Here is a 56,919-nt window from a genome sequence, read left to right as displayed (position 1 = left end):
AAGGTCCGGGTGGAAACGCCAGAAGAAATAATTATCAAGAAGCTATTTTATCGCGCCGAAACCCTCAGGGCCAGGGATGTGTTGGATACGGCGGCAGTGTTTGCCGTCAGGAAGAAATATTTACTGGCGTCAGCCATGGTTCTGGCACCCAGGTTGGTTGCTATCCGGCGGCGATGGGAAAGGCTGCAGCCGGCGTTTTTCCAGGAAGCACGACTGTTACGGGTAAAAGAGGAGCTGTTGGATAACACCCCGGCTCTTTTTACGGCGTTTTTAGATGAACTTCGCGGCCAGGTAGGTCTTTAATTACCCCCCAAGCCCGGGTAACTGTTGTTGATTCACACAAGACAACCGGACATATCTGTAAATTGCTTCCATGTTACGGGTGGGTAGTTCACATCGTGATGAGCAGGGGTCGCAGAACCGGTCGTATTTGCGAACTACTTGTATGAGCTATGAGAATATGAGAAAGTCTAATCGGACGTTATGGTAGTTTAATCGTCGCGGATTGGGCAGGAACCCCGATAAAATCCAATTAGATCACGTTATTTAGCGTGTCAAGGGGTATTTTTTAGCGGGATTCCCCTGCCGGTTCCATGCGGGTCGGGACAGTAACATTGACCCGGACTACCAGGGCTGCCAGTAGAATTAATAGGAAAAGGCACAAGGCATAAAGGGCAAAGAAACGGTTGAAATTAAAAGCATGGATCAGGCGGCCGCCGATGGCCGTACCGACACCGCCGCCGCCCATAAAGGCGAAGGCGACCAGGGACATGGCCGTACCCCGGGCCTGGGCGGCAAATTCCGTAGCAATGGTCAGCAGGGTGGAGTGGGCCAGCATAAAGCCCAGCCCCAGCAGGGCCACACCCAGGATTAACAGCAGAAGTTGGGCGCCATAGCCCCAGAAGAGGATGTCGGCTACAGCGGCAGCCAACAGGCCTGCCAGCAGGATCGGGCGCCGGCCCCACCGGGCCGCCAGCGGGCCACTGGCCCGTCCGGCCAGGACGGCGGCAATACCAAAGGCCGTCATGATTAGGCCGATGACAAAGTTATTATAGTGGTAGGTCTGGGCAATATATGCTCCCAGGTAAGAGAAAGAACCGATGATTAGGATGCCTTCTAAAAGTACCACGAGATAGGTTGGCGCGCTGATGGCGTTGCTTAAAAGGCAAAGGTAGGGGTTGAAAAACTGGCTTTTAGGGTTGCGGACCGAGGGTATCTGGCGGCCGGCGATGTAAAGCAACAGGGTGGATACCAGGGCCAGCAGAGAGTAGACGGCAAAAACTCCCCGCCAGCTCAGGAAATAGGCAATGGTTCCGCCGATGGCCATGCTCAGACCCTGGCCCAGAAAGGAAATGCCCATGAAAGTACCGATGGCGGATTGTCGCTCCTGGAGGGGGACCACGTCGCCGATAAGGGCCAGAGAGATGGGCATCACTGAGGCGGCAAAGACACCGGTCAGGGCGCGATAGAAGGCTAGATCGGTCAGGCTGAAACCCAGGGCGCTTAGGGCCGTTCCAATCGTAAAGAACGCCATCGCCAGGTTAACCACCTGGCGCTTACCGTAACGGTCGGCCAAGGGACCAAAGATGAGCTGGAACAGGCCAAAGGGAATCATGTAGGCGGTAATCAACAGGCCGGCCCGGATCGGCTCAATATTTAAAGAGCGGGCAATAGCCGGCAAGATGGGTGAGACCACCCAGTTGTCGGCCATGACGGTAAAACCGGCCAGGCCGAGGATGAGGATCAGGATGTTGCGCTTCATTATGATGTTCCTCCTGAAGTACAATATAGGAATAAACGCATATATAACATAGCAATCTAAGAGTAATTTGTCAAGGATAAGTTCGCTTAAAATTAATGGGAGCGAAGAAAATAAACTGTGGGGTCTGAAAGGAAAGCGATCAAAAAGCGGATGGAAAAAAGTAAGCTTGTAGAACCTAAATTACCATTGACATTATTATCAAACCCTAGTATTATATAATAAATGGCTTATATATGGGGGTGCAATGGTGACCATAAAAGAGTGGGAAAAGGTCTTTAAAGCCTTGGGCCAGCACCTGCGGTTACGGATTATTGCCTTGCTGGCCGAACAGGAATTGTGTGTCTGCGAGCTGGAAGAAATCTTGGGTATCACCCAGCCGGCTATCTCCCAGCACTTGCGGGTCCTGAAGGAAGCCGATCTGGTCGGGGAGGAAAAGGTAAGCCAGTGGGTCTTTTACCATCTGAATAAAGAAAAGTTAGCCACTGTTTTACAAGGATGGCTGGCCTACCTGGACGTACCCCTGGCGACGAAAAAGGAGTTTGCCGCCGATTATGATAAACTCCAGCAGCTCCTGGAAAACCCGAAGGTCGCCTGCCGGCCGCCCCAGAAGAGGGGTGGAAGAGATGGCGCCTGCTAAAGAAAGGGAGCCGGCCGGTAGTCCCACATATGGTAGTTAACTCTGGTTACGGTTTACCAGTAACGGTACCATAAGTGATGCCGGACTTATATGTCCATTGCCACCGGCACCGGCGTAAGAGAAGGAAAAGGCAGAAAACCAGGAGTTTCGATCCAGCAATTAACGATAACCGGTGCTCGTGGATCGTAAATGAAGAACTGGAACTCCGCGTATAGGGGAGGACTGAAATTATGACACAAGTAAAAAAATATCAACCCGTGGCCAGATTATCCCTGCTCGACCGCTTTCTCACTGTGTGGATCTTCCTGGCTATGGCCTTCGGCGTAGCCATGGGTTATGTGGTGCCCGGGGTGGCGGAGGCCTTGAATAAAATGTCGGTAGGAACAACTTCCATCCCCATCGCCATTGGCCTCATCGTCATGATGTACCCGCCCCTGGCCAAAGTGAAATACGAAGAACTGGGCAAAGTGTTTCGCAATGGTAAAGTCATGGCCCTGTCCCTGGTGCAAAACTGGATCATCGGACCCATCCTGATGTTTGTCCTGGCCATCATCTTTTTACACAATTACCCCGAATACATGGCCGGCCTCATTTTAATCGGCCTGGCGCGCTGCATTGCTATGGTCATTGTCTGGAACAGCCTGGCCCGGGGTGACAGCGAGTATGCCGCTGCCCTGGTAGCCCTGAACTCTATTTTCCAGGTCATCTTCTATTCGGTCTATGCCTATATTTTCATCACCCTGCTGCCGGGATGGCTGGGCTTTCAAGGGCTGAGAGTTCACGTTTCCATCGGCGAGGTAGCCACCAGTGTAGCTATCTATCTGGGCATCCCCTTCCTGGCCGGGGTTATCACCCGTTTTACCCTCATGCCGGCCAGGGGCAAAGAATGGTACGAGAAAACCTTTGTCCCGAAGATCAGCCCCCTGGCGTTAATCGCTCTCTTGTTTACCATTGTGGTCATGTTCTCCCTGAAGGGCCAGTATATCGTCTCCCTACCTATGGATGTAGTCAGGATTGCTGTGCCCTTAATTTGCTACTTTGTGATTATGTTTCTCTTCTCGTTTTTCCTCAGCATGCGCCTGGGGGTCAACTACGAGCAAACAACCACCCTCTCTTTTACGGCTGCCAGCAATAACTTTGAGCTGGCCATCGCCGTAGCCGTAGCCGTCTTCGGCATCAATTCCGGCCAGGCCTTCGCCGCGGTTATCGGCCCCCTGATTGAGGTACCGGTGATGATTGGCCTGGTCAATGTGGCCCTGGGCTTCCAGCGGCGTTATTACGGGGCGGTACCGGGCAGGAAATAAGCAGGGAAAAAGGGAAATTAACGGAGAAAGGGAGGCGGCAAGCGTTTGCCTTCCTTTTTGTATTACCTGGTGAGGGACCTGGAAAGTAAATTTTGCTTGTTGGTCCCTCCTGGAAATGTTAAAATAGTAGCAGACGTTAATATAGGTTGTGTAGGCAATCCGGCCATCATAAGAATTAGCTATTATAAAGCCGATTTTCTATCAAGGTTAAGGTTCTGGGCTTCTGGTATGGAATGGGGGAGGCAGAATCGATGGTTGGAAGATACTTGGCCCCAAAATGGGTAAGAGAATTATTTCGGAGCGCCCCCTGGTGGCTACTCGGTATCTTTTTAACAGGACATCTGCCAGTGTTTCTCTGGTGGATATTGACGGGAAACGCTCAAGCTATAAAACCGATTTTGTTTGTAACTTCGCCTATTAGTATCGTGCTGGTATTTATTGTGTGGGGCTTTACCCTATTGACTTTACCTTTCGTAACGATGTATGACACTCTCCCAACAAAGAGTGAAATGTGGGCTTGGGCGGCTTTGGGCTCTTTTATTTTAGGAGTGGGCATTTACCTGGGTTTTTTGCTTTTCAGATTTGACATTCTTCTTGCGGCCAGAGTAGGGACAGTAGTTTTACTTGTAAGCCTGGTCGCGGCGCGTTTTATTCAAGAATGGATTGCTCGTAGTTGTATTCTGCAGGAGAAATAACGGCTGCAAATCAGTTAACTCCTGGTAAGGAAAATGCTGTACCGCTGGGCGGTGCAACGCACCGCACCGGCCATCCTGGCGGAGTATTAAAAATGCTGCTTGATCAGAAACAGATTATCAGCGCTATTCAGTGCCATGTCCAAAACCAGCCGCGGGTGGCTGTTGTCTACCTAATGGGTTCTTATGCTGCAGGCACGGCCACCCCTTTAAGCGATGTAGATGTAGGTATTGGTGTTTACCCTTCCCTGTATGCAGATGCCCACGCAGCCCTGGACCTGGTCGCAGAGCTGGAGTACCATCTGGGAGAGGCGCTTTTTCCTGCCTATACCCCTGACCCCTGGACGGAATGGCTATTTAACCCGGTAGAGGTGGTAGTGCTCAATGCGCCCCACACCATCTCTTCCCTCCCCTGGATGCTGGCCGCTGCCCTGCCGGTTCATACCCCGGATGCTAATTTTAAAGCTGAATTGGAAAAGCTGGCCTTCCGGCAAGGCCGACCCACGCCGGAAGAGGCCAGCATTGCCGCCTGGCGTTTAAAAGCGCGATGGATTATTCGTGCCGCCCGGGGCCAGGTTTTTGCCCCTTATGAAGGGCTTTTACGTACCTGCCTGAATCTGGCCCACCGGGCGGTAGTCAGGCTAGAGCTACCCGTACCGGAGGAACGACGGCAGCTGCCCCGGGTGCTGGCTAACGCCGGCATCATTACCCGGCGGGTGACTTCTTTTATCGAGGAAGCCATACATTACCTGAGTAATAACCGGATAGAATTCGGGACGTGGAGATATTTGGGTCGCCAACTCTACTTGCTGGCTGACTATGCCCTACAGGTGGAGGACGCCCTGGAACAGACCGTGAGGCTATAGATGGCAAACAAGGGGACGATTCTCTTGTCTGTGCCACAAACGGGAGAACCGTCCCCTGTTTGCCTGCTATTTCACTACGGGCAGCCTGGCGTCCTGGCAGATTACGTCTACGAGAGCGGGTTCCGGTAGGTCCAGGGCCTGACGTAGAGTCGCTTCCAGCAAGGCAGGGTCTTCAACCCAGAAGCCCCGAGCACTGCAGGCGAGCATAAGCCGCGCGAGAGACCTTTGGCTCCTAGCCGGCGGCAAAGGTAGAGTGGCTGTGTGGCGGGAGCACCGGATCATCGTCAGGACATAGCTATACCATTTCTGGTAGGTTATCTAACCCCGGCCATTAAGGTAAGGCTGGGGTTTTTCATTACCTCTGGGTAGAAAATTCTAAAATAGGGAGAACGGATGTACCCGACAGTATTTGGCGGGATGACGGAGTAAGGTTTATTTATGAAGAATGGATATCCGGGACAGAGGTTGCAACCTAGAGAATTGAGCATTGGCACATATGCTGCCGGCAAGAAAACTACCGATAAAGGCAGGATATACCAGATGAGTATAGAATAATGTTAATTAGAACCAATAAAGGCATATATCGAAACGAAGGGCCAAGACTATTTTTGATTTAATATTATTTAACATAATGGAAATCCTGTACCCACGTTTAGACAAGATATCTTTTTCTGGTAACGGGGTTATGGTTTGCATACCCCTTCGGCAGGATTTAGAACGTAAGCTGACTCTAGGTAAGTTTTAATTTGCATCACCCGTTAATCTTAGCGGGACTTAAGGGTTAACTCTGATAGAATTAAATGCTTCGTGATATTTTCATAAAGATGAGCTTATACTTTAGAAGGCTTAAAAAAGAAGAGCATTGGCCCTAAAAAGGATGAGGTGAGAGATCTTGTACCCAGCAACAATGCATCCGGTAAGGTACAGTCGGAATTTGAGAGGGAGGTCATGCGCCGGCTGGTGAATTGTGGTTACCGGGTGCAGGCCCAATGGCCGGTTGGCTATTACCGTATTGATCTGGTGGTTAAAGGGAAGGGGCGCAGGCTGGCCATTGAGTGTGATGGCGACCGTTATCATCCCCTGGAGAAATTAGAAGAAGACATGGCCCGCCAGGCAATCCTGGAACGGCTCGGGTGGCGATTTGTACGTATTCGAGGTAGTCATTTTTTTCGAGACCCCGATGGGGCTATGCAAGTGGTATCAGTGAAGTATCTAGTGATGAGCTGGTTGAATGGGTATCTGGTACAACATCCAGGCTCTGGTTCAGTTTGGCACGATGGGCCAAGGAGGAAGGCTTCTTTGAAGGATGGGAACGCCGGTTATTATATAACATTGGTCGCTACGTAGATAAAGGCTGGACTGTTTCGGTCAAACAAGCTAACCAGGCAAAACGTTTATATAGCGAGGCCATCTCAAGGGGCTTTCGGGAACAGGCCTTAGTATAATAAGTACTACCGATTATGTGGTGGAAAGCGAGAGAAGTGATGTGATTCCTAAGGGGCAGTGGAGATAGCAGCGGGTAGTTCTGGTACCGGGAAGCTCGTACGGCTCATCTTAAGAGCCGGGTCTGACCTATGTACGTTACAACCAGGTGACTCCCAATCCCATGGACCAGGTAGATGAAGCCGCCAGCCTGGTCCGGGAACAGGGAGCCCAGGCCGTCATAGCCATTGGCGGGGGCAGCCCCATTGATGCGACCAAGAGTGTGGCTGTTTTGCTGGGCCTACCCGGATAAAACAGCCCGTAATCTCTTCCTGCTAGAGTTTACGCCCACAAAGGCTGCTCCTATTATCGCCATCAATCTCACCCATGGTACAGGTACGGAAGCTAACCGCTTTGCCGTGGTCAGTATTCCCGAAAGGGAATACAAGCCGGCCATAGCCTTTGACTGCATTTACCCCTTGTATTCCATAGATGATCCGGCCCTGACGGTTAAACTCCCGGCCAACCAGACCCGTTATGTCACCATTGACGCCGTCAACCATGTGGTGGAAGCCGCCACCAGCAAAGTGGCTAGCCCTTACTGTGTTCTCCTAGCCCGGGAGACCGTAAGATTGACGGCCCGCTACCTACCCCAGGTTATGGCCCATCCGGAAGATCTGACGGCTCGCTATTACCTGCTCTATGCCTCACTAATTGCCGGCATCGCCTTTGACAATGGCATGCTGCACTTCACCCATGCCCTGGAGCATCCCTTGAGCGCTGTCAAGCCGGACCTGGCCCACGGGCTGGGGCTGGCTGTCCTGCTCCCGGCCGTGATCAAGCAGATCTATCCGGCTGTGCCGGAAGTGCTGGCCTCTATCCTGGCGCCAGTAATACTGGACTTATAGGGCATTCCCGGTGAAAGGGAAAAAGCAGCCCAAGAGGTGGAGGAATGGCTGGCCACCCTGGGTATAACAGCAAAATTGCGGGATCTGAGATTCCAGGAAGGGGACGTAGGGAAGCTAACCGAACTGGCCTTTAATACCCCGAGCCTGGATCTACTTTTGAGCCTGGCCCTGGTGCCAGGCGACAGGCAGGCGGTGGGGACCATTTACCGCCACTCGTTTTAAGGCTTGCTTGTTTTCAGCCGCACCCGACCAGCATAATATCAGGGAAACAAGCAAGTCAGGGTTAGCAACGGTTAAGGGGATCAACCGGACCAACGATTATGCCTTTAAACGCATCCTGGGTTCTGAGGAAGACAAGGAAGCTCTGCTGGGTTTTCTCAACGCGGTGCTCAACCCCCCGTCCGGCCGGGAGTTCACTTACGTCGAACTGCTGGACCGGGAGCTGGACCCCGCCAGTTTGCTCGACCGCGGCGCCCGTATGGAAAATCCGGCCATCCGCAAGGCCCTGACTTTAAGCGCAACGAGCAGGAGCGCTGGCTGTACGAATTACGGGAGAAGGCCCTGCGCGATGAAATCTCTATGATGGAGGGGGCCAGGGCGGAAGGTAAGGCGGAAATGGCCCAGGAAGCCATCTGCCAGTATTTAGAAGCCCGGTTTGGGAAGGCTTCCCGGGATTTGCAGAAAAAAGTTACTCAATACAACAACCTGGAGGTACTAACTAAAATCATGAATAAGATCTACACTGCCAGTTCGCTGGAAGACGCCTGGGCCATCATTGAGGCATAGCTATACCAGATGCAGCGCGTTACGAGGCCCTGGGCGGCGCGATTAACTACCGGGCCCGTGTGGATAAAATCCTGGTGGAGAATGACCGGGCGGTGGGGAACCACAACGCTATACAGGTAACTGGCGTGGCCTCCAGGCCTGGTCGGCACCGGGTCTGGGGGGATGCTCAAAGGGGTCAGCCGTACCCTGCCCGGCTTGGCGAATTTCCATATGGTCGGCCAGTGGGCCGAGGGCATGATCGGCGTCTCGACGGCGGCGGTATCAGGGCGCAACTTGATTAAATCCCTTTGTCGCCGGGAACGCCGGTCTTTTACGACCCGGACTGCAGAAGAGAGCAGAAAAATGGTTGAATGTTAACCGCCAAAAAATTATCGAAGGGGTTGATAGATAATGCAAAGGGCTTGAGAGGGTAGATTGCTAAAAGAGATTGATGTTTTCCCAACATCGGCTTGATATCCTTGTTTTATACTAAATTTAGGAGGGCCTAAAGCTGATCAGTGCAGGTCCCAGATCAGGACATAAAAATCTAAATGGAAATTAATACAAAAGTCATGGGGAAAGGTACAATCTTTTGTTCCCATGGCTTTTTTATTATTTTGCTTAAGAACATATGTACCCGACAGTATTTGACGGGTGGACGGGTTAAGATTGATTTGTAAAGGACCTACTACAAGGCCATATACTGCAAGCAAGAAAATTGGTGATAACGGCAGGATATACCAAAAAATTGTAGAATGGTTTTATTGTTAATCGACATAAATAAAGGCATCTTCGGCGGGAAAAGATGGACCATGTTGCACCTGGCGTCACCAGCAGCGTACAATTCGCCCGGGGGGAAGGCAGCATGGCGGCAATTGCAATTAAGGAGGAGATTAGCGCCAGGATCGCCCAGGTCCGCAGTCTTTATTATCAGCTGATTCTGCTGGTGGCCCCATCAGGATCGGGAAAAACGCGTATCCTGCAGGAGCTGGCCAGGCAGCAGGGTTACCATTACATAAACGTCAACCTGGAACTCAGCCGCCGCCTCCTTGACCTGAGCCGGAGACAGCGCGCCCTGCATACACCCAGGTTGCTGGTCGCAATTATACAGGATCTAGGGGCCAGGGTTTACTTGCTGGATAACCTGGAGATCCTGTTTGACCCGGCCCTGCAGCAGGACCCCCTGCGTTTATTGCAGGGCCTGGCCCGCGACCGCACCATTGTGGCGGCCTGGAACGGTTTTCTGGAAAAAGGGCACCTGATCTACGCCGAACCGGGCCACCCGGAGTACCGCCGCTACCCGGTTGACGACCTAACCATTGTCACCACCGGGAACCAGATCGGGCCGGAGCCAGGGATATAGCCGGAGGAAAAGCAACATAAGGCGCTATCAGCACTAGCGTATCCAGGTGGCCATCGGCCGGCGCCTGACAAAGGAGAAATGACGTGATGTGCTATGGTGATTTGATCCAGTTCGATCCCATTGAAACCGTGGTCCAGCTGCGGGATGCCGATAAAATGACGGCCGCCAGGCAGCTGGTGGCTACCTACGTTGTCTCGGAGGATATGGCCGAGAGACTGACCGGCGTAGTTTTTCCGAACCTGCAGTTCGACCGGCCGGCCGATAACAAAGGCATCCTGGTGGTAGGCAATTACGGTACCGGTAAATCCCACCTCATGGCCGTCATCTCCACAGGCGGCAATCATCAGCAGCCGCGGCAACGTCCGCGACCTGGTTAATGCGGTGGCCGCGGCCTGCCTGGCGACTAACTTCCAGAATCAAGCCCCCAATTATCCGGTATTTTCCATCCTCATCACCAGCGCCAATCGTCCCCAGGCAGCCCAGGACGCCCTGCGCTGGATAGCCGGGAGCAACAGGACCAAACAGGGAACCGCCGTGCTGGACGCCCTGGGGCTCCTCGACGGCGAGCGGCTGGACCCCTCCCGTTCGCCTTACGCCCTTCATATCCTGGAGTTGCTACGCCAGAAGGGGCCGGGGCAGGTGGTAAACCGGTCGGAGATTGTCCAGCCGGTGATGGACGTGGAGTATATGGCCCCGGAAACCTTTCGCCTGGAACCTGAATGGGTGGTGGTCCTCCTGGCAGCCCTGGTTTACTCGGGGGACCTCATCTTATCCATTACCGGGCAGGAGTTTGACGCCACCGCCTTACCCGCCCTGGCGGCGACGCCGGTGGCCGTGTTAAGTTCCTTCAAACATATCAAGCTGCCCCGGGAATGGAACGTACCAGGGATCAAAGCCCTTTTTGAGTTGCTGGGCCTGGCACCGGGGCTGGCGGTAGAGGTCACCCAGGGGAAGGAGGGGCCGGTGCAGCAGCTGCAGCAGGCCATCCGGGAGACAGTGGAGCAACTGGTAATGGCCCGGTAGCACCTGGGGGCCAATGAAGACCGGCGTAAAGCCGCCCTGGCCGGCGACGGCCGCCTGGAGAAGCTGCAGCAGCTGGCTACCATTGACCTGATGCCGGCCGGCCAGCTAACCGCATTCCAGAACCGCCTGGGATCCCTCCGGACCTGTTTTGCCCTGACCGCCGGGGACCTGGAGACAGGGCCCGTTTGCCCCCACTGCGGCTTTAAACCCGCCAGCGAACGCGGCGAAGGGCCGGCCGGGGCTACCCTTGACGCCCTGGATCAGGAACTGGACCAACTCCTGGATACCTGGACGCGAACCCTCATCACCAACCTGGAAGACCCGACCATCCGGGAAAACCTGGCCTTGCTCCAGCCCGGGGCGCGGCAGCGCATCGAAGCTTTTCTCCAGGCGCGGGCCCTACCGGAACACCTGGACCGGGGGTTCATCCAGGCCGTACGGGAGGTCCTTTCCGGCCTGACTAAAGTGCTCATCAAAAGTGAGGACCTGCGTGCCGCCCTGCTGGCAGGCGGCTCCCCGGCCACCATTCCCGAACTGCGCCAGCGCTTTGAAAACTACCTGGCTGGGCTCACGGTCGGCAAAGACCCGGCCAGGGTGCGGGTTATTCTGGAATAAGAGATAGAGGGATGCAAGGAATGGCAGAGACAGAATTATTTACAGGGCAGCCCGGCGGGGCTGAAGAGCAGCCGGTAGAGTGTTTAGGTTTTACTTTCGCTAATGAAGAAGCCAGGCGGGCCTATTTTACCGACAAGTTGTGCCAGGGTCTGGAGGAACTACAGGCCAAACTAGGCGGGGTGCCCTTCACCTCCGTGGAAGACGCCGTGGCCCGCCTGCGGTCGGTGGAAAGGTGGCCTGTGGGCGATGAGGCGCAGCTTTGGGAACTGGCCCAGCGTATGCGCCGGGGGGATGCGGGCAAGGATCTGCTGCAGCGCTGGCAGGATGAGGTCGGCTTCCCCCACGGGGAGATCGAGGACATCCTGCGTCTCTCCGACCCGCCCTACTACACTGCCTGCCCCAACCCCTTCCTGGATGATTTCATCAAGCTCTACGGCAAGCATTACGACCCGGCTGTGCCTTATAACAAGGAGCCCTTCGCGGCGGATGTGAGCGAGGGGAAGAATGACCCCATCTACAACGCCCATTCCTACCACACCAAAGTGCCCCATAAAGCCATCATGCGCTACATCCTGCACTATACGGAACCCGGGGACCTGGTCTTTGACGGCTTTGCCGGCACCGGCATGACCGGCGTGGCCGCCCAGCTCTGCGGCGACCGCCAGGCAGTGGAAGCCCTGGGTTACCGGGTGCAGGACGACGGCATTATCCTCAAACCCGAGGAAGAAAACGGCCGGACGGTCTGGCGGCCCTTCTCCCGGCTGGGGGCGCGGCGGGCCATCCTGAACGACCTCTCCCCGGCCGCCACCTTTATCGCCTATAACTATAACACGCCGGTGGACGTGGCCGAATTTGAAGGCGAGGCCCGGCGCATCCTGCAGGAAGTGGAAGACGAGTGCGGCTGGATGTACCTTACCCTGCACAACCCTGCTGGCGATCGGGTGGCCAGGGCCCTCGAACTTCTTTCCTCTATGCCCCCGGCCGGGTGGGCGAAAACGCCCGGCCTGTCCTGGGGTCGTATCAATTACACCGTCTGGTCCGACGTTTTCGTCTGCCCGGAATGCAGCGGCGAGGTGATCTTCTGGGACGCCGCCGTGGATAAAGAGGCGGGCCGGGTGCGCGACACCTTCCCCTGCCCCCATTGCAACGCCCGCCTCACCAAGCGCGCCATGGAGCGGGCCTGGGTGACGCGGTTTGATAAAGCCATCAACCAGGCCGTCCGCCAGGCCAAACAGGTGCCGGTGCTCATTAATTATACCTATGGCCGGAAGCGCTTTGAGAAAAGGCCCGACGCCTTCGACCTGGCCCTCATTGAGAAGATTGAGGAGAGCGACATTCCCTACTGGTTCCCTACTGACCGGATGCCGGAGGGTGAAGAATCGCGCCGTAATGATGACATAGGCATAACTCACGTGCACCATTTTTATACGAAGCGGAATTTGTGGGTTTTATCTTGCATCTTCACCTGTGGAGGCTACCTGACTACCACAGCACAGTTAACTTTTTATTTCGTGTTAACCGGGATTTCGCAAATTAGTAGCAGGCAGTCAAGTTTTCGTTATGATTCCCGAAATCCTGATAACACAGCTGGAGGTATACTAAAGGGTACTTTATACGTTCCATCACTCCCTAGAGAGGGGTCTGTCTTCGAGAACGCGAAACGGCGTCTAAGGGCCATAATATCTATGCTGCATATACATAAGCAACTTCAACCCAAAAGGAGCTCGCTGGTCGAGAGCTTATCTGCTTCTCATACCTCGTTAAAAAGGGCTTGTGTGACTGATTATATCTTTGTTGATCCGCCCTTTGGCGGCAACCTAATGTATTCTGAACTCAACTTTCTCTGGGAGGCCTGGCTTAGGGTCTTCACCAACAATAGACTGGAGGCCGTAGAAAATAAGGTCCAGGGTAAGGGGCTGGCCGAGTACCGGGACTTGATGACCAGCTGTTTTCGGGGATACTACCGGATGCTTAAGCCCGGTAGGTGGATGACGGTGGTCTTCCACAACTCCAAAAACAGCGTCTGGAACGCCATCCAGGAAGCCCTCCAGGACGCCGGCTTTGTGGTCGCTGACGTGCGTACCCTGGATAAGAAACAGGGGACTTTCAAACAGGTTACTAGCGGAGGCGCCGTCAAGCAGGACCTGGTTATCTCCGCCTATAAACCCAACGGCGGCCTGGAGGAGCGCTTCAAGCTGGAAGCAGGAACTGAGGAAGGGGTATGGGACTTTGTCCGCACCCACCTGCGCCAATTGCCCGTTTTTACCGCCCAAAGCGACCAGGCCCAGGTCATCGTCGAGCGCACTAATTACCTGCTTTACGACCGCATGGTGGCCTTCCACGTGCGGCGCAACGTCATGGTTCCCCAATCGGCGGCGGAATTCTACGCCGGGCTGACGCAGCGCTTTCCCGAGCGCGACGGCATGTATTTCCTGTCCGATCAGGTGGTGGAATATGACCGGAAACGCATGACCGTGCGGGAAGTCCTCCAGCTCCAGTTCTTCGTCACCGACGAGGCCTCAGCAATCCAATGGCTAAAAGCGGCGCTTCTAAAGAAACCCCAAACTTACCAGGAGCTTTTCCCTCTATTCATTAAAGAAATCTCCGGCTGGCAGAAGCACGAGAAGCCCCTGGAATTAATGGAGCTTCTGGAGCAAAACTTTTTACGTTACGACGGTAAGGGCCCCATCCCGGCCCCCATCGTGGCCTGGTTGAAGTGCTCGGAGAAATACCGGCCCCTTCTCCAGGAACTGGAGGCCCGGCAGGAGAACGTCACCCTCAGGGGCTTGGAGACTACTGACCAGCAACTCCTGAATGTCGCTAAAGACCGCTGGTATATCCCCGACCCCAACCGCGCCGCCGACCTGGAAAAGCTGCGCGAGCGCGCCCTGCTGAAGGAATTTGACGACTACCGCCAGTCCACCCAGCGCCGGCTCAAGGTCTTCCGCCTGGAAGCCATCCGCGCCGGCTTCAAAAAAGCCTGGCAGGAACGCGACTACCGGACCATCATCACCGTCGCCCGCAAAATCCCGGAAAACGTCCTCCAGGAGGACTCCAAACTGCTGATGTGGTACGACCAGGCGGTAACAAGGAATGAAAAATAGATACCGATATTGTGTTATTTATACTTTTAATTACTAGTAGAGTAAGAAGGGAGATTGATTAAAAATGGCGGACTATGTATATACTGTTGTACCATCTAGGATTTCCGAGTTGCTAAGTAAGATTCGTGAAACAGGGATACCGACCAAGAAAGTTACTAAAGAATGGCTTGATGCATTAGGATTTAAATCCAAGAATGATTATACGCTATTGCGTGTACTTAAGTTTATTCAGTTTGTTGATACCTCAAGTTTTCCATCCGATTTGTGGAAAGATTATCGTGGAGCAAACTATAAGAGTGTATTAGCTAAAGGCATTAGAAATGGCTATGCTGACTTATTTGCTACATACCCTGATGCTCATATAAGAGGCAATAAAGATCTTGAGGATTTTTTTGCAACAAAATCTTCGCTTGGTAAGAGTACTATAAGTAGGGCAATAACGACGTTCAAAGCCTTATGTGCACTGGCAGATTTCAGTGCTGTAAATATAGTAGAGGATATTAATAATAATGTAATCGAACCTCTTGTGCAGAGTCCCGCAACAACATATAAGCCTGATACAAATAATAAATCAGGCATCACTATAAATATTAATATCCAATTATCTCTACCAGAGACAAAGGATGCAGATGTTTATGACTTACTTTTTTTATCCCTTAAGAAGCATCTTTTAAATGGAGGGCATATTTGTGACTGATTTGTTGCAAGTCATTGTGAATCAGGCAATATACTTCGAGAGAGAAGCCCATGCAATATTGTCTCGAGATGAAACATCCAAATCAAGAATCATTTCTCTTGATGATACCCGGAGGCACCTCGAAAGCCTTTCACTTGAACAAGACATTCTCATTAAACAGGCCTTGCTATGCGTAGAGAAGGGTGTCTATCGTGCAGCCCATGTGATGGCGTGGGTTGCATTTGTAGACTTCTTGGAAAAAATGTTGCTATCTATTGGGTTAAAAAGGATAAAAGAAGTAAAGCCGGGATGGTCAAAGTTTAAGAGTTACCAGGAACTTTGTGAAAGTGTACCAGAGTATCAGCTGATTGAGGTTGTCAACGAACTTGGTCTAATATCGAAAACGGAGATGAAAACTATTCATGGACTTCTATCAAAACGAAATGAATGTGCACATCCGAGCTCCTATCATCCTGACTTAAACGAAAGTATTGGTTACATATCAGAATTATTAAATCGGATTAAGGCCCTTAAGGAAAGGGAAGTGAACAGCACACGATTTTAGTCTACTCTTTATGGAAGGAATGTAGTGTATACTTTGGGATCAGCGGTAAGTATGTGGGTATGGTCAATAGAATATCATCAAATATGCCGGATCGTTAACTTCCAGGTGCTGTGGGGTGAGACTTATTATCGCATCTGGCTGCCATCCCGGGATGCGGTTGTCCGGGTCAGGGCTGAGCAACTGAAACCCCTGGACTCGCCCGGGGCCATGTTCGGGCCGCACCATGTGACCTATATCGCCGCTGCGGCCAGGTTGACCGACGCCATGGCCCGCAACCTTCTCCTAGCCCCCGTGGCCGCAGATATCATTCCCCTGCCGCACCAAATCCAGGCCCTGGCGCGGGCGGTGGCCGGCGACCGGGTACGGTATCTCCTGGCCGACGAGGTGGGGCTGGGCAAGACCATCGAGGCCGGGCTCATTATGCGGGAATTAAAGCTCCGGGGCCTGGTGTGGCGCACTCTGGTCATCGTGGACGGGGCCCACCGCCTGGCGCAACTGGAACGGGAGCAGCAGGAGTGGTCCGGCCGGATGGAACAGCAGGCCCTGTTCCTGCCGGAGATGGTTCCCCTGTTATTACTTCGAGTCGAGGAGGCAGGTGCGGGGTAGATGGCAAGCTGGCGGGACCAGATTTTGCAGGAATTCACCTCCCGGGCCGACCGCCTTACCCTGGTGGCGGATCCCGACGGCCTTCTGGTGGAGGAAGAAATACTTGCCGCCCTCAGGGAGCGGGGCTTTGATTTGCTTACCCTGGAGGATAATGTTGCTTTCCGCCTGGCCTATGAATCCCATTATCGTTCCCGGTGGGACAGGGGGGAGGCTGTGGATACGGTGGTAGCCCTGCAGGTACTTAACCTGGACCCCTGCACCCTGCCTTACGACCTCTGGCAAAACAGCCGCAAATTATCCTTCACCCTGGGTGATCTCTTTCCCAACCTGAGCTACCCGGTGGTTAGCAACCTGGACCGGAGTGATCTGGACGCCCTTTACCGGGCGCAGGTTTTATATAACCCGCAGCCCCTGGGGGACAATGCCACCAAGGATTTTATTCTCCGGTATGTTTTCGAGATTGCCCCGGAGCTGATTAAGGAGCCCCAGGACCTGTTGCGGGTACTCCTCAGACATCACTACCGGGGCCGGCGGTTGCCTCCCCTTCTCGATGAAAGGATTATTCAGATTTTGCGCCTGAGCGGGCGCTTCCGGGATTGGCCCCTGGAGATGATTATCCCCGACCGGGGCGCCTTTTTCGCCTTTTTACAGGAGCGGTGGCCGGCCTTTCTGGACCACCGGGTAATGGTGGTGGACAGCCGCGCCGCGGAAAACCGGGCGGTCTATCACCCCTCTATCCCGGGACCCATCGACCTTCCCTTTGACCATGACGACGTGCGGGTTTATCTCGATAACCTCTTCCTGGAGGGTTACCTGCAACCTGTGGCCTATCCCCAGGCTTTCCTGGTGCAAGAGAAGTGGATATCTGCCGGGCTCCGCATTGATCCTGGTGCCGATTGGCTACGCCGGATTAACGGCCTCCTGGAGAAAGCTAAGGAGGCCTTACCAGGCATAACGGCCCGGCACCAGGAGTGGGTGGGCTTTGCCCGCACCTGGGCCGAACTGGTGGTATTGCTGTTTGCAGGAAAAAGCGGGGATTACCCCGATGTGGGGGAACGCTTCCAGGCCCTAGTGGCCAAGGTGGATGCCGCCTTCCTTGCCTGGGTGCGGCAGCGTTACGCCGGCCTTTATAACCAGCCGGCCATACCGCCGGTGATGGTGCACCACATTCCTCGCGCTATGGCCAGAGACATGGCGGCAACCAGGACGCGGAAGGTTGCCTTGATCCTGATCGATGGCCTGGCCCCGGGTGGCGTTGGCAGGAGGAGGGGGTCTTTGCCTGGCTGCCAACCCTGACGGCCGTTTCCCGCCAGGCGGCCTATGCTGGCCGGCCCCCCTTTTATCTGGGCGAGGGCATTTATACCACCGCGCGGGAACCGGCCCGGTGGAATCAGTTCTGGATTAATCAGGGGCTGGCCAGAGCTGAGATCGGTTATATGAAAGTATTGGGGGATGGTGATCCCGGTGAAGTGGACATCCTGGCCGGGGAGCCGCGGCTACGGGTCCTGGGACTGGTAATAAATAAGGTTGATAAGATTATGCACGGCATGCAACTGGGGACCGCCGGCATGCATAACCAGGTCCGCCAGTGGGCGGAGGAGGGTTACCTGTCCGGGTTGCTGGAGCTCCTTTGGGCCCGGGGTTTTGATGTTTACCTGACTTCGGATCATGGGAACATCGAGGCCGGCGGTTGCGGGGTGACCGGCGAGGGCGTGACAGCGGAACTGCGGGGAGAACGCGCCAGGGTTTATCCGAGCGAGATACTACGAAAACAGGTGCATGCTCAATTCCCCGGGAGCATCGCCTGGCCGCCCCTGGGCCTGCCGGAAGACTATCTGCCCCTCCTGGCGCCACCCCGGAAGGCCTTTGTCCGCCAGGACGAGAGAATCGTCGCCCACGGCGGGATTTCTATTGAAGAAGTCATCGTACCCTTTATCCACCTGGAACGGAGGCAAGTATGAATCGTAATGTAACTGTTGGTTTCAGCCAGCGCATCCAGCTGGAATGGCTGGAGCGGACGGCGCTTTTATACCTGGCCGGGTACGGGCGGCAGGAAATCGTCAATGGTCTGCAGGAACTCCTGCGGGAGCGCCTGTCGGTAGGTGGGACGGCTGAGCGTGGCAACCGGGAAAAGGCCATCAGCATTCTCCTGAAAACCTGGGTCACCGTGCCGGCTCAGGTTCGGGGTTTACGCGACGACAGCCTGGGATTTCTCAAAGAATTGCCGCCGGAGGACCACCTGGCTCTCCACTGGGGCATGACCATGGCTGTCTATCCCTTTGTAGCCATTGTAGCCGAGGCTGCAGGCAGGTTGCATAAATTGCAGGGGAAGGTGGCGGCAGCCCAGGTCCAGCGACGGGTGCGGGAGCAACTGGGCGAGCGGGAAACGGTGGCGCGGGCCGCCCGGCGGGTGCTGCGCTGCTTTATCGACTGGTAGGTCCTTGGTGAGACACCAGAGAAGGGGCTTTATGAAGCTGTTCTGATAAGGCCGGTCCGGGACGAGGGGCTGGCGGCGTGGCTGGTGGAAGCAACCCTGCGGGCCGGCGGCTCCGGCATGCTTCCCTTGCGCCAGGTCCTGGCTTCCCCGGCCCTGTTCCCCTTTTCCCTGGTCTCTCCCTCCCAGCGTTCCCTGGAAAGCGGTGGCAGGCTTGCTCTTTATAAACAGGGGCTGGATGAGGATATGGTGATGCTGGTATAAAGATAGTATTATTGAGCTGATTTTCCTTATACCTAATTGCAGGGGTACGTCTGGAGGTTTACCCCCAACCCAATACTTCTGGTCATATTTAAATCATAACCCCGTTTAAAGGCAGGTTATAAGAATAGGCACTCATAATGTGGTAGAGGCAAAGGTTAAAACCGTGCCCTGGCCGGAGATTCCTCCGCCACTAAAAGCCCGGCAATATCAGAAATGTAGCCTGGCATGCCAGCGTGCCCTGGTAATCTGGTGAAGGGTAAAAAATTATCTTGGAAACGGTAGCGGGAGCAGGAAAAAAGAGGATAACAGCGAATATATCTTTGGAGAACAAACGTTCCAAACAATCATAACGAACTGTTGCGATTCTTTCGGCAATGGATAAAACCATAGTATAATAAAAACGATAGAGGAGTGTCCGTAGTGAATGAAATTGAGCAAAGACAGCATAATATCAGGGAAACCAGTAAGTCAGGGTTAGCAACGGTTAAGGGGATCAACCGGACCAACGATTATGCCTTTAAACGCATCCTGGGTTCTGAGGAAGGCAAGGAAGCTCTGCTGGGTTTTCTCAACGCGGTGCTCAACCCTCCGTCCGGCCGGGAGTTCACTTACGTCGAACTGCCGGACCGGGAACTGGACCCCGCCAGTTTGCTTGAACGCGGCGCCCGGCTGGAAAATCCGGCCATCCGCAAGGCGCTGACTATTGAAGAAGCTTTTAAGCGCAACGAGCAGGAGCGCCGGCTGTATGAATTACGGGAGAAGGCCCTGCGCGATGAAATCTCTATGATGGAGGGGGCCATGGCGGAAGGGAAGGCGGAAGGCAAGGCGGAAATGGCCCAGGAAGCCATCTGCCAGTATTTAGAAGCCCGGTTTGGGAAGGCTTCCCAGGGCTTGCAGAAAAAAGTTAAGGAGTACAACAGCCTGGAGGTACTAACTAAAATCATGAATAAGATCTACACTGCCGGTTCGCTGGAAGACGCCCGGGCCATCATTGAGGCATAGCTATACCAGACGCAGCTAACTAGCGGCCACCGGTTTTTCCAGGGGCGGCAGGTCGCAGAAGCTCTGGTGAGTCGGTAGTAAAGGAAGCAGCTAAACATGGCCCATTGAGTTACCCGGCCGGATTTTGCCGGTGAGGGTGCCCTCGGGCTGCAAAGGGGTAAAAATGTTTAAGAGCAGGCACCGTACAGGGGTTTATGCCTTTCTTCTAATCCTCATCCTAGCGCTAGTTATAGCAGGGGGGTTCCTTTTGAACAGGCAGGCTAAAAGATTGTCGCCCCCGGCGGAACTTCCCCCGGAGGCGGCTCCCGCCCGGGCGGAAGGGTGGTATGTCGGGTCAGCCGTGGCTGATGTGCGGGCGAACCCGGATCAGGGCGCCGAGCTGGTTACCCAGGCCCTCCTGGGCGATGAGGTCAAGTTCCTGCGGGAAGAAGGCGCATGGCTCCAGGGTCAGGTGCCCGATGGTTATATCGGCTGGCTGCTAAAAAAGGACCTGGTTAAAGCCGCGTCCCCGCCGGCGCGGGACCGGGTGGCCGTTAACGTACCCCGGGCCATATTGTACCAGGAACCGGGAAGCGGTGCTGTAGCCGGGGAGGCCTTGCTGGGTACCGATTTGCCCCTGCTGGCGCTAAAGGGGGATTGGCTGGAGGTCTGGCTGCCGGGGCGCCCGTCGGCCTGGGTTGCCAGGCAGGAGGTCGAATTCTGGCCTGGGGGGCAATTAAAAGAAAGACGCTCAGGCCTGGACGTGATTAAGGTGGCGGAGCGGCTACGGGGCGTGGCTTACCTGTGGGGCGGGGTCAGCCTCTACGGTATTGATTGCTCCGGCCTGACCTATATTGCCTATTTCTTAAACGGTGTTAAACTACCCCGGGATGCCGACATGCAATTCAAGGTTGGCCGGCCGGTTGCTAGAAAAGACCTGCAGCCCGGCGATCTGGTCTTTTTTAATACCAGTGGCACAGGAACGCAGCCTACCCATGTTGGTATCTATACCGGCAACGGACAATTTTTAAACTCCCGCTCCCACCAAGGGGTGGCCGTCAGTCGCCTGGATGAGCCCCTTTTTACCGCCGGGTACCTGGGCGCCCGCCGTTACCTGCCCTGAGAATAGCGTCGTTTACTATTGTCATCCTGCTGCTGGTGCCGCCAGGTGACACGAACGTCTAACTGGCCGGAACAGTTATCAGCCTGTTGGACCAGCGCTTTCCCAGCCTGGCTGGGCAGGTAGAAATGGTGGACGTGGCCACGCCCCTTACTACTGAGCGCTATCCAGGTAACTGGCGGGACCTACAGGCCTGGCCAGCGCCGAGGTCGATCCCTTGCGGGAGGAGCTCGCCCGCCTGGCAGTGGCGGAGTTTCAACCCTCTCGTGCTGTCGCTTTTATCGAGAAAGCCAATATCCATGCCGCCCGGGCCCAGGAGATGCTTGACCTTTTAGCGATCCACAGCCTTCTGGCTGCCAGGGCGCCTTTTTTCGGAGAGGGGACGCTTTTCAGGCCGGTTTTACGCGAGGTCGAGTCCCTGTTCGAGGATCGGGAACAGATTACGGTAGCCGACGTGCCTGCCGCTATCTTGAGGCCGGTAGCCGGGGAGTTGCTTTTTGACTGCCAGGTGCCGGCCGTCGGGGACAAATTCGCCCTCACTGTATCGCGGCCCCTGGCGCGGGCAGCCATGGACGCCGTCAACCGGCTGGTGGACAGTATGAAAACGCGCCGCAGCGACCTGCGCGCCGCTACGGTGCTGGCGCGCCTGCAACGGGCGCTTGAAGCCAGGGGGAAAGAAATACGTTCTATCTGAAAGTTTCCTACCCCGGCGATTGACAAGTACGGCCGCGGGCGGTGGGTACTATGCTGGCTATTTTGCGGGATTTAGAGACGACTGGTGCGGCCATCGCCGCCATCTTCCAGGCCGCCCTGGAGTTGGGGGAACCCTTTCAGGCGAGCACGGCATCGGCCTGTTAAAGGCCCCTTTTTTCAAGGCGGAGTTAGGCGATATCAAAAGAACCCTGGATCCCGGCAACATCCTCAACCCCGGCAAAATGTTGCCACGCTGTTTTACCCCTTGACTTTCCTGCTCAGGCATGGTTTTATAAATGATAACGGATAACGGTAGAGAAGGAGAAACTGTTGGACGGGCTAAAATTATTGCTTGTTTTTGGGCTAATCATGATCTTCCTGGGGCGGCGGGCGCCTCTCGGCCCGGTCATGCTGGGCGGTTCCCTTCTCTTGGCCGCCCTTTACCATGCCGGTCCCAAGGGTTTTCTGGGCATGGCCTGGCGGGCTACCAGGGACCCGGCTACCCTGGAACTGGAACTTATCCTGGCCCTGATCATGCTTTTTGAACACCTCTTGGGGCAGCAGGGTTACCTGGAGAGAATGTTAAAGAGCCTGCGGGGCCTGATTCACAGCCAGCGGGTGGTGATGGCCCTGTTGCCGGCCTTTATCGGCCTGATGCCCTCGGCGGGAGGAGCCCTTTTTTCCGCTCCCCTGGTAGGGCAGGCGGCCAGTTCGACTATGGCCGCTGAGGAGAAGAGCTTTATCAACTTCTATTACCGCCATATCTGGGAATACTTCCTGCCCCTTTACCCGGGGGTGCTCCTGGCTTCTCATTTGAGCGGCCTGCCCCTGCCGCATCTCATTGCCGCCCTGGCACCCTATGGATTGATAGTCGTTTTGCTAGGGATACCTGTTTTGCGGCGGGTAAAGATCGGGACGGTGGAAGAGAGCAAGGGTACAGGGGTAGGCAATAATCTTGGGGAGGATAACCCCAGAGCACCGTGTTACCGCTGTGGCGAATCTTCCGGGGAAGGCAATGACCGTGGGGTGAATAAAAGCGCCGGGGCCAGCAGTAGCCTAGAAAGTCAGCCGGCCAGTCGGCGTACCCTAGTGGTGGAACTCCTGGGGAGCATCCTGCCGGTACTGGTTGTGGTGTCCCTGGTGCTGTTTTTGCAGGTGGAGGTCGGCCTGGCGGTGGGATTGGTATTCCTGATCCTGCTGCTGCGCCACCGCTACACCCCGGCCAGGTTTTGGCTCCTCTGCCGGGAAGCCCTGGCTGTTAAAACCCTCCTGCTGGTGTGGGTGGTTATGCTTTTTAAACAGGTGCTGGTCGATACCCGCTCGGTAGACGGCCTGCCCCAGTTGCTGGCCCTGCTGCCGGTGCCTGAATTTGTAATTTTCGGCTTGATAAGTTTCCTAGTAGGGATGCTCACTGGCCTGACGGTTGCCTATATCGGCATTGCCTTTCCCATTGTGATGGCTGCTGGCGGCGGTCAGATGAGCCTGCCCCTGACGGTCTTCGTTTTTATCACCGGTTTTGTCGGCAATATGCTGACGCCCATGCACCTCTGCCTGGCCCTTACGGTGGAGTATTTCAAGGCCGACCTGCGCCGGGTCCTCAGGTTGATGGCCGGCCCAGAGGCGGCCCTCCTGGCAGTAGCTGTCGCCGCCTATCTCGTATTTTAGCTAGAAAAAATATCTAACCCTGGCCAATGAATAGGCCGGGGTTTTTTTGATCCTCTGCCGGGTTGGAAAAGTAACCATCGACAAGGAGGCTGGGGTAATGGCAGTACGTTTTCACCTGGCTGGATAGCAAAGCATAAAATAGTAAAGCTACTAAATAAAGCCAGAAGGGCTGGTTACCTTTGGATAGGGAGATAGCAATTTTTACGCCCAACCTGTTGGATTGGGAAGGCAAGAAACCGGTAATCGGCGGCCTGGAAAGGTATATCTGCGCTCTGGCCGAACTGCTGACAGATATGGGCTATGCGGTATCCTTGCACCAGAACGCCCACCGGGATTTTCAGACTACTTACCTGGGGTGGCCGGTATACGGCTACCAGGCCGATCCCCGGCATTTAAATGTGACAATAGAACGAATCGAAAAAAGCGTGTCCGGGCGGGTATTATATTCCTCCATCCTGCAGCAGGTCTATTACCGCCCCGGCTCCATCTGCATTTCCCACGGCGTCTGGTGGGAACTGCCGGGATCCAGCCCCTCACTTGCCCGGGCTGCCTATGAAAACCACGTCGCCGCCGCTCTTCTCCAGGCCCGCCTGATAATATCCTGCGACTATAATTTCCTGAATGTCGCCCGGGCTATCTACCCCAACCTGGCCGACCGTAAGATCCAGGTGATTCCCAACTTTGTTGATCTGGAGCGTTTTTACCCCCGACAGGGGCGGAGCGAGAAACGCATACGCATCCTTTACCCTCGCCGCCTGGTCCGGGAAAGGGGTTTTACCCTTTTGCAGGCAGTTATCCCGAACTTACTGGCTGCCTACCCCGAGCTGGAGTTCCAGTTCGCCATCGACACCAATACCCCCCGCTACCTGGAGGCTTTCCACGCCTGGCGGCAGGGGGAAGCCCACAACGAGCGCCTTCTTTACTGTCATCCCGATTTTGATGCCATGCCCGGCGTTTACGCTGATGCGGACATAGTTGTCATTCCGACTATTTATTCCGAGGGCACCAGCTTCTCCTGCCTGGAGGCCATGGCCATGGGCAAAGCCATCATCGCCACCAATGTCGGCGGCCTGACCAACCTCATTATCGATAATTATAACGGCTTGCTCATCCATCCTACCGCGGAATACCTGTCCCAGGCTCTCCGCTTTTTAATCGAACACCCGCTGGAACGTGCCCGACTGGGCAAAAACGCCGCGGCCACCGCCCGGGTCTTTGACCGCAAACTTTGGGAAGCCCGCTGGCGCCAGTTTATCAGCAAGGTCTATCCCAGAACAGAGGTTAGAGGTTCATATTAAAGCCTCAACTATCTGTATCATTGAATAGCGCCGCCCGGCGGCATGGTTGTGTACTATTTTATACGTCCCATTTTTTAGGGGGGCCGGAGTTTATGCCCAAACTCACCGCCATGATGATCGTCCGTAATGAAGCCGGCCGTTATTTAGAGCGCTGCCTGAAGTCTTTATCCGCTTATACTGACGAAATCGTCATCCTGGACGATGCCTCTTCCGACGCCACCCCGGAGCTATGCGCGAGTTTCCCGGCGGTGAAGCTCTACCGCCGGGAAACCTCCCTTTTTCTAATCGATGAAGCCCGGTTGCGCCAGGAGCTTTGGGATTATACCGCCGCTACCAGCCCGGAGTGGATCCTGGCCCTGGATGCCGACGAGTTGCTGGAAGACCGGGCGGCCGGCGAACTACCCTGTCTGTTGCGCCAGGACCTTTTTCCCGCCGTCGGCTTTCGCCTGTTTGACTGCTGGGGTGGAGAAGACTATTACCGGGTGGACGGCCTGTGGAGCCCCTGGCTGCGGGGCTTCTCTATCTATCTGGTTAAATACCAGCCCCACCTACCGGCGGCCTGGCCGGCCCAGGCCTTTCACTGCGGCCGCCTGCCCCTGGCCTACCGCCGCCTGCCCTACCTGGAGAGCGATTTGCGCATCAAACACCTGGGGTGGGCCAACCCGGCGGAGATCCGGCCAAAATACGAGCGTGCCGTCGGCCGGGATCCGACCTTTAAGTATCAACCCCGGGAACATTACGAGAGCATCCTCTGGCCACCCAAGAAAATCCAGCTCGAAAAATGGCGGGAAATGGTTGCCATTAGTTACCAGCAAGCATAAACTGATACCATCCCAGGTAATGGGAGGAGCCCCTGTGGCGGCACACCGCCATAAACCAAACGGGGAGAAAAGAGAGTAAGCAGGCATTAATCAGGAACTGGCGTAGCTAGTTCCGACCGGCCTCCCACCTCTCACCTCCCCCATCCCACATCTCATATCGAAGGAGTGATGCTTCTATGCCCCTCACCGCCAGCGCCACTGTTTCCGGCAGTACGGCGGGAATTGCCGACGTCGCGTTGACCCTTAGCCCGACGACAGCCCTCTTTTCCCCGGCCAACCTGGTCCCGGGCCAGGCCGTAGGCTCGCCCCAGCTGCAAGTAGCTAATACCGGCACAGTAGATGAATATTACTTCATTTTTGCCGATTGGCAGGGAGTAAGCCCCACCACGGCCACGGAGGCCCAGGTTCTGGCCGACCGCCTGAATATCTTTATTGAGGCCAGCCCGGCTACGGTCCTCTATAACGGCAACATCTCCGGCCTTTACAATCAACCGGCCAGCGGCCGCCTCTTAATCTCGCCCCAGGCTGATCTATTAACCTTTGTCGTCAGCCTGCCGAGCACCACCGGCAGCATCGTCCAGAATCTGGACTTGAGCGTCGATCTGGTCTTTACCGCCCAGTCTTCGCCCCTGGCTTAAAAGTAAAGCCCGGTCTCCGGCCGGGCTTTACCACAATTTTTTTAGCGTGTCGCTTGAGGTCAGAACGGCATCGCCGGATAAGAGGCAGGTTTTCACGCCGAGGTGCGGAAGGTCGGATAATAAATAGAATCAGACCGGGAAGGTGACCACGATAAATGAGCGCTAAAAAGGTGGCCCTGTTGACGACCAATTTTTTTCACCCATCCAGCGAAAGAATTATCATGGGCGGTGCCGAGCGTTACCAGGTCGACCTCTGCCGCCTGCTAAGGGAGCTGGGCTTTTACGTCGAGGCCTGGCAGATTGGCGGCGGCTGGACCCGGGAATTCGATGGAGTTCAGATCCGCAGCATACCGGTGACGAAAAGCGAGTACCACACCTTTCCCGACCTGGCGACCGCCTTTTATGAAAACTCCATGGCCTTTGACTACGCCATCTACTTTATTCTCACATTAGCCTACCCCATAGCCCGGGAGAAAAGCATCGCCATCAGCCACGGGGTTTTCTGGGATTGGCCGGGTTTCGACCTCATGGCCGGGAAACCGGAGGACCGCCAGGAATGGCAGCGGCGTTTGAGTATCGCCCTGACGGGGCCGCAGAAACTCGTTTCCGTCGATACCAATACCATTAACTATTTCAACGCCACCCTGGCCGGCTTTTACCATAAATGGGAGTACATCCCCAACTATGTTGATACTGACCTCTTTAGCCCGCCGGCAGAGGAGCCGGCCGGTAGCGATACCGTCCGCGTTCTTTTTCCCCGCCGTCTGGTCCCGGTAAGGGGCATCAATGAAACCATGCGGGCGGCGGAAAAACTGACTTCCCGCTACTCCTGGATCGAGTTCCATTTTTGCGGCCGCGGCCATGATGATAACGCCGAAAGGCTTATGACCCGGTGGGCCGGTAACCGGGAGCGCTGTTTCTATTACTGGAAACCCCTAGAGATGATGCCGGAGATCTACCGCCAGGCGGATATTGTCCTGATCCCCTCCCGTTCCACCGAGGGTACCAGCCTGGCCGCCCTGGAAGCCATGGCCTGCGGCCGGCCGGTAATCGCCGGCCAGGCCGGGGGCTTGAGCGATATTATCATCCACGGCTATAACGGCTATTTAATCAAGCCGACGGTGGAGAACCTGGTGGCAGTTATTGAAGAACTAGCCTGCGATAAAGAGAAAAGAAAGCTCATGGGCCGGCGCGCCCGGGAGGTGGCCCTGACCTTTAACCGGAAGGTATGGGCGGAACGCTGGTCTCGGGTTCTGGGGGAGGTATTCCGTTAGGTTTTTGTCTTTTACCGGACCAGCAGGTGAGGGGTGAAGATCACCCCGGCGTGGCGGGTGTAGGCGTGTCTTTTACGCTACCGAGCACGCCGGCGATAATACAGCAGTTGTTTATACGTGGAGGCTCCAGATGAAAAGTCTGGTTTAAGTTCTCCCCTGACCCAGGGTAGAGGTAAGCAGGTGAGGAGTCCAGGTGAAGGACTATGCCTTTTACGGCTCCCAGTGTTGCTAATAAAGGCAACCGGTTCCGCATTGTCCCCCGCACGGATATTCTGGCGGCGGTGCGGGAACTGGTAGTTTTTAATATTCTCCAGGATACCCTGATGCTTATCCCTACCCTGGGCCCACATCCGGTAAAACCCTCGCCGGATTCTACCCAAGACCTGGCTCTGGGCCCCGGCGGGCGATTGATTGCAGTACAACCGGTTAACATTCAAGCGGGAGGCTCCGGCGGAAGGGGGCAGATTTTGTCACCACCCAGGCAGCCCTTTCCCGATTCTCCGGCGGGATTATTCTACCAGCCGGCTGCGTTTTCCAGCCACGAACGGTATTTTAGCGAGTTAATTGCCGCTACCCGGGTCCTGGATTCCACCTGGCGGACTGATGAGAACTTGCTTGTTTGGCCCTTTATCCCTCCCGGCCCCACCCCCGGCATGCCGGTAAAGGTCCGCGCCTGCAGCGTCAAAAACCTGGTGTCATGGAGCCGGTTGTTCCCCCTGCCGTCCGGCGGCCGGGCCCTAGCCCTGGCTTATTACACCTATGAAGTGGAGATAGTCTACGCCGACGGCGCCGGCTGTACAGCTACGCTGACCCTGGAATCCGGCCTCCGCCGCCAGCAGGCCGTCGTCTACCCCGGGCCCGGTTACCTGGAGGTGGACGTCAGGCTCAGCTGTTTGGGCAGCAACGTTACCTCTCCGGTTATCCCCAGGCCCCAACCCCAACACCCTCCCGCCTATAAGCCGGCGTGGGCCTGGTTGCAGGCTAGCCCGGCCGGAGGGAATAATTCCGGATCTGATTGTAAGGGGCATTGATATTTTTATACTGCCAGGATGTACCGGCAGTGGTATGGAAGTAGTAAACAGCGTTATTTTCGTAAGCCGGCCAACTGTTTCCCGGAGCCTGGAAATAGTAGCGGCAAAATGTCTACTTGTGCTATAATTGGCGGGGAGGTGGCTGAAATGGCCCAGTGCAATATAAAAACCAATACGGAAAGGTGCACCTGTACTTATGAACCCTGCAGCCGCAAGGGAAAATGCTGTGAGTGCCTGGCCTTTCATCGCCGTTACGGCGAGTTGCCGGGATGCCTTTTCCCTCCGGAAGTAGAAAAAACTTACGACCGGAGTATTCAACGCTTTATCGCCTGCCAGACCGCAGGTTAAGTTCCATGTACTTCTCCGGGCGCTATCAGTTGTTCCCCGGATGCTGTTTTACCAGGGGATCTTTGCTCGTTCACCCTTCGGGGTGAAAATTATCAAGCGTTTTTTAGCCGGCGTTTCAGCCAGGTGGTCCGGGCCAGGGTTAGCTCCAGGTCTTTCTCCGGGCAGGAGAGGCGGTGCAGGTAGCACCTGTGGCCGCCGGCTGTCCGTACCTCCTGGCACTGGCTGAGGATATGGTCGCCGTAATGGGCGGCCTTTTTGTATAGGATTTCAATTGTAGCGGGAAATGCTTTACTATGGACCGCCAGGGGTACTCCTTCCAGGATCCAGTCGACATAATGCTTGTTATTGGCGTGGCGGTTGAGATCCAGGTCGGATACCCGGACGGTGAATTCCGTGGCGGCTGACGGTTCTTCCAGGGATGGCAGGTCGCTGCAGCCGCCAGGGACGGCTGTTTCCGGGCGCAGGGCATAGGCGCCGGTTACCCAGGGCGGTATGCGCAGGGGTTTCTTTTTCTCCATGTCCATGAAGATCCATACCGACGCAGCCCGGCCAATCAGGTTGCCCCCGGTGTCGTGCAGATAGAAGTTACGGTAGGCGAAACAGCGCTGGAAGTTTTCCACCCAGGTGGTCACAGTTATTTGTTCCTGCCAGCGGGGGTAACGCTCTATCTGCAGGTGGTAACGGTAGACCACCCATCCCCGGCCGGCGGCGTTTAACCGGGGTAAGCTGATGCCGGCCGTCTCTGAGTGCCAGGTGGCCGTTTCCTCCAAGTAGCCCAGGATGGTTACCGGGGAGGCCTCCAGCAGGAAATTGGTTTCATAGTAGTGGACTTCGTAGTTTCTTTGGAAGTTAGTGGTTACCATAGCCATCACCCTGTTTATTTTAGCACAGGGATAGCCGCCGGGCTACCAGTAATTGTCGTTTACTGGATAAATCGCTCTTGACAGGCGCCGAGCAAAGGATTAAACTATACATGCTGATATTCGAATATATGGGGAGGAATCTGAATGGCTGAAAGGATATATAGTATGAAGGCGGAATTTTTCAAAGCCCTGGCCCATCCGACCAGGGTGAAGATCCTGGAACAGCTGCGCCAGGGGGAGAAGTGCGTCTGTGAGTTTATCGAGGACCTGGATCTGGAGCAGCCGAATATCTCCCAGCACCTAGCCGTCCTGCGCAAGCAGGACATCGTCGTTTTCCGTAAAGAGGGTTTAAAGGTTCTTTATAAGGTAAAGCATCCGGAAATTTTTGCGTTGCTGGACCTGGTGGGCAATATCTTGACCCAGGAAATAGCCTCCACTATGGCTGAGATCCAGCAAGGCCAGGAAAACAGCCCTCAGTAAGGATATGCCTGCCGGTCTGGTACCGGCATATCCGCAGCTTTCGCCGCTACCAGACATTTCCTGGCCGTGCCCGTGGCCATCGGCGTGCCCCTCTACTCTAACGCCGCCGGGACTATCCCCATCGTCCGGGCTTTGATGGAGAAAGGCATGTCCCTGGGTACGGTGCTGGCCTTCATGATGTCCGTCACCGCCCTCTCCCTGCCGGAGATGCTTATCCTGCGCAAGGTCTAAAAGCCGCGGTTGATTGTCATCTTTGTGGGGATTATCGCCGTGGCCATTATGCGGGTGCGGTATCTGTTTAATATTATCCTGGTTTAGAGATTTTTTTGACTAAAGAAAAGGTGAGGGCTACCCGGCGGGGCAGCCCTTAAATGATTCTACATTACTCCTCCAGCTGCCGGGCGTAGCCCTTCAGCAATAGGGAACTGGTAACCACGGAGACGGAGGAAAAGGCCATGGCCAGGCCGGCCCACTCCGGCGGCAGCAACCGGCCCGTTAAGGGGTAGAGGACGCCGGCGGCTACCGGTAGGCCGATGGCGTTATAAATCAAGGCCCAGAAGAGGTTCTGCTTTACTTTATAAAGGGTGCGGCGGCCCAGGCGAATGGCCCGTTCCACGTCCAGGAGGTCGTTTTTGACCAGGATGACATCCCCGGTTTCTTTAGCCACGTCGGTACCAGAACCGATGGCCAGGCCGATGTCAGCCTGGGCCAGGGCCGGGGCGTCGTTGATGCCGTCACCGACCATGGCCACCTTGTGGCCGGCTTCCTGGTATTTCTTGACGACCTTGATCTTGTCCTCGGGCAGCACCTCTGCCTCGACGGCCTCGATGCCCACCTGGGCGGCTACTGCTGCCGCCGCCCGGCGGTTGTCACCGGTGATCATAAAGGTCTTTAGACCCAGGGCGTGCAGGCGCTTGATGGCTTCCGGGGAGTTTTCCTTGATCACGTCGGCCAGGCCCAGGACCCCGATTATTCTCCGGGCATAGGCGACAAACATGGTTGTTTTACCCTCAGCGGCCAGGCGGTTGAAGGCTGCCTCCGCCGGCCCGGTGTCCACCTGATACCGGGTCATTAGTCTTTTATTGCCCACCAGCAGCTCCTGGCCGTTTACCCGGCAGGCGATGCCGTGGCCGCCCTCTTCCCGGTAGTCCGTAACCTCTTCGAGGGGTAGAGCCAGGGCCTGGGCCCGGGTGACGACGGCGGCAGCCAGGGGGTGGGTGGAGAGAGCTTCCCCGGTAGCGGCGAACTTTAGGACCTCCTGCTCCTGGTACTCCCCGAGGGGTATGACGTCGGTAACCTCCGGGGTACCCTTGGTGATCGTGCCGGTCTTATCAAAGCCGATGGCCGTGATTTTAGCCATGCCTTCCAGGACGGCGGCCGATTTAAACAGGATGCCCCGGCTGAGACCGATGCCGCTGCCGACCATAATGGCCGTCGGCGTGGCCAGGCCCAGGGCGCAGGGGCAGGCGATGACCAGGACGGCGATCATGGCGGTAAAGGCGAAGACGAAGGTGCTGTGCAGGCCGAAAAACCAGATAAGGAAGGTCAGGACCGCTATGGAAACTACCGCCGGGACGAAGTAATTGGCTACCGTATCGGCGAAGCGCTGGATGGGGGGTTTCACCCCCTGGGCCTCTTCCACCATAGCGACGATCTGGGCCAGGACGGTATCTTTGCCGATCCTGGTGGTCCGCACGGTAATGCTGCCGGAGATATTGATGGTGGCGCCGGTGACCTGGGCGCCGGGGCCCTTTTCTACCGGCAGGGCTTCGCCCGTCAGCATGGCTTCGTTGACGGTAGTCTCACCCGTGAGGATTTCACCGTCAACGGGGATCTTTTCCCCGGGCTTTACCAGCACCACGTCGCCCACCTGGACGGCCGAGGCGGCTACCTCCCGGGTTTCGCCATCTACCACCAGGCGGGCCTTGTCCGCCTGGAGCTCCAGGAGTTTCTTTAAGGCCTGGCCGGCCTGGCCCTTGGCCCGGGCCTCCAGGAACTTGCCGATGCGGACGAAGGTAATCAGCAGGACGGAGGTATCAAAAAAGGTGTCGCCGGCAAAGAAGACCTGGGGAAAGGTGGTCAGAACGCTATAACCATAGGCAGCCGTAATACCCAGGGCCACCAGGACATCCATATTGGCCGCACCGTTTTTTAAGGCGTGATAGGCCCCGCGGTAAAAGGTCCAGCCGGCGGTGAACTGGACAATGGTGGCCAGCCCGAACATGAGATACTTGGTGACCGGGGTCATGGGGGCCAGGTACATCAGCAGGACTACCGGTAGGCTCATGAGGCTGCTGAAGATTAACCAGTTGCGCTCTTCCCGGGCCCGGTCCGGCTCCTGCTCGGCGGCGACTGTATCCAGGGGAATATAACCGGCGTCCCGCACTACGGTAAAGATGGTCTCCCGGTCCACCTGGCGGGGATTATAGATGACGGTGACGGTTTCGGCGGCAAAATTGACGGCGGCGCTGGTCACTCCCGGTGTCTGCTGCAGCCTCTTTTCGATGGTCAGGGCACAGTTGGCGCAGGACATGCCGCCGACTTTGAACTGCAACTTCCCCGGCTCACCCTCTTCCCGCAGGGCGTAGCCCAGATCCTTGACCCGGGCCGCCAGGGTATCTTCGTCAACCTGGTTGGGGTCCATTTCTACTGTCAATTTCTCGCTAGCAAAGTTTACCGCCGCCGCCGTGACACCGGGCAACCTGGCCACCCCTTTTTCCACCGTCAGGGCGCAGTTGGCGCAGGTCATCCCGACTACTTTAAACTGTTTTTTGACTGTCTTCCCCTGGGGGGCAGCCAGGTGGACTCCCCGGGCCGGTGCTGCTTTTTCGGGGTTGGCAGCCGTCACCGTGGTTTCCCGGGCGGGGGTACCAGATGCGCTGGGCAGCCCGCCCGCAGCAAGGGCCTCATCACCAGGGAACCGGGCGGTATAGCCGGCTTCTTGAATGGTTGCTTTAATCTTATCCGGAGATACTTCCTCCGGGTTATAAACAAAGCTGGCTGTATTGTCCGCCAGGGAGACCTGGACCTCTTTTACGCCCGGCAGGGCCGCCAGGGTGTTGGTTACCCGGCGGACGCAGTGCTGGCAAGTCATGCCCTCGATGTCAATGGTTATTTTCTTCTCGGTCATGGTAGGCACTTCCTTTCGAAACACCCCTGGGGGGTATATTCCCACCTTAGCACAGCAAGGCTTGACTGTCAAGGAGTGGCCGGTCTTTCCCCTCCGCCAGTGATTTCATTCACTGCATGCGTTTATTGTCTAAGGCTGTCACGGTAGCCCTGCCTGCAACTTCAGTCGCTACACAGCTCATTTTTATTCTTCGCTAGTAGGTACGTTAACGGGGGGCTCTTCAAAGTAGCACATGCTCTCTTTTTTTAATTCAGCCGTACTGAAGATAAGCTGGTAGTCGTGGTTATTAATGGCCGTAGCCAGTCGTTGCGCCAGCAGGTAGCACTGCCGCCGGTCCCCGCCGTGGATCATGGCGTAGAGGTTATAGGGCCATGCGGGCCGGCTTTGCCGCTGGTAGCAGTGGGTGACTTCTTTAAAGGCAGCCAGCTTTTGACCGGCAGCCACAGCTTGCTCTTCGGGTACACGCCAGACCACCATAGCGTTGGCCACGATACCGGCCTGCCGGTGGCGCAGGGCGGCGCCAAAACGGCGCATAATGCCCTCCTGCTGCAAAGACTTGAGGCAGGCCAGCACTTCCTCCTCACTCAGACCCAGTTCAGCGGCCGCCCGGTGAAAGGGCCGGGGTTCTAAGGGCAGGTCGCCCTGGAAGAGGCGGACGATAGCCTTTTCTAACTCAGTTAGCTGGCGCGGTATTGGCATTATTATTTCCATTATTACCCTCCAGGTCGAAGTTGACGCGGATTTTAAAGGGGCGTTCTACCGGTAGTTCCAGGAGGCTTAACCCGGTCCGGTTTTCAATGGCTGTCATTACCTTCTCCAGGTGCCGGCGGTCGGGGCCGATGATGGTAAACCACATGTTGTATTCATGTTCCCGCAAGTAGTTGTGGGTGACACCGGGAAAGGAATTGACTACGGCCGCGACCGTATCCAGGCGTTCCGGCGGCACCTTCAGGGCGCAGAGGGTGCTGACATAGCCCAGCCGCCGGAGTTCAAAGACGCCTCCCAGGCGGCGGATAACCCCTTCCTCCTTCAATTTGGCGATCATTTTTATGACCCTAGCCTCATCCAGGCCCAAACGGCGCCCGATTTCCTGATAGGGCTGCGGCACCAGGGGAAACTCCTCCTGGAGGAGGTTCAGGAGGCGACGCTCGATTTGCTTCAAAGGGATACCTCCATAAAAGTGATGCTGAGGGATAATAATAGATAATAGTAAAGACTACTAGTGGTTTATTCGCGAAGTACATTAAAAAATCCTTTAGGAACACATAAAGGAGTTCCGGCAAAGGAATTATTTCTTACATCGTCTACTAAAGCGACCTTAACCGGCAGGATTCTCGTAGTTATTGTGGAATTTAGCTGTATCCTGCTATGAGGGTACGTCTCATTTTGGAGGAGGAAGGCCTACCCGTCAATGGTTCAGGCCTAAACTATGCCGTTAACTGATCAGACAGGAATTACCAGGATAATCTGGCGGGGCCTGGTATCCATGCGCCTAGCCCTTTTTCTCCTGCTCTTTATCGCCGGGGTAGCCGTTGTGGGGACCCTGATTCCCCAGGGTAACCCCCCGGCCTTCTACCAGTATGCCTACGGCTCCTGGCGGGCCGGCATCATCCGTTTCTTCCAGTTAAATAGTGTCTTCCGCTCCGGGGTGTTTTTAGTCCCGACTTTTCTTCTTACTATCAGCCTGCTGGCCTGCGTCGCCGACCGCTGGCGGCCGGCCTGGCGCCAGGTCAGCACCTATCATTACCGCTATCATGAGGAAGATTATACCGGTATCACCACCAGTAAAAGCCTGGTCACGGCCAACCCCCGGGAGACCCTCGCCGCCCTGGTAGCGGCCTGCCGCCGGCGGCATTACCGGGCCTTTACCGAGGTCAGGGAGGAACGGCTTTACCTGTACGCCGACCGGGGCCGCTGCGGGGTCCTGGGCTCCCTCCTGACCCACTTGAGCGTGGTGCTGATCGTCACCGGCGGTCTTTATAGCGGCCTGGCAGGGTTCGGGGGTTATGTCAACATTCCTGCCGGCGCCACCGTGGCCATCCCCCGGGCGGGCTTTGCCGCCCGCCTGGATGCCTTTCGCATTGATTACTACAGCGACGGGACCCCCAAACAGTATTATAGCACCCTGACCGTCGTCGATGCCGGCCGGGAGGTCGAACAGCGGGTTATTGCCGTTAATTCCCCCCTGACTTATAAAGGGGTTACCCTCTACCAGGCCGGCTATGGCTGGGCAGTAGATGGGGTACTTAAAATCCAGGGCCGGGAGATCCAGTTTACCGCCCCGGACCGGGAGACTATTCCCCTGACAGGAGACCTGCGCCTGAAGGCCGTATTTTATCCCGATTACGTTACTGATCCCGCCGGGCACCCTGGTAGCCGGAGTTCCCGGCCAGCTAATCCCCGGGTAGGCTATTTTCTGTTGCAAGGCGAGAAGGTAATTAGTTACAGTTTAGTCGGCCTGAATGAACCCCTGGCGGCTGGAAACGGCCTGATCCTTACCTTTACCGGTTACCGCCAGTATACGGGATTGAAGGTTACCCACGACCCAGGCATTCCCGTGGTGTATGCGGGGGCAGCTTTCTTACTTCTGGGCCTTTGTTTGAGCTTTTATGTCCGGCGGCGCCAGATCTGGGGTATGGTTATTCCCGCAGAAGGCGGCTGCCGCGTTCTGCTGGCCGGAGCCGCCCCGCGCCAGCCGGCCGGCCTGGCCGGGGAGCTGGAAGAATTGCTGGAAGAGCCCCTAATGGGGGCTGCCGTCCCCGCCAAGAAACTATGAAAATGTTAGCTGAAGGACTGGGGGGTACAGGCGGCAGGCGACTCGGTTCGAGGCGTCAGCAAACTCAGCGAAGTCGCAGCGAGGCGGCGGTGAACGGGATGATAACCGGGCATCCAGGGGGATTTTGACAAAGCAGCAAAACAAAACGAGGAATGATCAGCATGATCAGCACCTGGGAAAATATCTTTTTCACCCCGGCAGTAGTTCTCTACCTGCTGGCCATGGTCCTATATTTTATCGCCTTGACCCGGCGCCGGGAGAAAACCGGCCGCCTGGCCTTTTTCGTGACGACCATCGCCTTTATCCTCCATACCCTGGCCCTGGGGGCCCGGACTCTGGCCGCCGGCAGGTTGCCCTTCAGTAATATGTATGAGTTCACCTCCCTCTTCGCCTGGGGGATCGCCCTGGTCTTCCTGGTTGTCGCGCGGCGTTATGCCATTCAGGCCCTGGGGGCCTTCGTGCTGCCCCTGATCTTTGCCTTGCTGGGTTACGCCGCCGTTCTCCCCCGGGAGATCCGGCCCCTGGTGCCGGCCCTGCAAAGCTACTGGCTGCAGTTACATGTCTTCACGGCCATCCTGGCCTACGGCGGTTTCGGCCTTTCCTTTGGGGTGGCTATCATGTACCTGCTCAAGGAAAGACAGGAACTGGCCGGGAAACTCTTCAGCCCCTTTTACCGGTTATTGCCGGATTTGAGGACCCTGGATGAACTGAATTACAGCGCCATAGCCTTCGCCTTTCCCTTTATGACCCTGGTCCTCATTACCGGGGCTATCTGGGCGGAACGGGCCTGGGGCGCTTACTGGAGCTGGGACCCCAAGGAGACCTGGGCCCTGATTACCTGGCTTATTTACGCTGTCTACCTTCATGCCCGTTTGACCTATGGCTGGAAGGGCCACCGGGCGGCCTGGATGGCGTTAATCGGCTTTCTGGCGGTCCTCTTCACCTATTTTGGCGTCAACCTCTTCCTGTCGGGGCTGCACAGCTACGTGTAGAAAATTAAACAACAGGGGTAACAAACCTGCGGCAAAGGGGGCGATTTTATGATGATTGCCTGTCAGTTATCACTTTATCCCCTGGGGACGGCGGCCTACTCGTCGGTGATCAAAGAGGCCGTGGCCGTGCTGGCCGAGACCGGGGTAGAGGTAGAGGTAAACAGCATGAGCACCATTATTCGTGGTGAGGAAGAGGCTGTTTGGCGGGCGGTCAGGAAGCTGTTCCAGGTGGCGGCGGCTCGTGGTGAAGTGGTCTTGAACGTAACCGTATCCAATCGCTGCGGGTGTAAAGTAGCCCCAAAAAGTGCCCCGGCAGGGGCAGGATGTGGGCAACAAGCTTAATGGAATGCTGCTTATGGGAAGCCTGGGCGGACCGATGCCCTGACCACCTAGTTAATCCCCAGCAGGCTCTTAAGCTTGCGGGCCTGGTTGCGGCTGACCGGCACCTCACTCTGCTGCTTGTCGGCCATAATAAGGGTATAGGTGCCGTTAAAGAAGGGGACCAGCTCACGGACCCGGTTTAGGTTAACGATATAGCAACGGTGGCAGCGAAAGAAGCTGCGGGGATCCAGGCGGCTCTCCAGTTCCTTTAAAGTAAAGCGGGTCAGGTACTGGTCGTTGGAGGTCTTCAAGTAGACGTTATCCCCCTGAGTGCAGGCGTAGATCAGGTCATTCTGGTCCAGGAGGATGGTCTTGCCATCTTTTTCTACCGGCAGGCGGTTGAGGCGACCCCGGTTACCATTATTACTATTACTGGTGCTGGCCGCGGCCCCGGCAGCAGCCGGCTGCTGCTGGCGCTGCTCCGCCAGGCGGCGGACCTTTTCAATGGCCTGGCGCAGGCGTTTTTCATCGAAGGGTTTTAAAAGGTAGTCAACGGCGTTGACTTCAAAGGCTTGTAGGGCGTACTCCCCATAGGCGGTGACAAAGATAATAAAGGGCGGGTTGGGCCGCTTCTGGATGGCCCGGGAGAGCTCCAGGCCGTTCATCCCCGGCATGTTGATATCCAGGAAAAGGATAGTGTAGTCCAGGGCACTGACCAGGTTCAGGGTTTCCCGGGCATTGGTGGCCTCGCCGACGACTTCGATATCTTTAAACTCCTGGAGCATGAAACGCAGTTCCTGGCGCGCCGGGTATTCATCATCGACTATTAAGGCTTTAAACGTCATTGGCTAGTAGCTCCTTTGCCGGGGTTTCTTCGACTGTGGCTGCCTTCAGGACCGGCACCCGCAAGAAGACGGTAGTTCCCTGGCCGGCCTGGCTGGTTAGGCGCAGGCCGTAATCCTGGCCGTACAGGTTCTGGCAACGCAGGTTGACATTGCTGAGGCCCACTCCGTTACCTGATCCGTAACCAGGTTGCATCACCCGGCTGATCTTTTCGGCCGGAATGCCGGTACCGTCATCCTTGACGGCCAGGTGGAGTTCACCGTCTACCAGGCGACCGGAGACCTTGATCGTACCCGGCCCCTCCTTAGGCAACAGGCCGTGATTAATGGCATTCTCTACCAGGGGCTGCAGGCTGAGGACGGGGATATGGTAATCCATGAGTTCTGGGGGTATATCCTGCAGGTAGCGGAATTTGCTGCCGAAGCGGGCCTTTTCCAGGACCAGGTAGGTGCGGACACACTCCAACTCTTCCCGCAGGGTAGTCAGGCTACCGTGGCGGTTTAAGGTCTGCCGGAAGAGGTTGGCCAGGCGAATGAGCAGGCGCCTGGCCCGGTCCGGGTCTGTGCGGCTGAAACTGATAATGGTGTTCAAGGTATTAAAGAAGAAATGGGGGTTAATCTGGGCGTTGAGGGCCTCCAGCCGGGCTTCGGTCAGGAGCTGGCGCTGGCGGTCCAGCTCCGATAGCTCGATTTGCAGGCTCAACAGGTTGGCCAGGCCGGCGGCCAGGCGGACGATCTCCGGCTGGAAGAGGCCTTCCTTAGTCTGGTAGAGCTTCAGGGCGCCGACAATCTCCTCCCGGCATTTTAATGGAACGATGACCGCCGACTTCAAAGGGCAGTTGCAGCCCAGACCGTAGCGGGGGCAGCACAAACCCTGGGGGGTGTTGACCACCTTCATCCGGCCGGTGGCAATAACCTCTTTCGTAGCTTCGGTGAGAATCCGGTCGCCGGCCTGGTGCTGGTCACAACCCACACCCAGGAAGGTTAAGACCCGCTCCCGATCGGTAATGGCTATGGCCGGCACCTGGGTGAGGTCCTGGATTATCTCAGCTGTCTTGGCGGCGGTAGTTTCATTCAAACCGCCGCGTAGGACCGGCAGGGTCTGGTTGGCTATTTGCATGGTAGAGGCAAAGATACTGTCGTTGCTAAAGCTGGTGTCTTCCTCCTCCGGGGGCTGGGATAAAGAACAGGGTGGTCCCTGGAAGGACTTTACCAGTCCCGCCCCCAGGGCGTTGAAAACCCCAAAAGCAAGGATGGCCAGGAAGGGCGGTACCTGGAATAAAAGGGCGGCAGTCAGGATTTCGCCTGCAGCCAGGGCAGCAAAAAGCAAGTAGTTTTTACGGTGCATAACCGGCCCCCCGTTCTGGTGATAAGAAAATTAAGAAAGCGGATCCCATCCTTTGTAGTTAATTCCATGCTACACCGAAGCGGCTTTCTTGTCAATCAGCGAGATCATACCAGCTAGCGGCTGGGGTGAACCCCTTAGAGCTATTAACACGGCGAGTTACCTCCGATGCGAACATGGAAATACCAGGTAGGCATTTGTTGGCAGCGAGGACCATGAAGTGGGCGACGGCAATTTAATTGGCGTTTTCGGGAGAGGCAAAATAAAACCCCCCGGGTTTTCACCGGGAGGTTGCTTGTTACTCTCTTGCAAGAATTTACAGGGAAAGGTGCGGACTAGCCGGCAAGTTTTCAGGCCTCTTCAGCGTAGGCGGTTTTCAGTTTAGCCACTGTAGCTGGGTCGGCCAGGGTGGAGATATCCCCCAGGGCGCGGCCCTCGGCGATGTCCCGCAGGAGGCGGCGCATGATCTTGCCGCTGCGGGTCTTGGGCAGCTCGGCGGTGAAGAAGATCTCTTCCGGCCGGGCCAGCGCGCCGATTTTTTGCACCACGTGTTCCCGCAACTCCCGGACCAGTTCCGGGGTGGCCGGGACGTCATCCTTTAAGGTAACAAAGGCGACGATGGCCTGACCCTTGATTTCGTGTTCCCGGCTGATGACAGCGGCCTCAGCGACACCCGGGTGGTCTACCAGGGCGCTTTCGACCTCCATGGTGCCGATGCGGTGGCCGGAAACGTTAATGACATCATCCACCCGGCCCAGGAGCCAGAAATAGCCGTCTTCATCCTGGCGGGCGCCGTCACCGGTGAAGTAGTAACCGGGGATGCGGTTCCAGTACTGGTTGACATAACGGTCAGGGTCGCCAAAGATGGTCCGCATCATGGCCGGCCAGGGTTTTTTGATGACCAGGTAACCGCCCTGGCCCGGGGGAACGGGTTCACCCTTCTCGTCAACAATGGCCGCTTCAATCCCTGGGAAGGGCCGGCCGGCCGAACCGGGTTTTAAAGGGGTCAACCCCGGCAGGGGACTGATGAGGATCATCCCCGTCTCCGTCTGCCACCAGGTGTCAACAATGGGACAGCGGCGGTGGCCGATGTAGTTATAATACCACACCCAGGCCTCCGGGTTGATGGGTTCACCGACGCTCCCCAGGAGCCGCAGGGAGGAGAGGTCATGCCGGGCCGGGTAGGCGGGGCCGGAGCGCATAAAGGAACGGATAGCCGTGGGAGCGGTATAAAAGACGGTGACGCCGTATTTTTCAATGATCTGCCAGTAGCGGTCCGGCCGGGGATAATCAGGGCTGCCTTCATACATCAGCACCGTCGCCCCGTTGGCCAGGGGGCCGTAGACAACGTAACTATGGCCGGTGATCCAGCCGATATCGGCGGTACACCAGTAGACATCCCCGTCTTTCAGATCAAAAATATAGTGAGCGGTTGTGGCTGTACCCACCAGGTAACCGCCGGTGGTATGGACCACGCCCTTGGGTTTGCCGGTGGTGCCGCTGGTATGGAGGATAAAGAGGGGATCCTCGGCCTCCATGTGTTCCGGGGGCGTATACAAGGGAGCCGCGGCCATGAGCTCGTGCCACCAGAGGTCGCGGCCGGGCTGCATATTAACCCTGTCGCCGGTACGCTTGGCGACGATAACCCGTTCGATGCTGGGGGCGCTGGCCAGGGCGGTGTCGGCACTCTCCTTTAAAGCCACCACCCGGCCTTTCCGGTAACCCCCATCAGCGGTAATCAGGACCTTGGCACCGATGTCGTTAATCCGGTCCCGCAGGGCGGCGGCGCTGAAGCCGCCGAAGACCACATTATGGACGGCGCCGATGCGGGCGCAGGCCAGCATGGCTATGGGCAGTTCCGGGATCATGGGGAGATATATAGTCACCCGGTCGTCCCGCTTAACCCCCAGGGAACGCAGGACGCCCGCAAACTTGTTGACCTCCCGGTAGAGGTCGCGGTAGGTCAGGACGACGGCGTCCCCCGGTTCCCCTTCCCAGATAATGGCCGCCTTATTACGGCGCCAGGTCTCTACGTGGCGGTCCAGGCAATTATAGGAAGCGTTGAGGGTGCCGCCGTTGAACCACCAGGCCACAGGGTAATCCCATTCCAACACCCGGTCCCAGCGGCGGAACCAGTGGAGCCGGGCGGCCTCCCGGGCCCAGAACTCCTCGCTGTTTTCACCTTCCCGGTAGAGCTCGCCGTCTTTAGCGTTGGCTGCCGCCGTAAAGGCCGGCGGGGGCGGGAAGGAACGGTTTTCCTTTAATAAAGCTTCGATGGTGAGGGTCCGGGTGTCTTGACCCATGGATGTCACTCCCTTCCTGTGGTTCTATCTTAAGCGGTGGCCGGAAAAAAGAAAAGGATTTGGCCGTTAAAGGTTGCCAGTGCGACTTTAAAGGTCAACTGGGACAGCCCAACGGGAAGGAGGTAATTTCTACAAAAGAGAAGGTTTTTCAACATCCTTGCCGAATAAGCTTAAAGGGAATTAAGGTGCAGGCAAATGGTTAGGATGGGATTATGCTAAATTCCGGGATAGACATTGTCGAAATCGAGCGCCTGGAAGGGGCTATCGACCGCCACCCTCGTTTCCTCAGCCGGGTGTTTACCCCGGCCGAACGGGCCTACTGCCTGGCCCGGCGGCGACCCGGGGCTTCCCTGGCGGCCCGCTTTGCCGCCAAAGAGGCGGTCATGAAGGCCCTGGGGTTCGGGTTGGGTTGTTGTTCCTGGCAGGATATTGAGATCCGCCGAGAGCCGGGCGGACGGCCGCAGGTAATCCTCCACGGCCGCGCCCGGCAGCTGGCCCGGGAACAGGGGGCCGGGGCGATAACCATCAGCCTTTCCCACTGCCACGCCTACGCTACGGCAGTAGCCCTGGTAGAAATATCATTACAGCGGAGCCCTTGATGGGAGCTGTCGCTCCGCCACGAAACCCTGAAAAGGCTAGCTGAAGGGCTGGCGGGTACAGGTGGAGGATGACTTGGTTCGAGGCTTTAGCAAACTCGAGCTGTGCCGCCGCGAGGCGGCGGTGAACGGGACAGAAGCCTATTTTCGGAGGCAGATTAATCATGTACCTGGTAACGGCAGCGGAGATGGGCCGGTTGGATCGCCTGGCCGCCAGCGAATATATGATCCCCAGTATCGTCCTGATGGAAAACGCCGGTCTGCGGGTAGTAGAATCCATCCGGCGTCACTTCCAGGAACAGGTGGCCAACCGCCGGATCTTAATCTTTTGCGGCAAAGGCAACAACGGCGGCGACGGCCTGGTAGTCGCCCGCCACCTCCTGAACCAGGGCGCCGAGGTGAAGGTTTTTCTCCTGGCCCGGCCGGAGGACCTGCGAGGTGACGCCCGGACCAACCTGGAGATTTACCAGAAGATGGGCGGTAAATTGCTGCTCCTCCTGGGGGAAAGCCACCTGCAACGGGCCGATATTGCCCTCCTTTATGCCGATCTGGTGGTGGACGCCATCTTTGGTACGGGTTTTAAGGGGGCGGCCCTGGGCCTGCCGGCAGCCGTCATCACCATGATTAATAAAGCCCACCGGGAGACAGTAGCCGTAGACCTGCCCTCCGGCCTGGAGGCGGATACCGGGCGCTGCTTCGGCCCCTGTATCCAGGCTACCTGGACCGTCACCTTCGCCCTGCCCAAACTGGGCCTGGTCGTCGAACCGGGAGCCGGCCTGACCGGGCGCCTGGAGGTCGCGGACATCGGCATCCCCCAGAAATTGATCGCCAGCCAGCATATCAATCGTCTTCTCCTAACGCCGGCCTGGTGCCGGGCCCGCTTGCCCCGGCGTGAAGCCGGCGGCCATAAGGGCCTGTACGGCCGGATCCTGGCTGTAGGGGGCTCCCCGGGCCTCACCGGGGCCATTACCATGGCGGCCACGGCGGCCCTGAAGGCCGGGGCCGGCCTGGTCACCGCCGCCGTGCCCCGGGGAGTCCAGGGGATCCTGGCCATAAAAACGACGGAGGTTATGACCCATCCTCTGCCGGAAACACCTGGCGGCACCTTAAGCCGCGACGCCCTGGACCCCCTTCTGGAACGGGTAGCCGCCAGCGACGTCCTGGCCCTGGGGCCGGGCCTTTCCCAGGATCCGGCCACGGTAGACCTGGTTAAGGAATTGCTCCCCCGGCTGGAGATACCGGCGGTGGTGGATGCCGACGCCTTAAACGCCCTGGCTACCGATACCAGTGTCCTGGAGGGCGAACACGGTCCTCTGGTCCTGACCCCCCACCCGGGGGAGATGGCCCGCCTGCTGGGAACCACCACCGCCAAGATCCAGGAGGACCGCCTGGAAATGGCCGCCCAGTATGCCCGCAAGTGGCAGGTAGTCCTCCTGCTGAAAGGAGCACGGACGGTTATCGCCCGGCCGGACGGCCCGGTATATATCAACCCCACCGGTAACCCCGGTATGGCCACTGCCGGCAGCGGCGATGTCCTGACGGGGATTATTGCCGGCTTGATGGGCCAGGGCCTGGAGCCCGGGGTGGCCGCCGCCCTGGGAGCTTACCTTCATGGGGCCGCTGGGGACCTGGCAGCCGCAGAGCGGGGCCAGTATTCCCTGATGGCCGGAGACCTGCTGGAGTTTTTACCCCTGGCCTTGCGCAGCTTAGAAGCGGAAACATCCGCCTGAAGGGAAGCTGCCTCACCCTGGCAGCAGGATGACATTAACATCCATTTTGGGGAGAAGTCTATTTTTCGGAGGAGCTATTTTTGATGGAGGTGGCAACTATTGTCACGGCCGGTTTGGGCCGAGATCGACCTGGAAGCATTGGCCCGCAATGTTCGGGCCATTAAAAGCATACTAGCGCCGCAAACGGAGATTATGGCCATTGTTAAAGCCAATGCCTACGGCCACGGGGCCGGGCCGGTAGCCAGGAAGGCCCTGGCCAACGGTGTTACCTGGCTGGGGGTGGCCACCCTGGATGAAGCCCTGGCCCTGCGCCGGGAAGGCATCACGGCTCCCTTGTTAATCCTGGGCTATACGCCGCCGGAGGATGCCGGCCGGGTGGTGGCAGCCGACATTTCCCAGACGGTCTTTAGCGTGGACCAGGCCCGGGCTTTGAACGCCGCCGCTGTTGCTGTCGGCACCAGGGCCCGCCTGCATCTAAAAATTGACACCGGCATGGGCCGGCTGGGTTTTTTGCCCGGGGAGGCCGTAGCCGCTGCCCGGACCATGGCGGCTTTGCCCCATGTCACCCTGGAGGGTATCTTTACCCATTTTGCCGTGGCCGATGCCGCCGATAAAACCTACACCCAGCGACAGATGGATCTATTCCAGCAGGTGATTGCCGAACTGGAGCAACACGGTATCACCTTTCCCTGGCGGCACGCGGCCAACAGCGGGGCCATTATCGATCTCCCTGAGACCCACTTTAACCTGGTCCGGGCCGGGATTATCCTTTATGGCCACTATCCTTCACCGGAGGTGCGACAGGAAAGGCTGGCCCTCTCCCCGGTAATGACCCTCAAAACCAGGGTGGTCCTGGTGAAAGAGGTGCCGGCCGGCTCCTCTATCAGCTATGGCTGTACCTACTGTACTCCCGGCCCGGCCCGGATCGCCACCCTGCCAGTGGGCTATGCCGACGGTTATTCCCGGCTGCTGTCCAACCGGGCCCAGGTTTTACTCCACGGCCACCGGGTGCCGGTGGTCGGGCGCGTATGTATGGACCAGTGCATGATAGACGTTACTTCTATACCAGAGGTCCGGGTGGGTGATGAAGCAGTCCTCTTCGGCCGCCAGGGGGAGGCAAGCCTGACTGTCGAGGAGGTGGCAGACTGGATGGGGACCATTAACTACGAGATCCTTTGCCTTATCTCCAGGCGGGTACCGCGGCTATACCTTCATGGTTAAAAAATATAGACCCCAATCCTGGTGGTAACCTTGCGCTGGTAACCTTTTACCGCTATAATTAGTTATATCATGCCGATCATAACTATACCCATGTAGGGAGGTGCCTATTTTTGCCAGGTGTCAAGCGGATCATGATTAGCTTGCCGGAGAGCCTCCTGGCCGAGGTTGACGGCCTGGCGACCCTGGAAAAGCGCAACCGTAGCGAGTTTATCCGGGAAGCTATGAAGTTATATATCACCGAACGTAAACGGCGTAATATCCGGGAACAGATGAAACGGGGATACCAGGAAATGGCACCTATCAATTTAGCCCTTGCGGTGGAAAACTATGATATAGAGAATGAAGTGGAAAGGTACTACGATAAAAGCCTGGCGGAGTGTAAATAAGATGCTGGTACGGCGCGGGGATGTTTTTTACGCCCATCTCAACCCGGTGGTTGGTTCCGAGCAAGGCGGAACCCGCCCGGTACTTATCATACAGAATGACATTGGTAACCAGTATAGTCCCACTACCATTGTGGCCGCCATTACCTCCCAGATTGCTAAGGCCAAATTGCCTACCCATGTAGAAATTGCGGCCGGTAAGAGCGGCCTGGAGCGGGATTCCGTTATTTTACTGGAACAGATTCGTACCATCGACAAGAGCCGCCTCAAACAAAAGGTGGCCGTTCTGGATGATGAAATCCTGGAGAGGGTCAACCGGGCTCTGGAGATCAGCCTGGGCCTGGTGGAACTATGATCGGGGGAGGACATTATGGGGACTCCAAGGATCGGGCTGACCTGCGACCTGGATCCTGACCGGGGCCGGATTATCCTGCGGGAGTCATACTGCCAGGCCATTTTGGCGGCCGGGGGGCTGCCTTTACTCCTGCCGGTGGTCGCCCCGGAGGCGGCGCCGGGGTATCTGGCTTTAATCCAAGGACTTGTTTTAACCGGGGGCGGCGATATTGCACCGTCCTTTTTTGGTGCCGGGGCCACGGCTGTCCTCCATAAGGTCCTGCCCCAGCGCGACGCCTTTGAACTGGCTCTGACCCGGGCCGCCCTGGCGGTAGGGAAACCCATCCTGGCCATTTGCCGGGGTATCCAGGTCTTAAATGTAGCCGCCGGCGGCGACCTGTACCAGGATATCCCCAGCGAAATAGCCGGCGCCCTCAACCACGACCAGGAGCAGCCCCGGCACCAGCCTTTTCACCCCATAGCCATCATACCAGGCACCCGCCTGGCGGGCCTTTTGGGACCGGAGGCCATGGTCAACAGCCTGCACCACCAGGCAGTGCGGCGTCTGGGGGTGGGCCTACGGGTCGCCGCCACGGCCCCTGATGGTGTGATTGAGGGGTTAGAAGGCCAGGGGCAAAATCTGGTGGTGGGGGTCCAGTGGCACCCCGAAGACCTTTATACCGGGGATGGTCGCCAGAAGGCTTTATTCGAATATTTTGTCGAGATGGCAACGGAATAACGTTATCCCCGATAATTTTTCCATAAGTTTGCAGGAAATTGGTGATTCCCTGTCGAACCATAAATTAGGGAAGGTATGGTAGGACAATTTACCGGCTGTACGCCGGAACCGCTATATTATTTCTATAAGGGAAGGGCGTATCGAACTTGCCACGGGTGCTGGTAGTTGATGATCAGCACGGGGTCCGTGCCCTGCTGCAATTTCTATTCCGGGAAGAAGGCTGTCAGGTAGCTATAGCCGTTAATGGTCGCCAAGCTATTCGTCAGGTGGAACAGTGGCACCCTGATGTAGTGATCATGGATATAAAAATGCCGGTCATGGGCGGCCTGGAGGCCCTGCCCCGGATCAAGGCTATATCTCCCGAAACGGCGGTGATACTGATGACCGCTTATGCCGGGGAGACCTCCCTAGAGGAGATCTGGCGCCTGGGGGCCGACAACTTTATTTACAAGCCCTTTGATCTCGCTGAGTTAAAGGCCATGGTGCGGGAAGCCCTGCCGGATACCAGACCGGCCTGCAGGAAACTGGCCCCTTGAGGGCGAAGAATAGAGCCGCCTGCCCGTAAAAAGGCAGGTGGCTTTTCAATTGGAGGCGATTATGATGTCCAAGCTAAACCCCCAATGGGACCTCTACGTTATCATCACCACCAAACTGGGTGGCGGCCGGCCCACCCTGGAGCTGGTGCAGGCCGCCCTGGCCGGGGGCGCTACGGCCATCCAGCTGCGGGAGAAGGATTTACCGGCCCGGGAGCAGGTTGAGCTGGGTCTGGCCATCCGGGAACTAACTCGGGCGGCGGGGGCTACCTTTATTATCAACGACCGCCTGGATGTCGCCCAGGCCGTCGCCGCCGACGGCCTGCATATCGGCCAGGAAGACCTGCCGGCGCCGGTAGCCAGGAAGCTCCTCGGGCCGGACAAGATCTTAGGGGTTTCTACCGGGACTGTAGCTGAAGCACGCCAGGCTGAGGCCGACGGCGCCGACTACCTGGGCGTAGGCAGCATCTATGCCACCGGCAGCAAGGGGGACGCCGGTGAACCCATCGGCCCGGCAGGATTGCGGGCCATTAAAGAGGCCGTCAAGATTCCGGTGGTGGGCATCGGCGGTATTAATGCCAGCAACGCTGCTGCTGTCATTGCCGCCGGGGCCGCCGGGGTGGCAGTCATCTCAGCGGTGATCAGCGCCCCGGACGTAGCCGCCGCCGCTCGCCGGTTGCGGGAAGTGGTTATCCAGGCCAGGGAAAAATAAATTTCCGGCAGGATTATCGTCCCACTGGAGCGAAGAATTAACCTGGTTTAGTACTGTCAGGGTGGTGTAATAATAAGGTACTGGGTGACAAAAATGGAAGTATGGTTAAAGGATGCCGGGGCGACCAGAAAGCTGGGGGAGGAACTGGCAGGTATCCTGGGTCCGGGCTCCATCCTTATCTTGAGCGGCGAATTAGGGGCCGGCAAGACCACCCTCACCCAAGGTCTGGCCCGGGGGCTGGGGGTTACCGCCCCGGTTGCCAGCCCTACCTTTACCCTGATCAAGGAATACCAGGGCCGTTACCCCCTTTACCATATTGACCTCTACCGCCTGGAAGACCCGGAGGTCATGCTGGACCTGGGCCTGGAGGAGTACTTTGCCGGCGACGGGATAACCGTGGTGGAGTGGGGGGAGCGCCTGGAGGCCTACCTGCCCCCGGCTTTCCTGGGCATTACCCTGGAGTATGCCCCCGAGGGGCGCCGGGCCTTAATCACGGCCCGGGGGCCGGCCTACGAGCGCCTGCTGGAGGAGTTGAAGAAGATTGTTGGTCCTGGGGGTTGAGAGTGCCACCCAAGTTGCTGCTGCTGCCATTGTTCAGGATAAGCAACTGGTGGCCGAACTTTTTTTTAATACCCGGAAAAACCATTCCCAGCGCCTGTTGCCCATGATTGCGGCCCTCCTGGCCGAAACCGGCCTGGAGCCGGCCGACCTGGACGGCCTGGCCGTGAGCCTGGGGCCGGGTTCCTTTACCGGATTGCGGATCGGCCTGGCAACTGTTAAGGGCCTGGCCCAGGCGACAGGCAAGCCCCTGGTCGGTATTCCCACCCTGGAGGCCCTGGCCTTTAACGCCTGGGGCGTGCCGGGTTTGATCTGCCCGGTCTTGCAAGCCCGGCGCCAGGAAGTATATACCGCCCTTTTTCGCTGGCAGGAGGGAGAGTTATGCCGTCTAACCCCGTACCAGGCTACCGACCCGGTTTCACTGGTGCCCTCGTTAAAATCCTACAATACACCGGTTTACTTTTGCGGCGATGGAGTAGCGCCTTACTGGGAGGTATGGCAGCAAATGGGGCCCCGGGCCCGCTTTCTGCCACCGCCGGACAACTTGTCACGGGCGGCACCCATCGCCATCCTGGGGAGGAGGCGTCTCCAGTCCGGCCTCCCCGACGACCTTTCCCAATTAAAGCCACTCTACCTCCGGCCGTCGCCGGCGGAGAGGCAGAGCCGTTGACTGTGCGGGTCCTGCCCATGATTAATGAGTATCTCACCGGGGTGCTGGCCATCGAGCGGGTTTCCTTTCCTACCCCCTGGACGCGCCACTCCTTCCAGAACGAGATTTATAATAACGATTTCGCCTACTATTATGTAGCCCTGAACGGCCAGCAGGTTATCGGCTATGCCGGTATGTGGATTATCCTGGATGAAGCCCACATTACCAATGTCGCCGTCCACCAGGACTACCGCGGCCGGCGCCTGGGTGAGATTCTGTTGCGGGTGTTGATGCAGGAGGCTGTTTACCTGGGTGCCGACCGGATGACCCTGGAGGTGCGCGTCTCCAACCACTCGGCCCGGCGCCTGTATGAACGCCTGGGTTTCGTCAGCGCCGGGGTACGCCGGGGTTATTATAACGATAACCGCGAAGACGCCATTATCATGTGGAAACACCTCTTTGAGGAGACGAATAGCGGCAGTGACAACGGCAACGAATATCCTGGCTATTGAAAGTTCCTGCGACGAGACGGCGGCGGCCATTGTGAGTGACGGTACCAGGGTGCGGGCCAATATTGTCGCCTCCCAGATCGCCATCCACCGCCGTTTTGGCGGTGTGGTACCGGAGATTGCCTCCCGCCGCCACCTGGAGAATATTGTCCCGGTGGTGACGGCAGCCCTGGCGACGGCCGGATTGAACTTTAATGATCTGGACGCCGTGGCGGTAACTTACGGCCCGGGCCTGGCAGGAGCCCTATTGGTAGGCCTTTCCTATGCCAAAAGCCTGGCCTATGCCCTGGGTAAGCCCCTCATCGGCGTCCACCATATCCTAGGGCATATCTACGCCGGTTTTCTCGCCTATCCGTACCTGCCCCTGCCGGCTGTCTGCCTGGTGGTCTCCGGCGGGCATACCAACTTGATCTACCTGGAGGATCATGTTACCCGCCGTATCCTGGGCTCGACCCGGGATGATGCCGCCGGCGAAGCCTTCGACAAAGTGGCCCGGGTCCTGGGCTTGCCTTACCCCGGCGGCCCGGAACTGGAGAAACTCGCCCGGGAAGGTAACCCCGAAGCTGTAGCCTTCCCGCGGGCCTGGTTGGAGGAAGATAGCCTGGACTTCAGCTTCAGTGGCCTGAAGTCGGCGGTCATTAACTACCTGCACCATGCCCAGCAGGTCGGCCAGGAGTTTAACCGGGCCGACGTGGCCGCCAGTTTCCAGGCGGCGGTAGTCGAGGTTTTGGTGGCTAAAACCATGCTGGCCACCGGGCACCACCAGGTGCGGTCGATCCTCCTTGCAGGGGGTGTAGCGGCCAACTCTATCCTGCGCCGAGAATTACAGGCGGCCGGGGAACAAGCGGGCCTGCCGGTCTACTTTCCCCCGCCGGAACTCTGCACCGACAACGCAGCCATGATCGGCTGCGCCGCCTACTACCAGTACCTGCGCCGGGATTTTGCCCCTTTAAGCCTCAACGCTATCCCCGATTTACCCCTTAATTAAGAGTCTTGCCAGTTTGGGGGCAAAAACCTAGCAAAATCAAGGCCGGACGGGATTTAACAAAATAAGGAAGTCCAAAATAGTCCAGATGAAAACCTAGTAATTTCAAGGCTTAGGAAACAGTCCGTTAGCAAGTGGTTTGCAAGTGGTTAGAAAAGCAAGGAGGGTGATCGTATGGCGCTTCATACCTTCTACAAAGTTTTTATTCTATAGGTTTCGGCCTTTTCCCTTCCTGGGGAGGAAAATTTTGAGCGTAAAACCGAAGGCAACCCTTCACGGCAATGAGCCTTGCCTTGATGCATGCCTCCTTTATGCGCCGGAGATGCCGCTGATAACGTCGGGCTAAGACGGGGAAAAACGTTCAAGGCAACGCGGAAGGTCCGGCAGGAACTGCCTTTCACTGCAGGGCGACGGCGGCAAAATGCCTTGTCCTATAATACTTGATAAATATTTCACATTCTTACCTTTAACAGCGGTGTAATAAAAATTTAACGAAAAAATGGGTTAAACGCATATTTTTTTAAGGTAGCCTCTGTCGTTTGGTGCAAGCGGCCGATTTTTGCCGAAGGTATAAAATATTTCCCGGGCATAAATGACCCTTCAGAACGCCAGCAATCGGTTTTAAAAAGGGCTATACAGGGTTAATATTTCCTGGAAAACTTCTAGAAAGACGATTGCAAAATTGCCGGCAAACTGCCGCGCGGCTCCGGCAAGTTATAATAACAAGGCCCGCCCCGGTGGATAAGGCAGGCCTTTTCCTGAATTTGCGGCCAGCAAAAAATCATTGTTCCAGCTGTTTCTTCAACACGGCGATCTCGTCCGGCGTAAGCCCCGTAGCTTTAACAATGGTCTCTATATCGACGTTGAGCAGGAGCAGGTTCCGGGCTACTTCTCGTTTGCCCTCCAATTTTCCTTCTAATTTCCCTTCCAATTTCCCTTCCAATTTTCCTTCCAATTTCCCCTTCTGTTCGCCTTCTCTTAAGCCTTTTAGCAAAGCCTGCTGCTGCATCTCTTCCAGGGTCAATTCCAGGTTGTAAATCATCCGTTCCACCTCCCAGGGATTGCTTGCGTCCAGGATGCGGTCAACCTTTTCCTTAAAACCTTCAGGCATTCTGGGCTTGACGACGTTCTTCAGCCAGCTGGTGATATGGCGGAACTCGTCAGGCGTGAGCCGCCTTAAGACCCCCGCCAGTTTCTGCAGCCGTCCAACCAGCTCTTCCGGCCGCATCTTTTGGTCCAGGAGAAAGACACCGGCAATTAGATTGGCCGCCCGGATTAGCTCTTCTTCGCTGTAACGGTTGACGTCAAACAGCAGGTAATGGAAGTCCAGGAGATGCCCGCTGAAATCCTGGTAACTGTCCAGCATTTCTTGGAAGGAGAGCGCCGCCGTCCAGGACCCGGCCCCGTTGTAGAGCACCGCCGGGATGATGGGCGGCAGGCGGAAATGCTTGCTCTCCCGCTCATGTTGCGGGGTGTTGGTGTAGATTTCCCGCCAGATTTCGACAATATAGAGCAGCAGCCGGAAAGGTATCAGGTAGTCTACCGTTGACTGCAGCTCCAGCAGGACGTAAAAGATGACGTTTCTATCCCTGGTCTTAAGCCGGTAGACGACATCGGCTTCTTTCTCGCTGAAATCCTGGAGGACGTAGGACTTGTTCACCAGGATGAGGTCGTCGGCGTCAATGGCCTCCACCCATTTTTCCCGGACGAAGGTCTTTAAGAGTTCCAGGAACACCCTTTTGTCGGCCAGGAGCTGCCGGTAACCCTTGTCGTGGGGGTGGTGGGGAGGCCGGGGCTGCCCGTTATTATCCGGCAAGGGATCACCTTCTTCTGGATTTTATTATAGCATATTTCTGGAACATGGGCATACTTTTCGGAGAGCCGGCGCTGCCCGCTTCCTGAATTTACAAAGAATGTTACGCTTCACTGGCCTCAACGGCACCGATAAATGGTTTTAATACTTTACAGGGCCAGAAGGAACTTTTTTGGCCTGTGGTAATACCGGCCACAAAAGCACGGCTAGTGTCCTATTGACGGTTCCTGGTATAATAAGGGTTCAGCCCATGGCTTATTACTCGGAATACCGGGCAAGGAAAAGACTGTTTCACCTGGCAGTTAAACGTAAAAAGCATAAACTTTTTGCGAAGATCGGATAACCTTGGAGGAAACTGGTAGTTTGTGTCGAATTTTTCATTACTAGCGGGAACGGAAACATAGCAATATGGTAACTTTTAGACGAGGAAGCCGGGGCGAATATTTTGGTCCGGCCCTTATCCCTCGTGATAAATAAATTCAGAATAGATTCCGGGACCGGATCGGAAACGGTCTCGAAGGGAGGGCCGAAAATCTTGCTAGCCTTACCGGAAAAGAGCGTCCTGCTGGTAGAAGACTCGACCCTTATCAGGTTTTCCTCCAGGAGAACACTGGAGGGAAAGGGCTACCTTGTGGACGAAGCCGCCAGCGGCCAGGAGGCGCTGGTTAAGGCCAGGGGAAAAGGAGAACCGTACGATCTGGTGATCCTTGACATCCACCTGCCGGGAATGGACGGCCTGGGAGTGCTGGAGAACCTCAAGCGCCTGCCGGAGTACCGCTATGTCCCGGTTATGGTGGTAACGGTTGAGAGCAACGTCGCCGTGGTCAAGAAGGCGATAGATCTGGGGGCGGTAGAGTACCTTTGCAAGCCCTACTCGGTCGAGGAACTGGTGCGCCGCGTAGAGAAACTGATAGGACCAGGCGCCAGGGGAGAAGCCGCCCCGGCGGAGCTGCTGCATAAAGTACTCAGGAATGAGATCAACCGGGCGAGCAGGGGCGGGTTCAAGGTAGCCCTGGTTTTGGCCCGGTCGGAAAGGTTGGGCAAGGGAAAGATTGGGGAATGCGCCAGGCAGGCGCGGCGGCGCTTGCGCGAGATAGACACCGTCATAGAGCTCAGCAAGAGCACGCTGGCGATGATTCTCCCCCATACGGGGAAAGAAGGCGCACAGGTGGTAACGACGAAACTGGAGGGCTTTCTGCCCGGGACGTGGAGTTACGGGATTGCGGTATACCCCGATAACGGGAAGGACGGGGAAGAGCTTTTCGCCTACGCCGAAGCTGCTCTTAAAGAGAGCTGGGAGAAAAAAGAGCCGGGTGCGCCAGCCCAGCAGCAAGCATCTGACACGTAGATCCCAGGATTTATGCCGCAGTCCGGGTTCTCAGCCCCTGGTAAACGGTGCCGTGTTACGCTTAAAGGGAAGTTACGAAAATAGATACTTAAAAGCCGTATTGGGGCGGGTCCTCATAGAACCATATACGCATTTAACCGCAAAGGTTAACCCTCCTCCAAATGCGTGAGGCGTGTGCTTCACAGAAAATCTATGGACTGTAACAGCAGTTGAGAAGTTTTTAGAAAAGTAGTCGGGTATATAGCGGGCCTTTTTCACCTCAGCAGCGAGCGTGCTAAAGGAGGCCCGGGAAGGAAAGGGCAGCCCGGTGCTGGCTATTTTAGACCTGGACAACATGAAAATCTCAACGACATCCGGGGGCACCAGGATGGGGATGAAGCCCTGAAGCAGGTAGGCCGGGCCATCCAGAAAAGCGTGCGGGAGGGGGATGTAACGGCCCGTTATGGGGGCGACGAATTCGTCAGCCTCTACCCAGGCAAAGGGCCGCGCCTGGAGACCCTCCGGGTGCGGCTTGAGAAGCATCTGCAAGCAATACGCTTTTCCGGCACGGAGATACCCTTGAGCCTTCGGTGGGGCTGGCGCGGTTTTCTGCAGACGGGAAAGACGTAGATACGCTGCTCGCAGTGGCCGACACCAGGATGTATGCGGACAAGGAGGGCAAAAAAGGCTGCCAAAGGGCTGGCATTTAACACTCCCGCGGGATTGCCGGTTCGGCAAGCAGGCCTTTTCTGATGAGCATTCCCAGCAGGAGGTATATGGTTCCTTTCATGGAGAGAGGGAAATTAATGCAATACTACGAAGAACTGAAACACATCGGCTTACAAAGACTGCAAGAGAGCATGAGCCAGGCCCTGGGACTGGCAGCTCTGGTCACCTCCCCGGATGGGCAACCGCTCACTAAAATCTCCAACCTGTGCTCTTTCTGCGCCCTGGTTAATGCCGATCCAGAAGGAAGAGCCAGGTGCGCGGCTGCACGTGTAATCTCTACCAGGGCTGCCGTGAATGCAGGGAGAGCGGTTCTCGACACCTGCCATGCCGGGCTGGTGCACCTGGCAGTCCCCCTCCGGGTAGCGGGAGAAACAGTGGCGGTACTAGTGGGCGGCAATGCAGCGCTGCAGCCGCTTACAGAAGAGGCAGTGGCGCAACTGGCCCGGGAAACAGGCATTGACCAGGAGGAGCTTTTGGCGGCGGCCAAAACGGTACCCGTCTGGCCTGAAGAGCGGCTCTGGAAAGCGGCGGAGATGATGGGGGCAGTGACGGAAACCGTGGCCCAGATGCTGTACACCAGGCAGGAACTGCAGAAAAAGGCAGATGAACTCAGCGCCCTCTTTGAATTCAGCAAAACGGTGTCCGGCAGCCTGCAGGTGGCCGAAGCTGCCCGGCAGGGACTTCAGGCGGTACTGGAATTGACTGGTGCCACCAGCGGGTCGGTGATAATGCTGGGCGAAGCGGAACCAGGGGCGGCGGCTCCTGAGGTGGCGGCTACCCTGGAGCCGGACAACGAATTAAGGGTTATCCCTGCAGGGGAAATAATAGCCGCGGTCGGGCGGGAAGCTGCCGCCGCGCACTTTGACAGCCGTCCCGGAGAAAGCACGCCCGAAGAAAAGCGGCCGGCAGTTGCAGTACCACTTACAGCCGGGGGCAAGGTGACAGGGGTACTCACCCTAGCAGGCAAGCCAGGGGGGCAACGCTTCACCGAAGAGGAAGCCATCTTTTTGACCACCTTGGGTACCATTCTAGGGCTGGCGCTGGAAAATGCCCGGCTTTTCCGGAAAGTGCGGGCAAGGGCAGCGATGCTGGAACGGCTGATCGAAGTAGGGCAGGTGTTATCGAGCCACCTTGATGTGGATTTAGTGCTTGAAGCGGTCCTGGCAAGTGTGCGGGAAGTGCTGGATGCACGGTGGTGTGCCCTGAGGGTGCTTGACGAAAATACCGGCGAACTGGTGCTGAGGGCCAGCCTGGGTATGAACCCGAAGTTGCAGGCAAAGGTGGCTCACGTCCGGCCGGAGGATAACTTGCTGGGTGAGGTGCTCCAAAAAGGGGAAGCCGTGGTAGTGGAGGACCTGGCCGCCAGCGGGTCTGGCAGGCACCTGCCTTACTACGCGCTAGAGATGCGGGCCCTGGTTGTGGTGCCGGTGAAAGCAGGCGGGCAGATCCTGGGGACATTGAAGGTTTATTCTCCTGTACCGCGCCGCTGGTCGGAAGAGGAAGTTGAGTACCTGGGTACCGTTGCCGCGCAAGTCGGGCTGGCGCTGGAAAACGCCCGCCTTTACTCCTCCCTGCGGGAGTACTACTTGAGCACCGTACAGGCGCTGGCAGCAGCATTGGAGGCCAAGGACGTATACACGAGGGGACATTCCATCCGGGTAGCCAAATGGGCACGCTCCTGCGCCCGCATGTTGGGAGTTAGTGCTGAAGAGGAGGAACAGGCTTACCTGGCCGGTCTATTACACGACCTAGGTAAAATCAGCATCCAAGAGGATATCCTTCTCAAACCGGGCCCCCTTACCCCGGAAGAAAGAAAAAAGATGCAGGGTCATCCTGAAATAGGAGCCAGGATCCTGGAACCGGCCCGGTTACCTACGGCGGTCATTACAGCCGTGCGGCACCATCACGAAGACTATGGGGGCGGGGGTTATCCGGCTGGCCTTTCAGGAAAAGAGATCCCGCTTCTGGCGCGCATTATTCGTGTAGCCGATGCGTACGACGCCATGACCTCCGCCAGGCCTTACAGGGAAGCATTTACCCCCCAGCAGGCATATGAGGAATTGCAACGGTGTGCAGGCCGGCAATTTGACCCCCGGGTGGTAGAGGCCTTTTTAGGGATTCCGCAGGAGGAAATAACAGATATTTCCATGGGGGGGGGGGGGGGGGGGGGTACCC

At 56.8% G+C, this 56,919-nt stretch carries 59 protein-coding genes and 3 pseudogenes (1 of these 62 only partly in view); 53 read left to right on the top strand and 9 right to left on the bottom strand.

Going from position 1 to position 56,919, the window contains the following annotated elements:
* Positions 1 to 303, top strand: the final stretch of a protein-coding gene (locus SDD30_RS11250) for a nucleotidyl transferase AbiEii/AbiGii toxin family protein (RefSeq protein ID WP_434075006.1). Its footprint begins 336 nt before the window's first position; the window shows 303 of its 639 coding nt (coding positions 337-639); its start codon lies beyond the left edge, outside the window; it ends in the stop codon at positions 301 to 303.
* 265 nt (positions 304 to 568) lie between these two features.
* Here the strand turns inward: SDD30_RS11250 and SDD30_RS11245 are convergent, their stop codons facing one another.
* On the bottom strand, positions 569 to 1,762 hold the full coding sequence (locus SDD30_RS11245) for an MFS transporter (protein WP_434075005.1): 1,194 nt from the start codon (positions 1,760 to 1,762) through the stop codon (positions 569 to 571).
* 244 nt (positions 1,763 to 2,006) lie between these two features.
* Between SDD30_RS11245 and SDD30_RS11240 the strand changes: the two genes are divergently transcribed.
* The 32 genes and pseudogenes from SDD30_RS11240 to SDD30_RS11085 all read left to right on the top strand — a co-directional run bounded on the left by SDD30_RS11240 (position 2,007) and on the right by SDD30_RS11085 (position 28,875).
* Positions 2,007 to 2,399: an ArsR/SmtB family transcription factor gene (locus SDD30_RS11240; protein ID WP_434075004.1), complete on the top strand. Its 393-nt coding sequence runs from the start codon at positions 2,007 to 2,009 to the stop codon at positions 2,397 to 2,399.
* Positions 2,400 to 2,629: 230 nt separating this feature from the next.
* The gene (gene arsB, locus SDD30_RS11235; protein WP_434075003.1) at positions 2,630 to 3,703 is read left to right on the top strand and encodes an ACR3 family arsenite efflux transporter; all 1,074 of its coding nucleotides are present in this window, start codon (positions 2,630 to 2,632) and stop codon (positions 3,701 to 3,703) included.
* Between the two features lie 251 nt (positions 3,704 to 3,954).
* On the top strand, positions 3,955 to 4,398 hold the full coding sequence (locus SDD30_RS11230) for a hypothetical protein (protein ID WP_434075002.1): 444 nt from the start codon (positions 3,955 to 3,957) through the stop codon (positions 4,396 to 4,398).
* Positions 4,399 to 4,490: 92 nt separating this feature from the next.
* Positions 4,491 to 5,261 carry a nucleotidyltransferase domain-containing protein gene (locus SDD30_RS11225; protein WP_434075001.1) on the top strand — a complete coding sequence of 257 codons (771 nt, stop codon included), beginning with the start codon at positions 4,491 to 4,493 and terminating at the stop codon, positions 5,259 to 5,261.
* An 882-nt stretch (positions 5,262 to 6,143) separates the two neighbouring features.
* A complete protein-coding gene (locus SDD30_RS11220) occupies positions 6,144 to 6,608 on the top strand; it encodes a PDDEXK-like endonuclease domain-containing protein (protein WP_434075000.1) in 465 nt (154 codons plus the stop codon).
* Between the two features lie 220 nt (positions 6,609 to 6,828).
* Positions 6,829 to 7,813 (top strand): annotated as a pseudogene (locus SDD30_RS11215) (iron-containing alcohol dehydrogenase); the annotation flags it as partial.
* A 7-nt stretch (positions 7,814 to 7,820) separates the two neighbouring features.
* Entirely contained in the window at positions 7,821 to 8,174 is a 354-nt protein-coding gene (locus SDD30_RS11210) for a PD-(D/E)XK nuclease family transposase (RefSeq protein WP_434074999.1), read from the top strand.
* Positions 8,171 to 8,377, top strand: coding sequence for a hypothetical protein (locus SDD30_RS11205; RefSeq protein WP_434074998.1), 207 nt, complete (start codon positions 8,171 to 8,173; stop codon positions 8,375 to 8,377). Before SDD30_RS11210 ends, SDD30_RS11205 begins: the two co-directional genes overlap by 4 nt.
* 162 nt (positions 8,378 to 8,539) lie before the next feature.
* A complete protein-coding gene (locus SDD30_RS11200; protein ID WP_434074997.1) occupies positions 8,540 to 8,734 on the top strand; it encodes a hypothetical protein in 195 nt (64 codons plus the stop codon).
* A 487-nt stretch (positions 8,735 to 9,221) separates the two neighbouring features.
* Entirely contained in the window at positions 9,222 to 9,719 is a 498-nt protein-coding gene (gene brxF, locus SDD30_RS11195) for a BREX-3 system P-loop-containing protein BrxF (protein ID WP_434074996.1), read from the top strand.
* 86 nt (positions 9,720 to 9,805) lie between these two features.
* Positions 9,806 to 10,096 carry a DUF6079 family protein gene (locus SDD30_RS11190; RefSeq protein ID WP_434075042.1) on the top strand — a complete coding sequence of 97 codons (291 nt, stop codon included), beginning with the start codon at positions 9,806 to 9,808 and terminating at the stop codon, positions 10,094 to 10,096.
* Positions 10,077 to 10,739 (top strand): annotated as a pseudogene (locus SDD30_RS11185) (DUF6079 domain-containing protein); the annotation flags it as partial. The gene SDD30_RS11190 and the pseudogene SDD30_RS11185, both read left to right, overlap by 20 nt.
* Before the next feature lie 6 nt (positions 10,740 to 10,745).
* A complete protein-coding gene (locus SDD30_RS11180) occupies positions 10,746 to 11,357 on the top strand; it encodes a DUF6079 domain-containing protein (RefSeq protein WP_434075041.1) in 612 nt (203 codons plus the stop codon).
* A 20-nt stretch (positions 11,358 to 11,377) separates the two neighbouring features.
* Positions 11,378 to 14,461, top strand: coding sequence for a DNA methyltransferase (locus tag SDD30_RS11175; RefSeq protein ID WP_434074995.1), 3,084 nt, complete (start codon positions 11,378 to 11,380; stop codon positions 14,459 to 14,461).
* A 64-nt stretch (positions 14,462 to 14,525) separates the two neighbouring features.
* On the top strand, positions 14,526 to 15,158 hold the full coding sequence (locus tag SDD30_RS11170) for a DUF5343 domain-containing protein (protein WP_434074994.1): 633 nt from the start codon (positions 14,526 to 14,528) through the stop codon (positions 15,156 to 15,158).
* Positions 15,151 to 15,702: a hypothetical protein gene (locus SDD30_RS11165; protein WP_434074993.1), complete on the top strand. Its 552-nt coding sequence runs from the start codon at positions 15,151 to 15,153 to the stop codon at positions 15,700 to 15,702. Before SDD30_RS11170 ends, SDD30_RS11165 begins: the two co-directional genes overlap by 8 nt.
* 24 nt (positions 15,703 to 15,726) lie before the next feature.
* Positions 15,727 to 16,308, top strand: a complete 582-nt coding sequence (locus SDD30_RS11160) for a DEAD/DEAH box helicase family protein (RefSeq protein ID WP_434074992.1) — start codon at positions 15,727 to 15,729, stop codon at positions 16,306 to 16,308.
* Positions 16,309 to 17,604, top strand: coding sequence for a BREX-3 system phosphatase PglZ (pglZ, locus tag SDD30_RS11155; RefSeq protein WP_434074991.1), 1,296 nt, complete (start codon positions 16,309 to 16,311; stop codon positions 17,602 to 17,604).
* Positions 17,592 to 18,269, top strand: a complete 678-nt coding sequence (pglZ, locus tag SDD30_RS11150) for a BREX-3 system phosphatase PglZ (protein WP_434075040.1) — start codon at positions 17,592 to 17,594, stop codon at positions 18,267 to 18,269. The genes pglZ (SDD30_RS11155) and pglZ (SDD30_RS11150) overlap by 13 nt, the downstream gene beginning before the upstream one ends.
* The gene (locus tag SDD30_RS11145) at positions 18,266 to 18,745 is read left to right on the top strand and encodes a hypothetical protein (RefSeq protein WP_434074990.1); all 480 of its coding nucleotides are present in this window, start codon (positions 18,266 to 18,268) and stop codon (positions 18,743 to 18,745) included. Before pglZ (SDD30_RS11150) ends, SDD30_RS11145 begins: the two co-directional genes overlap by 4 nt.
* 84 nt (positions 18,746 to 18,829) lie before the next feature.
* Positions 18,830 to 19,006, top strand: a complete 177-nt coding sequence (locus SDD30_RS11140) for a hypothetical protein (RefSeq protein WP_434074989.1) — start codon at positions 18,830 to 18,832, stop codon at positions 19,004 to 19,006.
* Between the two features lie 429 nt (positions 19,007 to 19,435).
* The gene (locus tag SDD30_RS11135) at positions 19,436 to 20,008 is read left to right on the top strand and encodes a PD-(D/E)XK nuclease family transposase (RefSeq protein ID WP_434075039.1); all 573 of its coding nucleotides are present in this window, start codon (positions 19,436 to 19,438) and stop codon (positions 20,006 to 20,008) included.
* Positions 20,009 to 20,255: 247 nt separating this feature from the next.
* Positions 20,256 to 21,110, top strand: coding sequence for a C40 family peptidase (locus SDD30_RS11130; RefSeq protein ID WP_434074988.1), 855 nt, complete (start codon positions 20,256 to 20,258; stop codon positions 21,108 to 21,110).
* A 214-nt stretch (positions 21,111 to 21,324) separates the two neighbouring features.
* Positions 21,325 to 21,801 carry a hypothetical protein gene (locus tag SDD30_RS11125; RefSeq protein WP_434074987.1) on the top strand — a complete coding sequence of 159 codons (477 nt, stop codon included), beginning with the start codon at positions 21,325 to 21,327 and terminating at the stop codon, positions 21,799 to 21,801.
* A gap of 151 nt (positions 21,802 to 21,952) precedes the next feature.
* A complete protein-coding gene (locus tag SDD30_RS11120) occupies positions 21,953 to 22,069 on the top strand; it encodes a hypothetical protein (RefSeq protein WP_434075038.1) in 117 nt (38 codons plus the stop codon).
* 61 nt (positions 22,070 to 22,130) lie between these two features.
* On the top strand, positions 22,131 to 23,465 hold the full coding sequence (locus SDD30_RS11115; RefSeq protein ID WP_434074986.1) for a DUF401 family protein: 1,335 nt from the start codon (positions 22,131 to 22,133) through the stop codon (positions 23,463 to 23,465).
* 179 nt (positions 23,466 to 23,644) lie between these two features.
* A complete protein-coding gene (locus SDD30_RS11110) occupies positions 23,645 to 24,763 on the top strand; it encodes a glycosyltransferase family 4 protein (protein WP_434074985.1) in 1,119 nt (372 codons plus the stop codon).
* A 92-nt stretch (positions 24,764 to 24,855) separates the two neighbouring features.
* Positions 24,856 to 25,584, top strand: a complete 729-nt coding sequence (locus SDD30_RS11105) for a glycosyltransferase (RefSeq protein ID WP_434074984.1) — start codon at positions 24,856 to 24,858, stop codon at positions 25,582 to 25,584.
* 176 nt (positions 25,585 to 25,760) lie between these two features.
* Positions 25,761 to 26,222 carry a hypothetical protein gene (locus SDD30_RS11100; protein WP_434074983.1) on the top strand — a complete coding sequence of 154 codons (462 nt, stop codon included), beginning with the start codon at positions 25,761 to 25,763 and terminating at the stop codon, positions 26,220 to 26,222.
* Positions 26,223 to 26,377: 155 nt separating this feature from the next.
* Complete coding sequence (locus SDD30_RS11095; protein WP_434074982.1) at positions 26,378 to 27,496, top strand: glycosyltransferase family 4 protein; 1,119 nt, start codon at positions 26,378 to 26,380, stop codon at positions 27,494 to 27,496.
* Positions 27,497 to 27,699: 203 nt separating this feature from the next.
* Positions 27,700 to 28,527, top strand: coding sequence for a hypothetical protein (locus SDD30_RS11090; protein ID WP_434074981.1), 828 nt, complete (start codon positions 27,700 to 27,702; stop codon positions 28,525 to 28,527).
* A gap of 147 nt (positions 28,528 to 28,674) precedes the next feature.
* Positions 28,675 to 28,875, top strand: a complete 201-nt coding sequence (locus tag SDD30_RS11085) for a DUF6485 family protein (RefSeq protein WP_434074980.1) — start codon at positions 28,675 to 28,677, stop codon at positions 28,873 to 28,875.
* A gap of 92 nt (positions 28,876 to 28,967) precedes the next feature.
* Here SDD30_RS11085 and SDD30_RS11080 read toward each other — a convergent pair whose 3' ends face one another.
* A complete protein-coding gene (locus tag SDD30_RS11080) occupies positions 28,968 to 29,738 on the bottom strand; it encodes an acyl-[acyl-carrier-protein] thioesterase (RefSeq protein ID WP_434074979.1) in 771 nt (256 codons plus the stop codon).
* 144 nt (positions 29,739 to 29,882) lie between these two features.
* Here SDD30_RS11080 and SDD30_RS11075 point away from each other — a divergent pair, with 144 nt between their 5' ends.
* Entirely contained in the window at positions 29,883 to 30,218 is a 336-nt protein-coding gene (locus SDD30_RS11075; RefSeq protein WP_434074978.1) for an ArsR/SmtB family transcription factor, read from the top strand.
* Positions 30,219 to 30,278: 60 nt separating this feature from the next.
* A pseudogene (locus SDD30_RS11070) lies at positions 30,279 to 30,536 on the top strand (permease); the annotation flags it as partial.
* A 64-nt stretch (positions 30,537 to 30,600) separates the two neighbouring features.
* Here SDD30_RS11070 and SDD30_RS11065 read toward each other — a convergent pair.
* The 3 genes from SDD30_RS11065 to ahbA form a co-directional block, all read right to left on the bottom strand.
* Complete coding sequence (locus SDD30_RS11065; RefSeq protein ID WP_434074977.1) at positions 30,601 to 33,348, bottom strand: heavy metal translocating P-type ATPase; 2,748 nt, start codon at positions 33,346 to 33,348, stop codon at positions 30,601 to 30,603.
* 183 nt (positions 33,349 to 33,531) lie between these two features.
* Positions 33,532 to 34,059 carry a siroheme decarboxylase subunit beta gene (gene ahbB, locus SDD30_RS11060; protein WP_434074976.1) on the bottom strand — a complete coding sequence of 176 codons (528 nt, stop codon included), beginning with the start codon at positions 34,057 to 34,059 and terminating at the stop codon, positions 33,532 to 33,534.
* Entirely contained in the window at positions 34,022 to 34,510 is a 489-nt protein-coding gene (ahbA, locus tag SDD30_RS11055) for a siroheme decarboxylase subunit alpha (protein ID WP_434074975.1), read from the bottom strand. Before ahbA ends, ahbB begins: the two co-directional genes overlap by 38 nt.
* 267 nt (positions 34,511 to 34,777) lie before the next feature.
* Between ahbA and resB the strand changes: the two genes are divergently transcribed.
* From resB to SDD30_RS11040, 3 genes are all read left to right on the top strand, one after another.
* Entirely contained in the window at positions 34,778 to 36,124 is a 1,347-nt protein-coding gene (gene resB, locus SDD30_RS11050) for a cytochrome c biogenesis protein ResB (protein ID WP_434074974.1), read from the top strand.
* Between the two features lie 161 nt (positions 36,125 to 36,285).
* Positions 36,286 to 37,116, top strand: coding sequence for a c-type cytochrome biogenesis protein CcsB (gene ccsB, locus SDD30_RS11045; protein WP_434074973.1), 831 nt, complete (start codon positions 36,286 to 36,288; stop codon positions 37,114 to 37,116).
* Positions 37,117 to 37,164: 48 nt separating this feature from the next.
* The gene (locus SDD30_RS11040) at positions 37,165 to 37,458 is read left to right on the top strand and encodes a thiamine-binding protein (protein ID WP_434074972.1); all 294 of its coding nucleotides are present in this window, start codon (positions 37,165 to 37,167) and stop codon (positions 37,456 to 37,458) included.
* Between the two features lie 47 nt (positions 37,459 to 37,505).
* On the opposite strand, the gene SDD30_RS11035 is transcribed toward SDD30_RS11040, so the two are convergent.
* From SDD30_RS11035 to acs, 3 genes are all read right to left on the bottom strand, one after another.
* Complete coding sequence (locus SDD30_RS11035; RefSeq protein WP_434074971.1) at positions 37,506 to 38,282, bottom strand: LytR/AlgR family response regulator transcription factor; 777 nt, start codon at positions 38,280 to 38,282, stop codon at positions 37,506 to 37,508.
* On the bottom strand, positions 38,272 to 39,627 hold the full coding sequence (locus SDD30_RS11030) for a histidine kinase (protein WP_434074970.1): 1,356 nt from the start codon (positions 39,625 to 39,627) through the stop codon (positions 38,272 to 38,274). The genes SDD30_RS11035 and SDD30_RS11030 overlap by 11 nt, the downstream gene beginning before the upstream one ends.
* Before the next feature lie 347 nt (positions 39,628 to 39,974).
* On the bottom strand, positions 39,975 to 41,927 hold the full coding sequence (gene acs / locus SDD30_RS11025; RefSeq protein WP_434074969.1) for an acetate--CoA ligase: 1,953 nt from the start codon (positions 41,925 to 41,927) through the stop codon (positions 39,975 to 39,977).
* A 212-nt stretch (positions 41,928 to 42,139) separates the two neighbouring features.
* Here acs and acpS point away from each other — a divergent pair, with 212 nt between their 5' ends.
* The 12 genes from acpS to tsaD all read left to right on the top strand — a co-directional run bounded on the left by acpS (position 42,140) and on the right by tsaD (position 50,878).
* Positions 42,140 to 42,526 carry a holo-ACP synthase gene (acpS, locus tag SDD30_RS11020; RefSeq protein WP_434074968.1) on the top strand — a complete coding sequence of 129 codons (387 nt, stop codon included), beginning with the start codon at positions 42,140 to 42,142 and terminating at the stop codon, positions 42,524 to 42,526.
* A 161-nt stretch (positions 42,527 to 42,687) separates the two neighbouring features.
* Positions 42,688 to 44,253 (top strand): NAD(P)H-hydrate dehydratase, encoded by a 1,566-nt coding sequence (locus SDD30_RS11015; RefSeq protein WP_434074967.1) that lies wholly within the window; start codon positions 42,688 to 42,690, stop codon positions 44,251 to 44,253.
* Positions 44,254 to 44,352: 99 nt separating this feature from the next.
* Positions 44,353 to 45,474: an alanine racemase gene (gene alr / locus SDD30_RS11010; RefSeq protein ID WP_434074966.1), complete on the top strand. Its 1,122-nt coding sequence runs from the start codon at positions 44,353 to 44,355 to the stop codon at positions 45,472 to 45,474.
* A 110-nt stretch (positions 45,475 to 45,584) separates the two neighbouring features.
* On the top strand, positions 45,585 to 45,860 hold the full coding sequence (locus SDD30_RS11005) for a CopG family ribbon-helix-helix protein (RefSeq protein ID WP_434074965.1): 276 nt from the start codon (positions 45,585 to 45,587) through the stop codon (positions 45,858 to 45,860).
* Position 45,861: 1 nt separating this feature from the next.
* On the top strand, positions 45,862 to 46,212 hold the full coding sequence (locus SDD30_RS11000) for a type II toxin-antitoxin system PemK/MazF family toxin (protein WP_434074964.1): 351 nt from the start codon (positions 45,862 to 45,864) through the stop codon (positions 46,210 to 46,212).
* Positions 46,213 to 46,227: 15 nt separating this feature from the next.
* Positions 46,228 to 46,929 carry a gamma-glutamyl-gamma-aminobutyrate hydrolase family protein gene (locus tag SDD30_RS10995; protein ID WP_434074963.1) on the top strand — a complete coding sequence of 234 codons (702 nt, stop codon included), beginning with the start codon at positions 46,228 to 46,230 and terminating at the stop codon, positions 46,927 to 46,929.
* Between the two features lie 155 nt (positions 46,930 to 47,084).
* A complete protein-coding gene (locus SDD30_RS10990) occupies positions 47,085 to 47,465 on the top strand; it encodes a response regulator (RefSeq protein WP_434075037.1) in 381 nt (126 codons plus the stop codon).
* A 64-nt stretch (positions 47,466 to 47,529) separates the two neighbouring features.
* A complete protein-coding gene (gene thiE, locus SDD30_RS10985; RefSeq protein ID WP_434075036.1) occupies positions 47,530 to 48,174 on the top strand; it encodes a thiamine phosphate synthase in 645 nt (214 codons plus the stop codon).
* A gap of 93 nt (positions 48,175 to 48,267) precedes the next feature.
* Positions 48,268 to 48,735 carry a tRNA (adenosine(37)-N6)-threonylcarbamoyltransferase complex ATPase subunit type 1 TsaE gene (tsaE, locus tag SDD30_RS10980; RefSeq protein WP_434074962.1) on the top strand — a complete coding sequence of 156 codons (468 nt, stop codon included), beginning with the start codon at positions 48,268 to 48,270 and terminating at the stop codon, positions 48,733 to 48,735.
* Entirely contained in the window at positions 48,716 to 49,402 is a 687-nt protein-coding gene (gene tsaB / locus SDD30_RS10975) for a tRNA (adenosine(37)-N6)-threonylcarbamoyltransferase complex dimerization subunit type 1 TsaB (RefSeq protein WP_434074961.1), read from the top strand. Before tsaE ends, tsaB begins: the two co-directional genes overlap by 20 nt.
* Positions 49,399 to 49,893, top strand: coding sequence for a ribosomal protein S18-alanine N-acetyltransferase (rimI, locus tag SDD30_RS10970; RefSeq protein WP_434074960.1), 495 nt, complete (start codon positions 49,399 to 49,401; stop codon positions 49,891 to 49,893). The genes tsaB and rimI overlap by 4 nt, the downstream gene beginning before the upstream one ends.
* A complete protein-coding gene (gene tsaD, locus SDD30_RS10965) occupies positions 49,862 to 50,878 on the top strand; it encodes a tRNA (adenosine(37)-N6)-threonylcarbamoyltransferase complex transferase subunit TsaD (RefSeq protein WP_434074959.1) in 1,017 nt (338 codons plus the stop codon). Before rimI ends, tsaD begins: the two co-directional genes overlap by 32 nt.
* Positions 50,879 to 51,656: 778 nt before the next feature.
* Here the strand turns inward: tsaD and SDD30_RS10960 are convergent.
* Entirely contained in the window at positions 51,657 to 52,691 is a 1,035-nt protein-coding gene (locus SDD30_RS10960; protein ID WP_434074958.1) for an Rpn family recombination-promoting nuclease/putative transposase, read from the bottom strand.
* A gap of 532 nt (positions 52,692 to 53,223) precedes the next feature.
* On the opposite strand from SDD30_RS10960, the gene SDD30_RS10955 reads away from it, so the two are divergent.
* From SDD30_RS10955 to SDD30_RS10945, 3 genes are all read left to right on the top strand, one after another.
* Positions 53,224 to 54,036 carry a response regulator gene (locus SDD30_RS10955; RefSeq protein ID WP_434074957.1) on the top strand — a complete coding sequence of 271 codons (813 nt, stop codon included), beginning with the start codon at positions 53,224 to 53,226 and terminating at the stop codon, positions 54,034 to 54,036.
* Between the two features lie 240 nt (positions 54,037 to 54,276).
* Positions 54,277 to 54,645, top strand: a complete 369-nt coding sequence (locus SDD30_RS10950; protein ID WP_434075035.1) for a GGDEF domain-containing protein — start codon at positions 54,277 to 54,279, stop codon at positions 54,643 to 54,645.
* Between the two features lie 176 nt (positions 54,646 to 54,821).
* Positions 54,822 to 56,919 (top strand): PocR ligand-binding domain-containing protein (locus SDD30_RS10945; protein WP_434074956.1); only part of this gene is annotated, 2,098 nt, incomplete at its 3' end.

The organism is Moorella naiadis (nom. illeg.), assembly GCF_051020825.1.
In the GTDB taxonomy this organism is placed as follows: Bacteria; Bacillota; DSM-521; order Neomoorellales; family Neomoorellaceae; genus Neomoorella; species Neomoorella naiadis.
The sequence above is the reverse complement of the archived record's forward strand: the minus strand, read 5'-3'. Positions and strand labels throughout refer to the sequence as shown.

Excerpts from the sequence above, each read along its gene's own strand:
- acs (WP_434074969.1), bottom strand. The coding sequence starts at position 41,927 with ATGGGTCAAGACACCCGGACCCTCACCATCGAAGCTTTATTAAAGGAA.
- SDD30_RS11225 (WP_434075001.1), top strand. The coding sequence starts at position 4,491 with ATGCTGCTTGATCAGAAACAGATTATCAGCGCTATTCAGTGCCATGTC.
- SDD30_RS11100 (WP_434074983.1), top strand. The coding sequence starts at position 25,761 with ATGCCCCTCACCGCCAGCGCCACTGTTTCCGGCAGTACGGCGGGAATT.
- SDD30_RS11080 (WP_434074979.1), bottom strand. The coding sequence starts at position 29,738 with ATGGTAACCACTAACTTCCAAAGAAACTACGAAGTCCACTACTATGAA.
- SDD30_RS11095 (WP_434074982.1), top strand. The coding sequence starts at position 26,378 with ATGAGCGCTAAAAAGGTGGCCCTGTTGACGACCAATTTTTTTCACCCA.
- SDD30_RS11000 (WP_434074964.1), top strand. The coding sequence starts at position 45,862 with ATGCTGGTACGGCGCGGGGATGTTTTTTACGCCCATCTCAACCCGGTG.
- thiE (WP_434075036.1), top strand. The coding sequence starts at position 47,530 with ATGTCCAAGCTAAACCCCCAATGGGACCTCTACGTTATCATCACCACC.
- SDD30_RS11170 (WP_434074994.1), top strand. The coding sequence starts at position 14,526 with ATGGCGGACTATGTATATACTGTTGTACCATCTAGGATTTCCGAGTTG.
- SDD30_RS11175 (WP_434074995.1), top strand. The coding sequence starts at position 11,378 with ATGGCAGAGACAGAATTATTTACAGGGCAGCCCGGCGGGGCTGAAGAG.
- pglZ (WP_434074991.1), top strand. The coding sequence starts at position 16,309 with ATGGCAAGCTGGCGGGACCAGATTTTGCAGGAATTCACCTCCCGGGCC.
- SDD30_RS10995 (WP_434074963.1), top strand. The coding sequence starts at position 46,228 with ATGGGGACTCCAAGGATCGGGCTGACCTGCGACCTGGATCCTGACCGG.
- SDD30_RS11065 (WP_434074977.1), bottom strand. The coding sequence starts at position 33,348 with ATGACCGAGAAGAAAATAACCATTGACATCGAGGGCATGACTTGCCAG.
- SDD30_RS11205 (WP_434074998.1), top strand. The coding sequence starts at position 8,171 with ATGATGGAGGGGGCCAGGGCGGAAGGTAAGGCGGAAATGGCCCAGGAA.
- SDD30_RS11240 (WP_434075004.1), top strand. The coding sequence starts at position 2,007 with ATGGTGACCATAAAAGAGTGGGAAAAGGTCTTTAAAGCCTTGGGCCAG.
- brxF (WP_434074996.1), top strand. The coding sequence starts at position 9,222 with ATGGCGGCAATTGCAATTAAGGAGGAGATTAGCGCCAGGATCGCCCAG.
- ahbB (WP_434074976.1), bottom strand. The coding sequence starts at position 34,059 with ATGGAAATAATAATGCCAATACCGCGCCAGCTAACTGAGTTAGAAAAG.
- resB (WP_434074974.1), top strand. The coding sequence starts at position 34,778 with ATGCCGTTAACTGATCAGACAGGAATTACCAGGATAATCTGGCGGGGC.
- SDD30_RS11105 (WP_434074984.1), top strand. The coding sequence starts at position 24,856 with ATGCCCAAACTCACCGCCATGATGATCGTCCGTAATGAAGCCGGCCGT.
- SDD30_RS11200 (WP_434074997.1), top strand. The coding sequence starts at position 8,540 with ATGCTCAAAGGGGTCAGCCGTACCCTGCCCGGCTTGGCGAATTTCCAT.
- SDD30_RS11085 (WP_434074980.1), top strand. The coding sequence starts at position 28,675 with ATGGCCCAGTGCAATATAAAAACCAATACGGAAAGGTGCACCTGTACT.
- SDD30_RS11090 (WP_434074981.1), top strand. The coding sequence starts at position 27,700 with ATGCCTTTTACGGCTCCCAGTGTTGCTAATAAAGGCAACCGGTTCCGC.
- tsaE (WP_434074962.1), top strand. The coding sequence starts at position 48,268 with ATGGAAGTATGGTTAAAGGATGCCGGGGCGACCAGAAAGCTGGGGGAG.
- SDD30_RS11040 (WP_434074972.1), top strand. The coding sequence starts at position 37,165 with ATGATGATTGCCTGTCAGTTATCACTTTATCCCCTGGGGACGGCGGCC.
- SDD30_RS11190 (WP_434075042.1), top strand. The coding sequence starts at position 9,806 with ATGTGCTATGGTGATTTGATCCAGTTCGATCCCATTGAAACCGTGGTC.
- SDD30_RS11035 (WP_434074971.1), bottom strand. The coding sequence starts at position 38,282 with ATGACGTTTAAAGCCTTAATAGTCGATGATGAATACCCGGCGCGCCAG.
- SDD30_RS11015 (WP_434074967.1), top strand. The coding sequence starts at position 42,688 with ATGTACCTGGTAACGGCAGCGGAGATGGGCCGGTTGGATCGCCTGGCC.
- SDD30_RS11145 (WP_434074990.1), top strand. The coding sequence starts at position 18,266 with ATGAATCGTAATGTAACTGTTGGTTTCAGCCAGCGCATCCAGCTGGAA.
- ccsB (WP_434074973.1), top strand. The coding sequence starts at position 36,286 with ATGATCAGCACCTGGGAAAATATCTTTTTCACCCCGGCAGTAGTTCTC.
- arsB (WP_434075003.1), top strand. The coding sequence starts at position 2,630 with ATGACACAAGTAAAAAAATATCAACCCGTGGCCAGATTATCCCTGCTC.
- SDD30_RS11245 (WP_434075005.1), bottom strand. The coding sequence starts at position 1,762 with ATGAAGCGCAACATCCTGATCCTCATCCTCGGCCTGGCCGGTTTTACC.
- acpS (WP_434074968.1), top strand. The coding sequence starts at position 42,140 with ATGCTAAATTCCGGGATAGACATTGTCGAAATCGAGCGCCTGGAAGGG.
- SDD30_RS11075 (WP_434074978.1), top strand. The coding sequence starts at position 29,883 with ATGGCTGAAAGGATATATAGTATGAAGGCGGAATTTTTCAAAGCCCTG.
- SDD30_RS11030 (WP_434074970.1), bottom strand. The coding sequence starts at position 39,627 with ATGCACCGTAAAAACTACTTGCTTTTTGCTGCCCTGGCTGCAGGCGAA.
- SDD30_RS11230 (WP_434075002.1), top strand. The coding sequence starts at position 3,955 with ATGGTTGGAAGATACTTGGCCCCAAAATGGGTAAGAGAATTATTTCGG.